Origin of the sequence: Nocardioides agariphilus, from assembly GCF_015352445.1 — a bacterium.
Taxonomy (GTDB): domain Bacteria; phylum Actinomycetota; class Actinomycetes; order Propionibacteriales; family Nocardioidaceae; genus Nocardioides; species Nocardioides agariphilus.
The window spans coordinates 112,434-169,412 of the sequence record NZ_JADKPO010000006.1 but is presented as its reverse complement, the minus strand read 5'-3'; the positions used below and the strand labels follow the sequence as shown (position 1 = coordinate 169,412).

Here is a 56,979-nt window from a genome sequence, read left to right as displayed (position 1 = left end):
GCGGCATTCCGCTGGGCGTCGTCTCCGCCGTCCAGGAGATCGGCAGCGTGCTCGGCCCCTTGTTCGGCGCAGTGGTGCTGTCGGTGGCGGACTGGCGGTTCATCTTCGCGGTCAACCTCCTCGTCGGGCTCGTGCTGGCTCTCGCGATCCGCCGGCTCGCAGGCCCAACCGAACCGGCGACCGGAAGGTTCGACTGGCCGGGTTCCCTGCTGCTGCTCCTGACGCTTGCCGCGGGCTCGTTGGTCTTCTTGCAACCGCCACCGCTGATGCGCGACATCACCTGGGGGGAGATGTTCGTGCCCTTCGCCGGCGAATCCCGTTGGTGGACACCTGTGGGGGCCGTGGCCATCGTGGCCGCGGCGCTGTTTGCGGTGCGCACCTTGACCGCCAGCCGGCCGCTCGTCGACGTGCGGAGCTGGGCCGGCATCGCGCGGGAGGCCGACCTCCGAGGTGCTCTGCTCCTCGCCGTCGCGCTGTCGGGGGTGATCCTGGCCTTTGCTACAGCCGACCCTCGCGTCGAGGTCTTCTCCGACCGCGGCCTGTGGTACCTCCTGGGCGGCGCGATCGCCGCCGTGGCGTTCGTCGTCCACCTGCGGCGAGCCGCGGCCCCGATCATTCCGACCGGTGCCCTGCGTCGCACGCCCGCCTGGGGCTCGCTGGCGGTGAGCTTCTTCGTCGGTGCTGCCCTCATCGCCGCGCTCATCGACATCCCGATCTTCGCCCGCACCACCGTCTACGCCGACTCCCAGCTGATGGCCGCGCTCGTGCTCGTGCGGTTCCTGGTCGCACTGCCGGTCGGTGCCGTCGTCGGCGGCTACCTCACCCAGCGCCTGCCGGCCGGGGTCGTCACCGCGATGGGCATGGCGCTCGCGGCGGTCGGGTTCGTGTGGATGAGCGGCTGGGACCTCGAGACGCTCGAGCACGCCGGCGCAACCGTGCCACTGGTCGTCGGCGGCTTTGGCTTCGGACTCGCCCTGGCACCGGTCAACGCTGCCGTGCTCGCCTCGACCGACCACAGTGTCCATGGGCTCGCCACCGCCAGCGTCGTCGTGGCGAGGATGGTCGGCATGCTGGTCGGCATCTCGGCCCTGACCACGATCGGTCTGCGCCGCTACTACGCCGAGCAGTCCGACATGCCCAATGTCCGCGAGGTCTGCGACGGCAAGAGCCGGTGCGACGCGTTCACGTTGTTGCTCAAGCAGGCCGGCATCGCGCAGGAGCACACCGTCTTCTTGGGGGCCGCGGTGTGCGCGGTCATCGCGGGCGTGCTGGCGCTGGTGCTGTTCCGCACGGCCCAGACGCGTTCTCTCGACCCGGGCACGCTGCTGCGCGCCGGTGGCTGAGCGTTACGCTCAGGCCCCGTGAGCGCCCCCCACGAGTTCGATGACGGCTTCGACGACCTCCTGGCCGCCAACGCCGACTACGCCGAGCACTTCGACGACGCAGACTTCGACGGCATCGCCCACGCGGGCGTGGCGATCGTCACGTGCATGGACTCCCGCATCGACCCGTTGCGAATGCTGGGCCTGCACCACGGCGACGCCAAGATCTTCCGCAACCCCGGCGGGCGGGTGACCTCCTCGGCGCTCGAGGCCCTAGTGCTCGGCGTCCACCTCCTCAACGTCAACCGGATCCTGGTCGTCCCCCACACCCGCTGCGCGATGACGGCCTCGACCCAGGCCGAGCTGCGCGAGCGCGTCGGCCGCTCGGCGGGGCAGGACGTCGCCTGGCAGCAGTTCAACGTCGTCGAGGACCAGCGGGCTGCGCTCGAGGAGGACGTTGCCAAGGTCCGCACGCACCCGCTGATCCCCGACACCGTCCGGGTCGGCGGGTTCATCTACGACGTCGACACCGGACGCATCGACCGCTTGGTCTAGTCGCCCCAGCGCTCGGCGCGCACACTGGTACCTGTGCAAGTGCTGGAGAGGGAGCTGCAGCTCGGGGCGCTCGAGGAGTACGCCGCCGATGCGCGCCGCGGCGACGGGCGACTCGTCTTGGTGTCGGGTGAGGCCGGGATAGGGAAGTCGACCCTGGTCGACGCCTTCGTCGACGCCCTGCCTGACGCACGCGTCGCCTGGAGCGCCTGCGGCGGCATGTTCACCCCGTCCGCCCTGGGGCCACTGCGCGACGTCGCCGACCAGTGGGGCGGCGCCGTCCAGGTCGCGTGTACCGACGGAGTACCCAGGGAGGCCCGGTTCTCGGCCTTGCTGACTGCGATACGCGAGCACGACGGCCTCTCGGTGCTGGTCATCGAGGACCTGCACTTCGCCGACGAGGCGACCCTGGACCTGGTCGGCCACCTGTCGCGACGCCTGCGCCGTCTGGCAACGCTGGTCATCGCGACCTACCGAGACGACGGGCTGGCCGAGAACCACGCTCTGCGCGAAGCGGTGGGCGAAGCATCGACCCAACGTTCGACCAGGCGGATCTCGTTGCCGCCGCTCACGTCTACCGCCATCGAGGAGCTGAGCGCCGGCACCGGCCACCCCGCCGATGAGGTGCACGTCCTGACGGGTGGCAACCCCTTCTTCGTCGCGGAGGTGCTGCGGTCCGAAGGCGATGAGCTACCAGCGTCGGCGCGCGACGCGGTACTCGCCCGCGCCGAGCGGCTCACGCCCACCGGTCGCGAGGTGCTCGACGCGGCTGCGCTGATCGGCGAGCGCGTCGAGTTCGCCCTTCTCGAGCGGGTGACCGGCGCGACCGACGAGGCCCTCGACGAGCCCGTGCGCGCGGGGCTGCTGATCGCCGATGGACCGCTGCTGCGGTTCCGCCACGAGATCGCCCGTCGCGCCGTCGGTGTCGAGGTGAGCCCGCGCCGCGCGGCCGCGCTCCACACCGGCATCCTCGCCGCGCTCCAGGACCTCGGCGTCTCCGACGACGCCCGCCTGGCCCACCACGCGGCCGGTGCGTTCGATGCCGAGTCCACGGTTCGTCACGCGCGCCGCGCCGGGGACCGCTCGGCCGCGCTCGCGTCACGACGCGAGGCCGTCGCGCAGTACGAGCGCGCCCTCCGCTTCGTCCCGGCCGACCGTCCACTGGTGCGAGCCGACCTGCTCGACAAGCTCGCCGCGCAGCTGTCGGCCCTCGACCAGTTCGACAGGGCCGCGACCGCGCTCGAGGAGTCCCTGGCCCTGTGGCGCTCGGGCGCCGTGCCGCTGAAGGAGGGCGACGCCCTGCGGCGGCTCTCGACGGCGTACTACCGGCTGTGCCGTGGAGATGAGGAGCGGGCCGCGGCGCGAGAGGCCCTGGCCGTGCTCGAGCCCCTCGGGCCGTCACGGGAGCTGGCCTGGGCGCTCGCCCGCCTGGCCGGAGAGTTCATGGACGTCGACGCCGAGGTCAGCCTGCTGCATGCCGCACGCGCACGCGACCTCGCCGAGGCACTGGACCTGCCCGATGTCGCGAGCGACGCCCTCAACACCATGGCCTGCGTCGAGTACGACCGCAGCGAACGCTGGTACGACTGGATCCGCGAGGCCCTCGACATCGCCCTGACGCATGCACTCCACGAGCAGGCAGGGCGGGCGCTCGCCAACGTCCAGTCGATGCTGGTCGACGCGATGCGCTACTCCGAGGCGGAACGCTACTTCCGCGAAGGCATGACGTACTGCGAGGAGAACGACAACCACACCAGCGGGCTGTGCCTGGCCGGCGGCCAGGCCGGACTGCTGGCCGCCACCGGCCGCTGGCACGAGGTCGAGTCCATCGCCGCGGGTCCGCTGTCGGGCGACCGGTCCTCCCCCATCAACCGGGTGACGTTCCTGGTGCCTCTCGGCCAGGCGCGAGCCCGGCGGGGTGCCGCCGGTGTCTGGGAGTGCCTGGACGAGGCGACCAGGTCGACGGACGCCTCCGGAATCGCCTCCTACGCCACCATCTGCCGCCAGGCACGCGCCGAGGCACGGTGGTTGGCCGGAGAGCACGAGCAGGCCCTCGAGGAGCTCGAGAAGGCAACCGCGTTCGCAACGACGGTTACCTCGGAGCAGAAGAACGTCGAGCTGCTGCGCTACCGGATCTCCGAGGGCGCCGAGGGCGAGGCGGTCGGCCTGCTCGGCCCCTTTGCCGCCGAGGTCAAGGGCGACATCCACGAGGCAGTCAGGCTGTGGGATGCGGTGGGCAGGCCCTACGACGCGGCCATGGCGCTGCTGGGCTCCGACGACGAGCAGGACCTGGTCGACGCGCTCAGCCGGCTCGACGCCCTTGGTGCCGTGCCTGCCGCCGCGATGGTGCGTCGCAAGCTCCGCGCGGCAGGCGCTCGCGTCGTACCCGCCGGGCCGCGGTCGGCGACCCGTGGGCATCCGCAGGGCCTCACCGCGCGCGAGCAGGAGGTGCTCGGCCTGCTGGGCGAGGGTCTCAGCGACGCTGACATCGCGGCCCGCCTGGTGATCTCGCCACGGACGGTGCACCACCACGTGGGGTCGGTGCTGACCAAGCTCGGAGTCGCCAACCGGCACCAGGCGGCTGCCTACTCCGGAAATGGGCATCCCCTCGCCCGGCATGGGTAGTCGCTACCGATCCCTTGGACCCCTCGCAGTTCCTAGGTTCGTGGTCGCCAGCACATGACTGGCAGACCACTACCAAGGAGAAACCATGCCGCTCTACATGGACGTCCACCACCTCGGCGAGCCCGTCAGCGTGGACGACGTCGCCAAGGCCCACCTCGCTGACCTCGAGGTCCAGGACAAGTACGACGTGAAGTACCTGCGCTACTGGGTCGACGAGGACCGTGGCGAGATCTTCTGCCTCGTCGAGGCGCCGTCCCCGGACGCCGCCAACATCGTGCACAAGGAGGCCCACGGCCTGGTGGCCGACGAGGTCCACCTGGTGCAGGAGGGCTCGTGATGTCCGGCCGCACGTCTTGGCGCGCGGCCCTGGCCATGGCCAGTGCAGCAGCCGTCTCGGCAACGCTGTTGGCTCTGCCGGCTCCCTCGCAGGCCGCGCCTGCGTGGCTGGAGCGCGTCCGCGACGCGACGCGCCAGTACCACGCGCTCAAGAACGCCAAGGCCGATGGCTACGCCAGGCTCAAGGACGCCGCCGGCATCGCCTGCATCGACATGCCGGGCGAGGGCGGCATGGGGGTGCACTTCGTCAACGGCGACCTCGTCGGGGACGCCGAGGTGCACGCCAAGACGCCTGAGCTGCTGGTCTACGACCCCACGCCCACTGGCCGCAAACTGGTCGCGCTGGAGTACGTCGTGTTCCAGGAGGCCTGGCGTGCGGAGCACCCGACAGGCCGCCCGCAGCTGTTCGGGCAGAAGTTCGAGCTGGTCAAGGAAGGCAACCGCTACGGGCTGCCCGCCTTCTACGAGCTGCACGTGTGGGCCTGGAAGGCGAACCCGAACGGCATGTTCGAGGACTGGAACCCGCGGGTCACCTGTCCCTGAGGTCCTGCATGACAAGCGGTGGGTGAGGGTTGGTTTCAGGGTGAAACCGACACTCGCCCACCGCGGTTTGCCCAGATGCGGATGGCGCCCGATGCGAGCTTCACTCCCGACTCGACCGACGCCGGCGCCGGCGCCGAGCCCACCCGACTTCGACCACCACAGCCAGGACGACGACGCCCAGCAGGGCCAGTCCAGCCCAAGGCAGCCCGCGCATCAAGAAGCCGAGATCGCAGTCGCCCGCTTGAGGACCGCAGTTGTCGCGGTCCCACGACTCCGCACCGGCTTGGCCCGCCCAGGCGACGGCAAGAGCCGCCAACGCACACCACGCGAGGACTCGCCCCGCGAGCCAGCGACGTTGCAACGACGTCGCCTCGCCCACCATCAGAAGTCGAGGTCCTCGTCGGTCAGCTGGCTGCCGTTGACGACCAGGAACTCCTTGCGCGGAGCCACGTCGGAGCCCATCAGGAGCTCGAAGATCCGCAGCGCGTCGTCGGCGTCGTCGACGGTGAGCCGACGCAGGGTGCGGTGACGGGGGTCCATCGTGGTCTCGGCCAGCTGGTCGGCGTCCATCTCACCGAGGCCCTTGTATCGCTGGACGGGGTCCTTCCAGCGCACACCCTTCTTGGTCAGCTCGGCGAGCTTTCGCTGCAGCTCGGCATCGGAGTAGGTGTAGACGTAGCGGTCCATCCCCTTCTTGGGGTTGGTCATCTCGATGCGGTGCAGCGGCGGGACCGCGGAGAACACCCGGCCGCTCTCGATCAGACCCGGCATGTACTTGAAGAACAGCGTCGCCAGCAGGCAGCGGATGTGGGCACCGTCGGAGTCGGCGTCAGCCATGAAGATGATCCGGCCGTATCTCACGGCGTCGAGGTCGAAGGTGCGCCCCGAGCCGGCGCCGATGACCTGGATGATCGAGGCGCACTCGGCGTTCTTGAGCATGTCGCCGACCGAGGCCTTCTGGACGTTGAGGATCTTGCCCCGGATCGGCAGGAGCGCCTGGAACTCCGAGTCGCGGGCGTCCTTGGCAGTGCCGAGCGCGGAGTCACCCTCGACGATGAACAGCTCGGTACGCTCGTTGTCGGCCGCCCGGCAGTCACGCAGCTTGGCCGGCAGCGCGGAGGACTCCAGGGCGTTCTTGCGACGCTGGGTCTCCTTGTGCTGGCGCGCGGCGATGCGTGTCTTGGACGCTCCGACGACCTTCTCCATCAGCAGCCGGGCCTGGGCCTTCTCGGCACGCTTGGTCGAGGTCAGGAACCTCTTGAGCTCGGCGGAGACCACCTTGCGGACCGAGGCACGAACCTGCGGGGTGCCGAGGATCTCCTTGGTCTGGCCCTCGAACTGCGGCTCGGCCTGTCGGACCGTGACCACCGCGGTCAGGCCTTCGAGCACGTCGTCCTTGATCACGTCGGCGTCGCCGACCTTGAGTGCCTTGGCCGAGCGCATCACGTCGTTGAAGGTCTTGGTGATCGCCTGCTCGAAGCCGCTCACGTGGGTGCCGCCCTTGGGGGTGGCGATCACGTTGACGTAGGACCGCAGCTCGGTGTCGTAGCCGGTGCCCCAGCGCACCGCGATGTCGATGCCGAGCTCGCGCTCGACCTCCTGGGGCGTCATGTGGCCCTTGTCGTCGAGCAGCGGCACGGTCTCCACGAAGGTGTCGCTGCCCTGCAGGCGGATCACATCGGTCACCGGCTCGTCGCGCGCCAGGTACTCGACGAACTCGGCGATGCCGCCGTCATGGCGGAACTTCTCCTCGACGGGGGTGTCGCCGCGCAGGTCGCGGATGACCAGCTCGAGGCCGGGAACGATGAACGAGGTGTGGCGCGCGCGGCCCAGCAGGCCTTCGAGCTCGAAGGTCGCGTCCTTGGTGAAGATCTGGCGGTCGGGCCAGAAGCGGATGCGGGTGCCGGACCTGGCCTTGGCTACCCGGCCACCTTTGCGCGACAAGCCGGACTTCGCCGTGAAGCCCGCCGTCGGGCCGTCCGAGTCGAACACCCCGGGGACCCCGCGACGAAAGCTGATGCCCTGCTCGGCCGGGGACCGCTCGACGTCGATGTCCATCCGTGAGGAGAGCGCGTTGACCACTGAGAGGCCGACGCCGTGCAGACCGCCGGTGGCGACATAGGACCCTCCGCCGAACTTGCCGCCAGCGTGCAGCTTGGTCGCCACGACCTCGACGCCCGGCAGGCCGGTCTTGGGCTCCTTGTCGGTGGGGATGCCGCGACCGTCGTCATGGATCTCGGCGGAGCCGTCAGGGTGCAGCGTGACCTGCACGGTGTGGGCGGCGCCGGCCAGGGCCTCGTCGACGCCGTTGTCGATGATCTCCCACAGGCACTGCATCAGACCGCGTGTGTCGGTCGAGCCGATGTACATGCCTGGCCGCTTGCGCACCGCCTCGAGTCCCTCGAGGACGAGGAGGTGGGCGGCGTTGTAGGTGTGGTCGGCGATCTCCGGGCTCCTGCGGTCGTGCTTGCGTCTTCACCCAACCTACCTGCGCGCGCCGACAGCGCCGCGCAGCCACGCCTGTCCAGACCGGTTGACGGGGTTCTCGACACGCCGATGACGCGAACTGCGGTCTGCCATCTCCCGTAACACGGCGGGTCTACGGTGAGTGTCACCGTCGATACGGTGCGTTGCATCACGGAGAGGGCACGATCTGGGACCGGAATGAAGCGATTCCCACCCGGAGGTAGGACGAGCGAGGCACACTCGTAGTTGGGGGGACACCCATCCACGGATGGTCGTTCCGACGAATGAGAAACAGCGAGACGAACGCACACCACGTGTTTGAGTGAAGGTGTTCTGCACCACGTAGCACCTGGGTACCTGATGGGAATGTTGACCCTGGTCGCTAGGTTGAGTCAGTCACCGTGACTAGAAATGAGGCCGAAGTGACCACTGCCGTTGCCCCAGGCTCCGCCGCGCTGAGCGCTGCTGACCGATGCGACCGCTGCGGGGCCCAGGCCTACCTCAGGGTCGAGCTGCTGAGCGGCGGTGAGCTCCTCTTCTGCGCTCACCACGCACGCGAGCACGGCGATGCCCTCAAGGCCGTCGCCGCAAACGTCGTCGATGAGACCCACCGACTTGCCGACAAGCCCGCGGCCGCGTCCGCCGAGGAGCGCTGAGCCCCCGCAACCCACCGACATACGACGGCCCCGGACCTCAAGGTCCGGGGCCGTTGTCTAGGGTGGCGGCCGTGAGTCCGCTGGAGGTCCTGGTCGCCCTGGCGATCCTGGTCGGCCTCGTCGGGGTGCTGGTACCGATCCTGCCCGGACTCGTCATCGTCTTGGCGGCGATCGTGGTGTGGGCCGCCGACACAGGCGGCGCCAGCGCCTGGACGGTCGTCGGTGTGGCGACCGTCATCCTCGTGGTCGGCACGGTGGTGAAGTACGCCGTCCCCGGACGCCGGCTGAAGACCTCCGGCATCCCCTCCTCCACCACCTGGTTCGGAATCGGCCTGGGGATCGTCGGCTTCTTCGTGATCCCCGTCATCGGCCTGTTCATCGGGTTCGTGCTCGGCGTCTACCTCGCCGAGCACCGCCGGGTCGGGGCCGCAGCCGCTTGGCCCTCCACACTGGAGGCGCTGCGCGCCGTCGGGGTCAGCATCCTCATCGAGCTCGCGGCGGGCGTGCTGGCGGCCCTGACCTGGGCCGTGGGCGTCGTGGTGACCTGACGACGTGGCCGTGCTGTTCAGCCTGCTGGCTGCGCTCTCCTACGGCCTTGCCGACTTCTGCGGCGGGCTGACGAGCAAGCGTGGGAGCGCCTGGGGCGTGGCCCTGGTGGCCTCGTTGGCCGGCGCCATCACTGTCGTGGCCACGTCCCTCGCCGTCTCTGGCGATCCGAGGACGGCCGACTTCGGGTGGGCCGTGGCCGCCGGTGTCGGCAACGGCTTCGGGACCGCGTTCCTCTACCGCGGCCTCTCCTCGGGCCGGATGGGGGTCGTCGCACCGGTCAGCGGCGTCGGCGCCGCGGTGATCCCGGTGATCGTCGGAGTCGCGCTGGGCGAGCGACCCGCCCTGATGGTCTGGGTCGGTATCGCCCTGGCCGTACCGGCCATCTGGCTCGTGGCCCGGGAGCCCGACGGCCTCGGTGGCCCGTCCGCGCCCGGAGGGGTGCTCGACGGCAGCCTGGCGGGACTGGGCTTCGGCTTCTTCTTCGTCGCCCTCGCACAGCTCTCCGACGACGCCGGTCTGCTGCCGCTGGCGCTCAACCAGCTGGTGGCCGGCGCGGTCATCGTGCTCGTCGCGCTCGCGCTGGGCCAGTCATGGCGTCCCAGTCCGGCGACCGTTCCCGGCGGCGCAGCCGCCGGCGTGCTCGGCACCGCCGCGATGGGCTGCTTCCTCTACGCGACCCGTGAGGGTTACCTGAGCATCGCCTCGGTCGTCACCTCGCTCTACCCCGCGTTCACGGTGCTGCTCGCCGCTACCGTCCTGCGCGAGCACTTCCACCGCGCCCAGGCGATCGGCCTGGGTATGTGCGCGGCGGCAGTCGTGCTCGTGGCGACCGGCTAGCCCTCCTCAGTCGAGGTAGTCGCGCAGCACCTGGGAGCGACTCGGGTGACGCAGCTTGCTCATCGTCTTGGACTCGATCTGACGGATCCGCTCGCGGGTGACGCCGTAGACCTTGCCGATCTCGTCGAGGGTCTTGGGCTGACCGTCGGTGAGCCCGAAGCGCATCGAGACCACCCCGGCCTCGCGCTCGCTGAGCGTGTCGAGGACAGCGTGGAGCTGCTCTTGGAGCAACGTGAACGACACGGCGTCGGCCGGGACGATCGCCTCGGAGTCCTCGATGAGGTCGCCGAACTCGGAGTCGCCGTCCTCACCGAGCGGGGTGTGCAGCGAGATGGGCTCGCGGCCGTACTTCTGGACCTCGATGACCTTCTCGGGGGTCATGTCGAGCTCCTTGGCCAGCTCTTCTGGCGTCGGCTCGCGACCGAGGTCCTGGAGCATCTGGCGCTGCACGCGCGCGAGCTTGTTGATGACCTCGACCATGTGCACGGGGATGCGGATGGTGCGGGCCTGGTCGGCCATCGCGCGGGTGATGGCCTGCCGGATCCACCAGGTCGCGTAGGTCGAGAACTTGTAGCCCTTGGTGTAGTCGAACTTCTCCACGGCGCGGATCAGACCGAGGTTGCCCTCCTGGATCAGGTCGAGGAAGAGCATGCCGCGGCCCGTGTAGCGCTTGGCCAGCGACACGACCAGGCGCAGGTTGGCCTCGAGCAGGTGGTTCTTGGCGCGGCGGCCGTCCTCGGCGATCCACTCGAGCTCCTCCTCGAGCTTGACCGAGATCTTGCCGCCCTTGCCGAGCTTCTCCTCGGAGAACAGGCCAGCCTCGATGCGCTTGGCGAGCTCGACCTCCATCTCGGCGTTGAGCAGCGGGACCTTGCCGATCTGCTTGAGGTAGTCCTTGACCGGGTCGGCGGTCGCGCCGGCAACCATGACCTGCTGCTCGGGCTCGTCGGTGTCGTCGGCCTCGGAGACCACGAAGCCGGAGGAGGCTTCCTTCTCGTCCTCGACGATCGACGGGTCGGCTGCGACGTCCTTCTCGAACAGGTCGTCGGGGAGGTCGGGAAGCACCTTCTTGCCGTCGGGGCCGATGACCACGTCCGGCTCGACCGCGTCACCGGCCACCGAGTCGGATGCAGGCTCCTCAGCCGGCGCGTCTGACGGAGCGGCCTTGGCGGGAGCCTTCTTCGCCGGGGCCTTCGTGGCGGCTGCCTTCGCGGGCGCCTTGGCGGCCTTGGCCGTCGTCGTCTTCTTCGTCGTGGTCGCCGCCACGGCGCGCTGGACCGAAGCCATCTCCACCGAGATGCCGAGGCCGGCCAGGTGGGTCATCAGCGCCTTGAGGTCGCGCGCTTCGACACCGGCCTCCTCAGTCGCCCGGCGTACGTCGTCGGGTGCGACGGTCCCCGAGGGTCGCGCCTGCGCGATGAGGGCCTGGATGGCGGAGTGGGTGAGCACGCCTGCAGGGAGGGTCTTGCGCGGGTTCGAGGACACGAACACCTCTCGTGAAAGGGCTTCGGGGCGCGGCAGGTCCCGCTGTCGTCAAGAGCCGCGTGGTCATTCTGCCATGCAAGTGGTGGCACCCCGAACCGAGCCCTGCCCACGGCCGGGCGCCGGGGAGAAGAGCCTCGTCAGGCTCTCGCTGCTGCGGCCTTCTTCGCCTTCTTGTAGTCGCGCACCTTCTGCAGCGACTCGGGGTCGGTGACGTCGGCGACGGAGCGATAGCCGTCCAGGGCGTAGTCCCCGACTGCCTGCTCCCAGCCCTCGGGACGTACTTCGAGCTGCTTGGCGAGCAGGGCCACGAAGATCTGGGCCTTCTGCTTGCCGAAGCCGGGCAGGGCCACGACGCGCGCGAGCAGGTCGGCGCCCGACGACGCCTCGGTCCACAGTCGTTCGGCACGGCCGCCGTACTGCTCGTTGACGATCGTGGCCAGTGCCTGCACGCGGCCCGCCATGGAGCGGCCGTAGCGATGAATGGCCGGTGGCGTCGAGGCCATGGCAGCGAACTCCTCGGGGTCGGCGGCGGCCATGGCCGCTGGGTCGAGGGTGCCGAAGCGGTCGAGGATCTTGCTGGGGCCGCGGAAGGCGTGCTCCATGGGGTACTGCTGGTCCAGGAGCATCCCCACCAGCACCGCGAACGGGTCGTCGGTCAGGACCTGGTCGGCATGGTCGTCGCCGGTGATGTGGAGCGGCATCGGGCGGTCAGTCGCCTGCCTTGACGGCCAGCACGGCGCAGTGGGCGTCGAGCAGGATGCGCTGGGCGTTGCTGCCGAGGATCAGCTTTCCGACCGGCGAGCGGCGGCGCAGGCCGATGACGATCAGATCGGCACTGTTGGCCTCGGCGATGCTGATCAGGTCCTCGGCTGGCTCGAAGCCGCGGACCAGCTGCCGCAGGTCGAACTCGACGCCGGAGGACTCAAGGCGTTGCTTGACCCCAGCCATCTGCTCGTCGTCCTTGACGGCGTCCTCGCCGTCGTACTCGCGCCCTCCGCGATGGGAGTTGACGACCACAAGCTTGTCGCCGCGCAGCTTGGCCTCCTCGATGGCGCGTTCGAGCGCGGCGTCACCCTCAGGCTTGGGGACGTAGCCCACGACGATGGTTCCCATCTGCACTCCCTCAATGTTCGGCTCAATGTTCGGCTCAACGTTCGGCTCAACGTTCGGCTCAACGTTCGGCTCGATCTTCGGCTCCATGTTCGGCTCGACGCACGTACGCCGACCTCATCGGCACCGTAGCGCGTGCGGTCGGCGGCCGGGAACCTGTGGACAGCCGATGCCCGGAGTCGGCAACGTGGGGGAACCTCTCCCGGTGCAGCCGATCGAGGAGCCCGTCTCGGCGCGGGACCAAGCGCTGTTGCGGCGCCTCGTGCTGCAGCACAAGGCGGACGAACGTCGCCGACGGTTCCCTGCGGTGCTTCACCTCGGCGGCCCTGGACGGCCCGAGACCGGCCGCGTGGTCGAGGAGGACAGTCTCGACGACGCGCTGAGAGCCGAGCTGTTGTCCGCGCTGCTGCGGCGGGCCGCGGGCACCTCCCCCATGGCCTGGCTCACCAGGTCGGGCGACCTCGAGGTCCAAGACGTCGACCTGGCGTGGCTGCGGGCAGTCGCCTCGCTCGACGGCGAGGCGGGTCGAGATCTGCGCTACGTCGTCGTCACGCGCAGAGGCTGGCGAGACCCGCGGTCGGACGTCGGACGCACCTGGGTCAGGCTGCGTCAGCGCTGAGGTCCCTAGGTCCAGGTGTGCACGGGCTCGTTGGTGTGCATGCGCTCGCGATACTCGAGCAACACGTTGCGGAGGGCCTCGAACCGCTCCTGGTCGCCGCGGTCGGCCATCTTGCGCACGAACCACTCGGCGCCGTTCATCCCTGTCAGGCAGCGCTGCTCGATGATGCCGAGCAGGCGGTCGGACTCGGCGCTGGGCACCCCCCACGAGTCGAGCCCGTGTTGGGCCATCGGCAACAGCCGTCGCAACGTCAGCTCGGTCGCGCGCACCTGGCCCACCTGCGGCCAGTAGATCTCCGTGTCGATGCCGTGCTCCGCGGCGGCCTCGAAGTTCTCCTCGGCCGCCTTGAACGACATCTGCGACCACAGCGGGCGGTCACTCTCGGCCAGGGTTCGCACGAGACCGAAGTAGAACGCCGCGTTGGCCATCAGGTCGGCGACGGTGGGCCCGGCCGGTAGGCAGCGGTTCTCGACGCGGAGGTGGGGCCGCCCGCCCTGGATGTCGTAGACCGGCCGGTTCCAGCGGTAGATCGTGCCGTTGTGGAGCCTGAGCTCCGACAGCTGCGGCGTGCCACCTCCCTCGAGCACCGACACCGGGTCCTCGTCGTCTGTGATGGGCAGCAGTGCCGGGAAGTAGCGGACGTTCTCCTCGAACAGGTCGAAGACCGAGGTGATCCACCGCTCGCCGAACCAGACACGCGGACGGACCCCCTGGGCCTTGAGCTCCTCGCTGCGCGTGTCGGCCGCCTGCTCGAACATCGGGATCCGGGTCTCCCGCCACAGCTGCTTGCCCAAGGCGTAGGGAGCGTTGGCGCCCAGCGCGACCTGCACCGCCGAGATGGCCTGCGAGGCGTTCCAATAGGCCGCGAACTGGTCTGGCGAGGTCTGCACGTGGAACTGCGTGCTGGTGCAGGCGGCCTCCGGAAGGATCGAGTCAGCGGTCGTCACCAGGCGCTCGGGTCCGGTGATGTCGATGTGGATGTCCTCGCCGCGCGCAGCCAGGATCTGCTCGCTGATCAGCCGATACCGCGGGTTGGCACTCATGTGGCCCGGGCTGAAGTGACCGTCTTGCAGGGTCGGCAGGATGCCGATCATCACCAGGTGGGCGCCGACCTCCGCAGACTTGGCCTCGGCGTCGTTGAGACTGCGTCGCAGGCTGTCCTCGAAGGTCGCCAGACCGCCCTCCCTGAGCTTGGCCGGAGGGACGTTGATCTCGATGTTGAACTGCCCCAGCTCGGTCTGGAACGCCGGGTCGGCGATCGCCGCGAGCGCCTCGGCGTTCTTCAGGGCCGGGTCACCGAGCTCGTCGACCAGGTTGAGCTCGACCTCGAGCCCTGTCATCGGGTCATCGGTGTCGAACTGGTGCTCGCCCAACATCCGGGCGAAGGTGTCGAGACAACGGTGGACCTTCTCGCGGTAGCGGGTGCGGTCTGCGCGCGAGAACTCTTGTGCGTCGACGTCTTCGCCCATGAGCCGACCCTAGGGCGGATGCGACGGCTTGGGCAGTGGCGCGCTCACCGCCGCTCCCAGACGCTGGGCGGGAGTGCGCGCTGGAGTGCCTCGGCTACTGGCCGGGCCAACGTGCACTCGGTCGCCCCCTCCGCGGCACGGTCGAGGGCGCACCAGGCGAGGGCGCCGTCTCCGGCCAGCCAGGCGGCGAAGGCGAGGACCGAGGCGACGGGCGCGAGGGCATCCGGCGGCGCGGCACGGACCAGAGCCGACAGGACCGGCACCAGCCTCTCGGCGGCGGGTCGATCGAGACCACCGAGGAGCTCGTCGCGGCAGGTGTCGTCCTCGATGGCGCGCAGCAGCCGCGCGGCGACGGGCGGCGCTGGACGACCCTCGCACGCGACCAGGCTCTCGAGACTGCTGATCAGCCACGCGGGCTCGTCAGGCGCAAGCTGGTCGGCCAGACGCCTGCGAGCCTTGGCGACCGCGCGCGAGGCGGCGTGGTCGGCCGTCACCGTCGCGGCCAGCTCGGACCGGGAGCGGCGCGTCACCCTTCCTGACGCGACCGCACGAGCGGTGAAGGCGTGGCCCGAGACGTCGTAGGGCACGCCAGGCGACTCGGGCAGGACGGCCCGGGTCGGCACCCTGAACCACCGACTCCCGTCGCTGCGGAGGAGGGAGATGATCTGGACCCGCTCTGCCTCGAAGGTGCGGACGAGGTCCTCGGCACACGACGCAGCGACGCCGGGAGACTCCGTGTAGAAGACGAACACCACTCCGGAGACAGCGTGACGCAGGACCGGCCGCAACAGCTCGTCGGCACAGTCACGCCGATCACCCGACCTCAGCGGTAGGTCGACACGCGCGTGGAACGGGTCCCTGCCACCAGAGGTCAACATGACCACCGACTCCTCGGGCACGAAGCCGAGGACGATCGGTATGGCGGCAAGGATGTCGTCGGGGGTGCGGACGGTCATCGAGAGGTCGGCGAAGGCTGTGGTCGTCATGACGCACCACGCTCGCTGTGCGCACCGACGAAGCGACGAGCTCTCGCCCGGCTCTGTGGGAAACGCAGACGGGAACTCTCCCGGTGGACGTCAGAGGGGCTCGCGACGCGACACGACTAGCGTGGGCGGGTGCTCACCCTCAACCAGGTCCTGGCCTTCGGACTGGCCGCATTGGTGCTCATCGTCATCCCGGGTCCCAGCGTGATCTTCGTGATCGGACGGGCTCTGGCCTACGGCCGCGGGGTCGCCCTGGCCAGCGTCGCAGGCAACTCCCTGGGGCTGTTGACGATCGTGGTGCTGGTCGCCTTCGGGCTCGGCGTGGTCGTGGAGGAGTCCATCATCGTCTTCAACGTGCTCAAGCTGGCGGGCGCGGCGTACCTGGTCTACCTCGGCATCGAGGCAGTGCGACACCGCAAGCAGTTCCTGCCCCGGGACCCGGCCGCATCGTCGTCGCCGAGCAGGCCCCCGATGGACTGGCGACGCGCCATCCGGCAGGGCTTCGTCGTCGGGGTCACCAACCCGAAGGCCTACATGATCCTGGCCGCCGTCCTCCCCCAGTTCGTCGACCGCAGCGCCGGTCACATCCAGGTACAGCTGCTGCTGCTCGGGCTGCTGGCCTTCTCGATCGGCATGGTCTCCGACAGCGTGTGGGCGATCGTGGCCAGCCAGCTGCGGTCGTGGTTCCTCGGGTCGCCGCGCCGAGGCGAGGCCGTCGGTGCCGCAGGTGGCGTGTCGATGATCGGGCTCGGGGTCGGACTGGCCTTGACCGGAGAGGGTCCTGCCTGACCGCGCGTGGTCGACCGGGGGTGACCCGAGCCCGCATGGCCGGGGGTGCCAGGGTCTACGTTGCCGCCATGCGTCAGGTCGCCTCGGTGCTCCACCTCGACCTCGACGCGTTCTTCGCCGCGGTCGAGCAACGCGACAAGCCCTCCCTGCGGGGCAAGCCCGTCGTCGTCGGCGGCGTGGGTGGCCGTGGCGTGGTGTCGACGGCGAGCTACGAGGCCCGCAAGTACGGCGTCCGCTCGGCCATGTCGACCAGGGAGGCGCGGGCGCGCTGTCCGCATGCGGCCTTCCTCAGCGGCCGGTTCCACGCCTACCGCTCGACCAGCGAGGCGGTGATGACCCTCCTGCGCGAGACCTCTCCCCTGGTCGAGCCGCTCTCGCTCGACGAGGCGTTCGTCGACCTCGCGGCCGCGGGGCTGCCCGACCTCGAGATCGACACGGTGACCGAGGTCGCCGAGCGCCTGCGTCGGCAGGTCGCGGAGGTCACCGGCGGGCTGACGGCGTCGGTGGGCCTGGGCACCTCGAAGTTCATCGCCAAGGTCGCCAGCGACCTCGACAAGCCCGACGGCCTGGTCGTCGTACCTCCCGGCACCGAGATGGACCTGCTCCGTCCGATGCACGTGTCGGTGATCCCCGGAGTGGGACCGGCGACCACCGAGCGACTGAGGCGGGCGGGCGTCCACACCGTGGCCGACCTCGAGACCGTGAGCGAGGACGAGCTGGTGCGGATCGTCGGCGCCGCCCACGGCCACTCCCTCCACGAGCTCGGTCACGCTCGCGACGACCGCCCCGTGGTCTCGGAGAGGGAGACCAAGTCGGTCAGCGTCGAGGGCACCTACGACACCGACCTCACCGATCGCAAGCTGATGGCGGCCCTGCTGACCCGCCAGGCCCGCAGCGTTTCGGAGCGGCTGCGGGCAAGCGGCCTGGCCGGACGCACCGTCACCATCAAGGTGCGGCTCCACGACTTCACGACGATGAACCGCTCCACCACGCTCTCCTCGCCCACTGATGTCGCCGCCACGATCGGACGCCTGGCGGTCGGCCTCCTTGCCGACCTCGACACCACCGGTGGCGTGCGCCTGCTGGGGGTCGGCGTGTCGGGGCTCGCCGACTGGATCCAGGAGGACCTGTTCGGCGACAACGTCGGTGACGCGGATGAGGCCACCTCCCTCCCCGACGCAGACGTGGTCTCGACAAGCTCGACCATCCCTGTGACCTGGGCACCCGGCATGGACGTCGAGCACGCCACCATGGGCCGTGGCTGGGTCTGGGGCTCGGGCCGAGGCGTGGTGACGGTCCGCTTCGAGACCGCGCAGACCACACCCGGTCCCGTGCGCAGCTACCCGATCGACGAGCCCGAGCTCAAACCCTGGAGACCAGAGCCCACGACCGGGGCTACAGTGCCCGACATGCCCGAACGACATCGCTGACATCACCCGCGGGTCCCACGACCCGACAGCTTCACATGGCGCGTGGTGGCCTACGCCGCCCTCCGCGAGCTCATCCCCGTCTTTCCGGTCTACGCCCTGCTGTTCGTCGACGCCGGGCTCAGCACCGCCCAGGTCTCCTCGCTGTTCGTCATCTGGTCGGGCACGCACGTGGTGCTCGAGATCCCGTCCGGCGCGTGGGCCGACGCCGTGTCGCGTCGCAGCCTGCTGGTGCTGGCCGCGGGACTCTACGGCTGTTGCTTCGCGCTCTGGAGCGGCCTGCCGACCTACGCCTCCTTCGCCGGCGGGTTCGTGCTCTGGGGTCTCAGCTCCTCGCTCGTCTCGGGTACCTACGAGGCCTACGTCTACGACCACCTCCACGACCGCGACGACGCGGCGTCCTATCGGCGGGTCATCTCCGCCGGGCAGACGTCGGCGCTGGTCCTCAACCTCCTGGCCACGGCTGCCGCGACACCGATCGTCGCGACCTGGGGGCTGACAGGCGCGGGCTGGGCCAGTGTCGCCGTGTGCGCCATGGCCGCCGCCTTGGCCATCGGACTTCCCCCTGACGCGCCACGGTCCCACTCAGACTCCGACGACGGCGGGGAGACGGGCCCTGGTGGGTATGTCGCGATGCTCCGGTCCGGCCTCGCGGAGTCCCTGCACCCACGCCTGGCGCGCACAGTGCTGCTCGCCGCACTGGTGCCGGCGTTCTTGGCCTTCGACGAGTACTTCGGGCTGCTCGCCGCCGAGCTCGGCGCCCCCCTGACCGCCGTACCCCTGCTGGTCGCGCTCACGGTCGCGGCTCAGGCGCTGGGGGCGGCGCTGGCACCGCGGCTCCCCCTCCACCGCACCGGTCCGGTTCTCGTCTGCGCCGGGCTGCTGGTCGCTGCCGGCGCCGCCTCCGCCCGACCAGCCGGGTTCGTGGCGATAGCCGCGGGGTACGGCGTGCTCCAGGCCGCGATCGTGGTCGCCGAGACCGACCTGCAACACCGCATCCGGGGCCGCGCCCGTGCCACGGTGACATCGGTGGCAGGTCTGCTCAGCGACGTCGCAGCGATCGCGCTCTACGCGTTGGTTGCCGTGGGCTCGGGAGTCGCCTCGATGGCAGCACTCGTGACAGTGCTGGCGCTGCTCGTGGTCGCCATGGGTCTGGCGGCAGCGCTCGCGTACCCGACGATCTGGAGCAGGGAGTAGCGAGGCGGGCACTCTCGACGGTCACGCAGAGTTCACGAGCGCGACTTGCGACGGCGGCGCACGTCCCGAGACGATGGGCGCGCAAGCTGGCTCGGAAAGTGGGGGGGGCCCGGCGATGGTATGAGCATCGCAGGGCCCCTCGGCTTGACCAGTTCGGTGACACTTCGGTCTCCCCGACCGGGTCTCGGATCCCACCACCCCCGTCACCGGGCTGGTGCCGCGATTGGCCTCCGAAGAGACCGACTGCGGTGCGGATCTCCGCTCCTGTCGGTTCCCCATCTCCCCGCAAGCGGTGAGTTGGTAGGGAGAGTTCTACGTGGGTTGGGCGACCTCTCGCAAGAGGTTCACCACGACTTTCTGGACCGATCTGGTCGTCAACAGGTGAGTCCACAGAATCACCCACATCAGTCCACAGCCCGGGGCGCTCGGTCCACAGGACGTGCGCCCGTCTGTGGAGAAGCGGTCTAGCCCGCGAGCGCGGTCGCGATCTCGCCTGCCAGGCGCACGTTGTTCTCGTAGACCGCCACGTTGACGTCGAGACTGAGGCCGCCGGTAGCTCGCTGGACGTGGTCGAGGAGGTAGGGCGTCACGTCGTGCCCGCCGATCCCTGCGGCGTCCATGGCTGCCAAGGCCTCCTGCAGCACCCGATCGTGCTCGGCGGGATCGAGCTCGTGCTCGGCCGGCACCGGGTTGGCGACCAGGATCGCGCCCGGTGCGCCGAGCTCGTCGCGGGCCCGCACGAGGTCGGCGGCCTCGTGGGCGTCGTCCACCGAGTAGTCGATGGCGAAGCCGGAGTCGGCGAGGTAGAAGCCCGGAAACTTCGTGGTGCGGTAGCCGACCAGCGTGATCGACAAGGTCTCCAGCCTCTCGAGGCTCGCGCCGATGTCGAGAATGGACTTCACGCCTGCCGAGACCATCAGGATCGAGGTCCGCGCCAGCACGGGGAGGTCGGCCGACTCGTCGAAGGTCTCGGAGGCGCCGCGGTGAACCCCACCGAGCCCGCCCGTCGCGAAGACAGGGATGCCGGCCCTCGCGGCCAGGAACGCCGTGCCCGCGACCGTCGTGCCGCCCGAGAGTCCCTTGGCTGAGGCGATCGGCAGGTCGCGCAGGCTGACCTTCATCACGTCGTCATCGGCACCCAGGGACCGGATCTGATCGGTGCTCAGCCCCACGGTCGGGACTCCCGCGAGTACGCCGATCGTCGCTGGCACGACGCCGGCGCTCCGTAGCGACTCCTCGGCGGCCAGTGCCACCTCGACGTTGCGCGGGCGCGGCAGCCCGTGGGTGAAGATCGTCGACTCCAGCGCGACGACCGGAATGCCCCCGGCCAGGGCCTCACGAACCTGCTCGGCCACCAGCATCGCGCTCACCACCGGGAGAAGGTATCGCCTGCCATCCGCCTGGGTACCCCTGAGAAGTCCCTGAGAGTTCGCCGCCCTGGCAACTCAACGGGACGCTCACACGTCTGTGCAGGTGACGGCTCCGAATAACCCCTACCAGGGAATCTCGCGGTCCCGTCAGACGTTGTGACCACCGTGACGGCAGCGACACGAATTGATCGTTGGCCGCCACACATGCAAAGCAGGAGAGAGGTTCCCCATGGCTACCCGCACCACCACCGCCGGGACCCGCGAGATCGAGGGACGCGACAGCGTCGGCCTCTACCTCGATGAGATCGCGCGCAACCCCCTCCTCGACGCCGAGACCGAAGTCGAGCTGTCCAAGACCATCGAGGCCGGCTTGATGGCTGAGCACCTGCTCGCCACCGACCGCGTGGGTCGCAAGAAGGGCGGCGCCCCCGGCCACGCGACCCGAGAAGAGCTCGAGTGGCTCGCCGAGGAAGGCCGCAAGGCCGTCGACCAGTTCATCACCGCCAACCTGCGCCTGGTCGTCTCGATCGCCCGCAAGTACGGCCGCGCCCAGATGCCGATGCTCGACCTGATCCAGGAGGGCAACACCGGCCTGATCCGGGCCGTCGAGAAGTTCGACTACACCAAGGGCTACAAGTTCTCGACCTACGCGACCTGGTGGGTTCGCCAGGCCATCACCCGTGGCATCGCGCAGCAGGCGCGCGTGGTGCGGCTGCCGGTCCACGTGGTCGAGGAGCTCAACCAGGTCGGCAGCGCCCGTCGGACGCTCGAGCGTCAGCTCGGCCGTGAGCCCGACCCGCAGGAGATCGCGACCGAGCTGGGCATGGACATCGACCGGGTTCTGGACCTGATGGCCTGGGGTCGCGACCACGTCAGTCTCGACACGCCCGTCGACGAGGACGGAGACACCTCGCTGGGCGACCTGATGGCCCAGGAGACCGCGCCAGGTCCCGACCTGTCCTTCCTCGACATCGAGGCCCGCCAGCGGCTTGATGCTCTGGTCGACACGCTCGACGAGCGCGCAGCCGACATCATCCGGTCGCGCTACGGACTCACCGACGGCCGTCAGCACAAGCTGGCCGACATCGGCGCCAAGCACGGCATCTCCGCCGAACGGGTCCGTCAGCTCGAGCGTGAGGCGCTGCAGAAGCTGCGTCGTCTCGGCGACCCCGATCTGGCCGCATGATCGGGCCTCATCTGGCTGCCTGATCCAGCACAGGCAGCACCCGGTGTGGGACCGACCCGTTCTAGGGTCGGTCCCATGCCGCATTTCAGGCGCTTGCTGGTCTCGAGCCTCGCCCTCTCCGGGCTGCTTGCCTGCGTTCATCCCTCGTACGCCGACCCGGGCTCACCCGTGCCGGTGCCCAAGGCGGCGCGAGCGGTCGACACCTCCCAGCCGGACCGGTGGGTCGGCAACGGCACGCCGGCCAGCTGCACGTCGCGCGCCGTCGTACGCGCCGTCGCCAGAGGTGGTGTGATCAGGTTCCGGTGCGGCCCTGACCCGATCACCATCGTGATGACGCGCACAGCGAAGGTCGTCAACACCAGCAGGCGAGTGGTGCTCGACGGACGCGGGCTGGTGACACTGAGCGGGGGCGGTCAGCGCCGGATCCTGTACCAGAACTCCTGTGACCAGAGGCAGACCTGGACCACCGACCACTGCGACGACCAGGCCTCGCCCAAGCTCGTGCTGCAGCACCTGACGCTCACCGACGGGGACTCGACGGGACTGACCTACGAGGGCGGTGGCGGCGGTGCGGTGTTCGTCCGCGGGGGTCGGCTCAAGATCGTCGACGTCGCGTTCGACGCCAACCGCTGCGACCGGACCGGCGCCGACCTGGGCGGTGCCGCCGTCCGCGCGCTGTCCCAGTACCACGGCCTGCCGGTCTACGTGGTCAACAGTCGCTTCACCGGCGGCCGCTGCAGCAACGGGGCCGCGCTGAGCAGCATCGGGGTGTCGTGGGAGGTGTACAACAGCACCTTCACCGACAACCGGGCGATCGGCCGCGGGGCCAACCCGGCACGGCCGGGCACGCCAGGTGGTGGGTCGGGAGGCGCGATCTATGCGGACGGCAACGACGTCAACGTGCTCGTCGCGGGCTCCACCATGACCGACAACCACGCGCGCGAGGGAGGCGGCGCGATCTTCTTCGTCAGCAACGACCGCACCGGCGACCTGGTGATCCGGTCCTCCAAGCTGAAGAACAACCCGAGCGACGGGTTCGAGAACAGCCCCGGCATCTTCTTCCTCGGCGAACGCAAGATCGTCAGGGACTCGATCGTTCGCTGAGCTCGGCGTAGACCTGCTCGACCTGCGCTCTGAGGTCCTCGAGGCTCGCGGTGTTGTCGATGACGTAGGTCGCGACAGCCAGGCGATCCTCTCGACGCGCCTGGGCGGCGACCCGGGCACGGGCGTCCTCGGGACGCATCCCCCGGATCCGGACCATCCGGTCGACCTGTACCTCGACGGGTACGTCGACCACGACGACCGCGTCGAAGGTCGGAGCCTGCCCGGTCTCGGTGAGCAGCGGGATGTCGTGCACGACGATCGCTCCCGGAGGTGCCGCAGCCTCCATCTCGGCAGCGCGCGCCCGGACCCGCGGGTGGACGATCGCCTCCAGCGCTTTGCGCTTGTCGGGATCGGCGAACACGATCGCGCCCAGCTTGGGTCGGTCCAGGCCCCCGTCTGGCCCGAGCACCTCGAGCCCGAAGACGTCGACGACGGCAGCAAGGCCGTCGCTGCCGGGTGCTACCACCTCACGAGCGAGCGCGTCGGCGTCGATGACCACCGCACCCAGCTCGGCCAGCATCGCCGACACCGTGCTCTTGCCGGAGGCCACTCCCCCGGTCAGTCCCACCCTCACTGGTCCACCAGGATCCGCAGGATTCGGTCCAGCTCCGCCCGGTCGGCATCGCTGAGCACCGCGAGGAAGCGCTCGGTCTGGGCCCGGCGCAGGCGATCCACCTGGGCGAGCTCGGTCTTGGCCGCACGCGTGGGTGTGACCAGGGTCGCCCGGCGGTCGTCCGGGTCGGGGCGCCGCTCGACCAGCCCCTGCTCCTCGAGTGCGTCGACCACCTCGGTCGCCGAGCGAGCGGCGATGTCGAGGTGCTCAGCCAGTGCGGAGGGGCGCAGCGCACCCGCCTCCATGACGCTGCGCAGCGCCCTGGCCTGAGCCGGGGTGACCCCATCGTGGACCAACGCTGTGCCGAACTCGCGGCGCAACCGGCGCGCAGTACCCATCAGCAGGTCGCCGGTCGTCTCGGGCTGGTGCATGCAGGCAGCATAACGGCACTTTCACTGGATACCTCATGATGAGGTATCCTCAGCATCTTCACCAGACTTCCGGGAGACCTCAGAAAGGGCGGTCGCATGGATGTGGTCACGGCACCTGGGCGTGCGCGAGCTCTCGCCGCCGCCTGACCACCGATTCGTCAGGGTCCGCTCCGCTGCAGCTACCCGCAGGATCGCTGACGAATCGCGGTTGGGGGTCAGGCGGTGCGGCTGAAGGTTCGGCGGTACTGCTGGGGAGAGACGCCGCGCACGCGGGTGAAGTGGTGACGCAGGGCCGCGGCGTTGCCGAAGCCGACCTGGTCGGCGATCCATTCCACCGGCCGGTCGGTCTCCTCGAGCAGCTGCTCGGCGCGCAACACCCGCTGCTGGGTCACCCACGAGTGGGGGGTCGCGCCGGTCTCGGCGCGGAAGCGACGGGCGAAGGTGCGCGGGGACATCAGCGACTTGTGGGCCAGGGTCGGCACGTCGAGGTCCTCCTCGAGGTGGCCCAGGATCCACTCGAGCAGCGGGCCGAAGGTCTCGGTGTCGCACTCGGCGACGGCGTGCTGGATGTACTGGGCCTGACCCCCGTCACGGTGGGGTGGCACGACGATGCGACGCGCCACCGTGGCGGCCACTCGCGCGCCGTAGAGGTCGCGCATCAGGTGGAGGGAGGCATCGATGCCAGCCGCCGAGCCGGCCCCGGTCATGACGTTGTCGTCGTGGCAGTAGAGGACGTCGGGACGCACCTTGGCCTCGGGGTACATCTTCTCCAGCAGGCTGGTGTATCGCCAGTGGGTCGTGCACTCGCGGCCGTCGAGCAGACCCGCGGCGCCGAGTTCGAAAGTGCCCGAGCAGTGCGCGTAGAGCATCGCGCCGCGCGCATCGGCTGCCTGGATCGCCTCGATCACGGTTGGGTCGTGGTCGAGGAAGTCGTAGTGGGGTGCCAGGCACACCAGGTCTGCATCGAGGGTGGCCTCCAGCCCGCGCTCGACGAACAGGTCGTAGTCGGACCTGCCCTTGACGCGACCCGGGCGGGGCGTGCAGACCTGGAAGTCGAAGACCGGCGCCTGGTCCTCGGGGTGCTCGGGCTCGCCCCACACCTCCACCAGTGCGCCGAGACCGAACGGCTCGGCGTTGTCCTGGACGATCACGGCGACCTTGTTGACGAGCGGCAGGGAGGTCGGCTTCGGCACGCACTCAGGGTGCCGCAACCTTGGCAGAAAATCAACTATAGGTGTCTTTCCTGCCACTCGTGGCAGGATCGCGATGACTGCATGATTACTGCCATGACCTACTTGCTCATCATCCTCGTGATCGCCGCCGCGCTGGCCGCCCGGACGATCGACCTGCTCCTCCACGACGGACGCGGCCCGGCCGCTCCGCCTCAGTCCCACTTCCAGGACCCGCAGTTCGCCTCTCCCGCCGCCGGCCGGTGACGACGTCATCGATCCAGCGCCACGGGGGCAAAGCACAGGCCCGGCCACTCACGGGGAGTGGCCGGGCCTGTTGCTGTGCGTGCGTCAGTTGCCGCCGGTGAGCTTCTCGCGCAGCGCCTGCAGGGCCTCGTCGGAAGCCAGGCTGCCCGAGGTCTCCTCGACCGCGGCGTCGTCCCCGGAGTCGGAGGAGTAGGAGGTCGGCTCGCTCGCGGCGGCCTCGGCCACCTTGGCCTCCGCCTGCTGCTTGACGTGGGCCTCCCAGCGCTCGTGCGCCCGGGCGTACTGCTCCTCCCAGGCCGCGCGCTGCTCGTCGAAGCCCTCGAGCCACTCGCCCGTCTCGGGGTCGAAGCCGTCGGGGTAGACGTAGTTGCCCTCGGCGTCGTAGGTCGCCGCCATGCCGTAGAGCGTCGGGTCGAAGTCCTCGACCTCGGTGGCAGCAGCCGTGTCGTTGGCCTGCTTGAGCGACAGCGAGATCCGGCGACGCTCGAGGTCGATGTCGATGATCTTGACCATCACGTCGTCGTCGACCTGGACGACCTGCTCCGGGATCTCCACGTGGCGCTCGGCCAGCTCGGAGATGTGCACCAGACCCTCGATCCCCTCCTCGACGCGGACGAACGAGCCGAAGGGCACCAGCTTGGTGACCTTGCCCGGCACGATCTGGCCGATCTGGTGGGTGCGGGCGAAGTGCTGCCAGGGGTCCTCCTGCGTCGCCTTGAGCGACAGCGAGACCCGCTCGCGGTCCATGTCGACGTCGAGCACCTCGACGGTGACCTCGTCACCGACGGCCACGACCTCCGAGGGGTGGTCGATGTGCTTCCAGGACAGCTCGGAGACATGCACCAGACCGTCGACGCCGCCGAGGTCGACGAACGCACCGAAGTTGACGATCGAGGACACGACACCCTTGCGGATCTGGCCCTTCTGCAGCTGGGTGAGGAACCCGTGCCGCACCTCGGACTGGGTCTGCTCCAGCCACGCGCGACGCGACAGCACCACGTTGTTGCGGTTCTTGTCGAGCTCGATGATCTTCGCCTCGAGCGTCTGGCCGACGTAGGGCTGGAGGTCGCGCACGCGACGCATCTCCACCAGCGAGGCCGGCAGGAAGCCGCGCAGGCCGATGTCGAGGATCAGGCCGCCCTTGACGACCTCGATGACGGTGCCCTCGACGACGCCGTCCTCCTCCTTGACCTGCTCGATGGTGCCCCAGGCGCGTTCGTACTGTGCGCGCTTCTTGGACAGGATCAGGCGGCCTTCCTTGTCCTCCTTCTGGAGGACCAGGGCCTCGACCTTGTCGCCGACGGAGACGACCTCGTTGGGGTCGACGTCGTGCTTGATCGAGAGCTCGCGCGAGGGAATGACACCCTCGGTCTTGTAGCCGATGTCGAGCAGGACCTCGTCCCGGTCGACCTTGACGATGGTGCCATCCACGATGTCACCGTCGTTGAAGTACTTGATGGTCTCGTCGATCGCGGCGAGGAAGTCTTCCTCCGAGCCGATGTCGTTGACGGCCACCTGGGGCGCGTCGTAGTCGGCAAGCGTGGAGGCGTAGGTGCTGCTCGTCATATAAGAGGGATTCCCTTGGGTGGACAGATATCGTGCGGGCACGCGCAGGAGCCTGTTTCACCACCGACGGTGTTCGTGGGGCCGGACCGGGTCAGACCACTGGGCGAACGATGCGCAAGTAGCGAGCTGGGGTCCGCTCGGTCCGGGAACCCAGCAGACGCCTGGCGCAGCGGCCGAGTCTACGCGGGCGACCGACCAGCGGTCCAACCGGCGTACGCTCGGCCCGTGACGGCCGCCAGTGACGCGACGGGCTCGTCGTACCCCGTCAACTCTCCTGATCACCCCCATCAGCCTCCCAGCGTCCGCGTCGAGCGGCGGCCCGTGAGCGAGATCGAGTCGCGCCGGGCCAACGGGCCCGACTGGGACAGGTACGCCGACGAGTACCAGGCGACGCACGGGGAGTTCCTCGGCGACATCGGGTTCGTGTGGGGTCCCGAGGGCCACACCGAGGGCGACCTGCGGGTGCTCGGTGACGTCGCTGGACTCGACGTGCTGGAGGTCGGTTCGGGGGCCGGGCAGTGCTCGCGCTGGGTCCGCGCGCAGGGCGGGCGTCCGGTCGGCCTGGACCTGTCCATGCGCCAGCTGCAGCACTCCCGGCGCATCGACGAGGAGTCGGGCGTCGTCGTACCTTCCGTGCTCGGCACCGCGACCCAGCTGCCGTTCGCTGCCAGGTCGTTCGACGTGGTGTTCTGCTCGTTCGGCGCGCTGCAGTTCGTCGCCGACATCGACGACGCGGTCGCAGAGGCCGCACGAGTACTGCGCGCGGGCGGTCGGTTCGCGTTCTCGATCACGCACCCGACCCGGTGGATGTTCCCCGACGACCCCGGCGAGGCCGGCCTGGTCGCCAGCCAGAGCTACTGGGACCGGCGACCGTACGTCGAGATCGACGACGCGTCCGGGGAGGTGGCCTACGTCGAGCACCACCGCACCCTGGGCGACTGGGTCGCGCTCCTGGCCGCTCACGGCTTCTTCATCGACACCCTCCTCGAGCCCGAATGGCCCGAGGGCCACGACCGGGTCTGGGGCGGTTGGTCCGGAGTGCGCGGTCAGTTCACTCCAGGTACGGCGATCTTCGGCGCGCGCCTGCTCCCCTGATCCGCGAGCGCCGACAGTTCGAGCAACTCGGAGGAGAGCTCCAGGCTCAGCCGCAGGGGCCGACCTTGCCGCCGTCGAGGCAGACGTAGACAGGGTCAGACTCGGCGACCCAACCGCTGGAGTCGGTGGCGACGCCGACCAGCCGGTAAGCGATCTTGCCGGGAGCGTGGTCGTCGTCGAGCACCGTGGAGCCGGTGGAGCCTGCGAACGCGCCGGAGGGGTGCCGATGCGGGCTGCCCGTGCCGTAGTGGAGCAGCGTGACCGTGACCCGCAGATGGCTGCCATCGAGGGCGCCGTCCTCGGCATCGCTGGCCGACACCGTCCACCCGACCGTGCTGCCGGGCTCGACGACCCCACCTTGGCCGACCTCGTGGAGCTGGACGTCGGGCGCGGACCCGACCCGCTCCCAGGAAAGTCGGTAGCCCCAGTCGAAGTTCACGAAGTACGGGTCGTCGTCGAAGTCGGGGTTGTTGGCGAGGGTGACGAGCACGTCCGCGGTTGACTCGCTGACATCGGTGCCCGCCACCGTGAACGCGCCGCCGTCGGGCACCACGGTCCCGTCGACCCGGACCACGAGGGTGCCGCTGCTCTTGGCGGTGAGCCGGTAGGTGCCGGGCGCCAGCTGCGGCGTTCCGGACCACCGCATCGACCAGCCCTGGCCCTGGTTGGGGTCACCTGGAGCGAGGAGGTCGGGGCCGGACGGCGGCCTCCCCACGCACGACGACACCCACGGATCCCCATCGGCCTCGTCCTGGAAGGTCCGGTTGGCGAAGGTCTCCATCAGGAACTGGCCCGAGGGGCAGCTGGCCTGGTCGGGGTCGTAGACGAATCGGCGGATGCTGCCCGAGGAGATGTCGGAGAACCAGACGTCTCCATCGGGTCCGATGCCGTAGAAGACTCCCGCACCGAGTCCGGGAGGGGTGCCGAAGTCCTCGAGGCGAGGGGCCGAGGTGTCCAGCGTCCACACGCGTCCGGACGTGTAGTCGCCCAGGAACAGCTTCCCGTCGTAGGCCGTCGGGTAGGCGCCACTGCCGTTGAAGACGCCGAGAGTCACCGAACCCGCGAAGTCGACGTGCGGGTAGGCCAGCAGGGGCTCGGTGTTGACGATCCCGGCGCACTCGGGGGCATCGGGTGCGGTGCCGGGCGACGTCGACTCGAAGCAGGGCCATCCGTAGTTGCTGCCGGAGACGACGTGGTCGACCTCCTCCCAGGCGACCTCTCCGACGTCGCCGACGTAAAGGTCACCGGACGACGTCAGCGCCATCCGGAACGGGTTGCGGAAGCCGTAGGCATAGACCCTGCTGCGGTTGGACCCCGGTGCGCCGGCCTCGTAGAAGGGGTTGCCGGCCAGGCCGAGGCCCGTCGACGGGTCGATGCGCAGGACCTTGCCGGCCAGCTCGTCGAGATCCTGCGCCGCGAGCGCGCCGGTCGGCTCGCCTGCTGAGCCGTCGCCCACCGAGACGAACAGAGACCCGTCGGGCGCGAACAGCAGGTCGTCGACGGTGTGCATGCCGAGCCGGTTGAGCATGCACCCGGCCGTCGTCGGGTCGGCCTTGCAGACCGACACCGGCACGCCCCCCAGCACCACGTGGGCGCTCGTCGCGGCAGCCACGTCCCCGTCGAGGGTGTAACGGACGACGCGCTGTGTGCGGTAGACGTCGGCACCACCGTCGTCGGCGACGTAGGCGACGTAGAACCAGCCGTTGTCGGCGAAGTCGGGATCGAGCACGACGTCGAGCACGCCGGAGTCAAAGATGTCGGCCACGGCGTCGCGCAGGTCGAGCACTGGCGTCGGCGCGATCACCCCGTCGACGGCGAGACGGACCAGTCCGGCCTTCTCGGCGACCAGGACGCGGTGCTGGTCGATCACCGCGAACGAGGTCGGCAGGTCGAAGCCGGACGCCACGGTGTCGAGGCGGAAGCCGGCGGGCAGCCCACCCAGTGACGGCAGCAGGTCGATGCGCACCGGCTCGGTCAGGGCCGAGCCGGCCGTGGTGGTGACACGCGCGACCACGTCGACGTGCCGGCGGTCGACGCCGGCGGAGGCGGGGTCGAGGGTCACCGACCAGCGCCCGGGCTGGCCCGCAACGGGCTGGGCGTCAGGCATCGCGAAGCCGTCGACGTAGAGCTGGACGCGAGTCGGCGTCAGTCCGTCCGCCACCTCGACGACCGCGTCGAACGGCCCGTCGACCACGTCGTCGTCCCCCGGCTGCAAGATCCTGCCGGGTGGGAGCACGTCGAGCGCGCGTGCCGCGGTCCTACCCGCCCCACGTACGACGACACGCAACGCGGCGCGGCCCGTGCCGAGGTCGCCGAGCGGGATCGAGATGCGCGCGACCCCGGTGGCGTCCAGGTCCTTGGCAGCGACGTCGTGCCACGTCGTGGCGGTCCGGCGTTGGAGCGTGGCGGCCACCCCCTTGGCCACTCCGGTCGCCCGCACCACGGCGACAGGTGACGGTCCGCCGCCCGTCGCCGTGGACGGCAGCCGGACGCTGACGGTCCGGATCAGCAGCTTCGAGCTCGCCGTGACGAGCTGGCCGTAGTGCCGTCCTCGCCTGTCGAAGGCGAGAGCCTTCACGCGCAGGCGCGTGGAGGAACCTGGGGCGGTGTAGCCGAACCGGTAGCGACCCGTCGAGTCGGTCGTGGCACGGGCGACCCGGCGCCAGAGCTGGCCAGCCTTCCGCTGCAGGAGCACCTTGCGGACCAGGTGGGTGCCGAGCCGACCAGTGACCACGACCTTGGTCCCCGGTCGTGCCGACCAGGGCCGCAAGGTCGGCGCCGGCTGGGAGGCCAGAACCCGCGTGAACGCCGCGGGCCCGATCGGCGTCGCCTCGCCGGGGGCCACGGCCACCGCCGTCAGCACGAGTGCTGCGACGAGCCCGCCCACCACTGAGCGCGAGCGCATCACGGCCCCGGGTGCGGATCGGACTCGGCGGAGTCGTAGGCGACCGAGTAGGTCGGCCAGTCCTGGAGGAAGGTGTAGGCACGCCCGAGGTACTCACCGATGATGCCCAGGCAGACCAGCTGCAGGGCGCTGAACGCGGACACGATGCCCACGGTGGAGGTCCAGCCCGGGAGGGTGTGGCCGGTCCAGTGGGAGACGAGCGTGGAGATGCCGACCACGACGGCCAGCAGCCCGCCGAGCAGGCCCGTCAGCGTGGCCAGCCGCAGCGGCGCCATGGAGACCGCGGTGATCGAGTCGAGGGACAGCCGAACCATTCGCCACAGGCCGTACTTCGTCTGGCCGGCCGCCCTGGCCTCTCGCCGGTAGGACACCGAGGTGGATGGGTAGCCGAGAGCCGGCACCACGAACCGCAGCACTCGTCCCGACTCGGGCAGAGAGTTGACCGCCTCGACGGTCGCCCGCGACATCAGGCGGTAGTCGCCTGCCTGGCTCGGGCCGGCACCACCCGTGAGGCGAGCGATCACGCGGTAGAAGATGGCGGCGGTGCCCCGTTTGAAGCGGCTGTCGCTGGATCGGTCCGAACGGATGCCGTACACGACGTCGAGATGGCCGGCCAGAGCGGCCTGGAGCATCTCGCCGATGGCTTCGGGTGGATCCTGCAGGTCGGCGTCCAGTGTCACGACGTAGTCGCCGCGGGCGCGTCGCAGACCCGCGGACAGCGCTGCTTGGTGACCGGCGTTGACCCGCAGCGAGACCAGTCGTAGCTGCGGCCAGCCGCGCCGCAGCCCGACGACCACCGCGGCCGACTGGTCAGTGCTGCCGTCGTCGACCAGCACGACCTCGTAGTCGTGGCCCGTGGCGTCGAGGACAGGGCGCAGCCTGGCGGCGAGCAACGGCAGCACGTCCTCCTCGTTGAAGGCCGGCACGACCACGCTCACGAGTGGGCGCGGGTCGTCCCCGTCCTCCATCGGCACGCGGCGATTGTAGATGTGACCGTCCGCCGACTCGGGAGCCCGGCAGGCGCGCTGTGCGAAACTCTGGGGCCATGTCGGCCAACTCCCCCACCACCGAGCGAGCCGACAGCCGCCGACCCCACCGACGTCCGAGCAAGCATCCGGCCCGCCGGGTCGCCAGACTGTCGCTGCAACGCGTTCGGCGTCCACGGCTCCCCAGCCGCGCCGGACTGACGGCAGCGCTGCCGACCCTCGTGGTCCTCGTTGCGCTCGCGGTCGCCGCGGTCGAGCTGCTGCACTTCACCGACAAGATCTGGTTCTGGGCCGATGACTGGGACCTCTTCTTCAGGCGCGGCATCATCCCGGGTGAGGACGTGGGGCTGTTCGCCCCGCACAACGCCCACTGGTTCACCATGCACGTCCTCGTCTACCGGGCGGTGTTCGAGGTCTTCGGGCTGCGCAGCTTCGTCCCCTACGCCACGGTCGAGATCGCCATGCACCTCCTGGTTGCGTGGACGTCCTACCTGGTGCTGCGCCGCCTCGGCGCTCGAGCCTGGGCCGCGGTCGGCACCTCCCTGCTGATCGCGTTCTTCGGGGCCGGTGCCAACGCCATGATCTTCCCCGCGACGATGAACCACGTCGGCTCCTTGCTGTTCGGGCTACTGGCCACTTATGCGCTCGTGCGCGTGGAGCCCGGACTCCGTGCCGGGCTGCTCGCAGCCGGGTGCCTCCTGGTCGCGGTCATGTTCTCCACGACAGGCGTTGCCGTGCTCGTGCTGGTCGGGCTGTTCGGCATCGCCCAGCGAGGTTGGCGGGTGGGCATCTTGTCCGTCGCGCCGGCCGCAGTGGCATGGGCGACGTGGTACCTCCTACACCGCGACCAGATCACGCCGAGCAGCAGTGACCTCGAGCCGACCCAAATCCCCAGCTACGTGTGGACGGGGCTCGTCCAGACCCTCGACGGGGGGATCGGTCTCGAGGGCGCGGGACCGGTGCTGCTTGGTGTGCTCCTGGCGTGCCTGTTCGTCGCTCGCATCGAGCACCGCAGCCTCGTCGCGCTGGCCGGGGCCGGCTTGCTGGCGGATCTGTTCCAGCTCGTCGTGGTCAGCGTCGGCCGCTACGGGTTCGGTCCCGAACAGCTCGGCACCAGCCACTACGCCTATGTCAACCTGGTCCTGCTGGCGCCGGCCATCTGCTTGAGCTTCGAGGTGGCCATCGACAACGTACGACGGACGCCGGCGGCCGTGGGTGCCCTCGCGCTCGTGCTCTTCTCGGCCTACGTACTGCACGGCTGGAACGAGCTGCAGAAATGGCACGACGACTTCGCGCTGATCACCAGCGCCAACGACGAGATCCTGCTCGGTATCCGCGACGCACACGAGGACGGCGAGCAGATCCTCAACGACGTGCAGCTCAGCCCGATCGACGTCGACTTCCGCCCCTCCTACGTCGCCTCCGAGGAGATCCGCGACGCGCTCCCTGATCGTGATGCCGACCCGCGGTGGCGACTGGAGGCCGAGGGCCAGTTCTACGTCGGGGTGGCCGACAAGGACTTCCGGTTGGCCCGGCCCGGTGGAGTACGCGTCTTCAGCGGGCTGGAGGGCGTCGACGACCAGGACGACACCAGTAGTTCGGGTTGCCACGAGTTCACCGCGACCGCAGCCGAGCCGATCATCGAGATCGACAGCGACCTGGGCAACGAGATCGTGGTGTGGAGCAACTCCACCCTGGTCAAGACGAGGCTCCAGCGCGGCGACGAGGACTCGTCGCTGCGCGAGTGGCCGGTGGAGGCCGGGGCGGTGCACGTGGCCACCTCGGCGTACAAGTCCAAGCTCTTCGTGGCCTTCAACGGCACGGGCAGCTACACGGTCTGCACGGCATGAGCGCCGGCTCTCCATCGCTCCAGCTTCCCGACTACTGGTGGTACGTCGCCCGCGAGCGGTTGCTCGGTGAGTTCTTCGCCCCTTTCGCCGGGCGCACCGGTTTGATGCTCGATGTCGGCAGCGCCGACGGGCCGAGCGTGTCATGGGTCGACGGCGGGGTGAGGCGGTTCGCCGTCGACATCGACCCACGAGGGATTGCCCCCGGCAGCGGCGTCCTGGCCGATATCGCCGAGCTGCCCTTCCGCGCGGACGCCTTCGATGTCGTCGGGGCGTTCGACGTCATCGAGCACTGCGACGAGGAGGATGCGGTGCTGACCGAGCTGCGCAGGGTCCTACGGCCGGGAGGCCGACTGCTCGTCTCGGTGCCGGCGTACACCTGGGCGTGGACCGATCATGACGTGCACAACGACCATCGGCGTCGCTACACGCGCGGTCGGCTCTGCGATGGTCTGGAGACTGCCGGCTACGAGGTGCTGCGATCGTCCTACGCGTTCGCCAGCATCTTCCCGATCTTCGCCGCGAACCGGCTGGCCATGAGGCTTGCCGAGCGGGTCCGGCCGCGAACCGCGGGTGTGCAGGACGTGGTGACCGTCCCCCGCCTGCCACCGGCGGCCGAGCGGACCCTGGTCGGGCTGAGCCGGGCCGACGGCTGGCTGCTCAGACGTACGGACGTGCCGTTCGGGTCGTCGGTCTTCGCTGCCGCCCTCAAGCGCGCCTGAGCGGGCTAGGCGGCCTTCTTCTTGCTCGACTTGCCGCGAACGGTGAGGACGAGGCCGATCAGGAGCGCGGGGATGCCGACCACGAACCCGACGAGCGGGACGGTCGAACGCACCAAGTTGATGCTGTCCTTGTTCTTCTTGGCGTCGTCGATGCTCTGCTGGACCTCCTCGGGCGTGAAGCCCAGCGTGAGGTCGATGAAGTTCTCGCCCGTGTCGGTCAACCGCACCTGGTGGTAGGTCTGGTTGACGATGGACCCGGTCACCGGCTCCACCCAGATGTACTTGTCGGTGCTGTAGGTGCCCTGCACGCCGTCGGTGACCTCGATCGGCGCGTCCTCGACGACCTGGTGGAACTTGTAGACCTCGACGCCGTCGATCTTGTCGACCGAGTCGAACTCGGCGGGGTAGACCCCTCCGGCGGTGCCGTCCCAGTAGCCGTAGGTCTTCTTCTCGACATCGAAGGGCCATTTGTTCTGCAGGCCCTCGACCTTCTCGGCAGTGGCAGGCAGGTACTTGGGATCGTTGACGGCTTCGGCCGTGACGCGATCGGTCGCGAAGTACTCGACGCTGGCCGTGATCAGCCGATTCTCGGGGTCGTCCGCGGAGACGCACTCGGGAACGTCATCGCGGTCGAAGACCAGGCAGCTGGAGCTGACGAAGGAGACGACCTCGCCGTCGGACTTGGCAGAGTCGGCGCGGGTGATCTGCGTGCCCTTGACGGGCTCGGCCGGACTCGACCCGACGGCCGCCTCACCGGAGGCGCTGGTCACCGAGTCGACGTCGATCGGCGTCCTCATCAGCTGGCCCGGCGCGTAGAACTTCGCCAGGATCGCCAGCATCACCAGGAAGCCACCGAGTCCAGCCAGCACCATCCCCAGCTTGCGCATCGGTTACCTCCCAGTAATCCCTGCAAGATTCGCCGAACACTAGCGCACCGGAGCGGGCGTCCGCCCCCCTCCGAGCGCCCGCCCCCAGGGCGGGTCGCGCCCGACTTACGGCCGCGACGCCGCGGCGAGATTAGAGTTCGGCCATGGCCATGACGGGCGTCGAGCCGGCGACCGCGACACGGGGCGCGGCACGTGACCGGCTGCTCGACGGCATCCGGGGCTACGCGATCATCTTGGTGCTGTTGTCCCACACCTGGATCGTGGCCGGCGCCGAGCGCGTCGATGGCTGGTCGGGGATCAAGTGGCTGATGTCCAGCGGCGACTACGCCGTCACGATCTTCTTCGTCGTCAGCGGCTTCCTGGCGACCCGCGGCATGCTGCGCGAGCTCGACCGCACCGGCAGGTTCCGGCCCGGAGTCGCCTGGCTGCGCCGCTGGATCCGGATCTCTGCGCATGTCTACACGCTGGTGCTGGTCGTGCTGGTGCTGACGGCCGTGAACTGGAACATGCTGGTCGCCTACCAGAACACCAACACGCGCGCGTCGGCCTTCCACATCGTCACCTACACGTGGAACGGCTACGTCCGCGACAACGCGCTCGCCGCCCGGCCCGACCTCGGTCACCTCTGGTACGTCTGCACCGACCTGTGGGTGATCGGCCTGATCCTGCTGCTGGTCTTCCTGCTCGGCCGGTGGCGCCCCGCCCTGCTGGCCGCGTTGGTCCTCGCCCTGCTCATCGTCATGGTCTACCGCGGCCACGTCTACAACACCCAGGGTGAGTGGAATGCCCTGATCAGCCTGCAGACCCGCGCCGACGGCCTGATCTGGGGCGCACTGGCCGCCGTGGTCCTCCCCTACCTCCAGGCCTACCAGCACACCCTGCAGCGGTATGCCGGAGCGGTCCTCGTCGCAGCCAGCGCCCTCCTGGTGCCGCTGCTGGGTGCGGTCGTCGACCCGTCCGGCTACTTCGGGCTCGGGGGCTGGCTGCTCAACATCGACATGTTCGTGTGGGTGCTGGCGGCCACGCTCGCCGTACGCCCGCCGACTGTGCTCACCTACACGATCGGCCTGCCGCCACTGGCGGTGGCCGGCCGCTACTCGCTGGTGCTCTACATCTGGCACTACCCCCTGTTCTGGTACCTCTCCAAGGACGAGATGGGCCTGCGGTGGTGGCAGCTGACGCTGCTTGCCTACGCGCTCACCCTGGTGCTCGCCACCGCCGCGCAGCTGCTCATCGAGCGGCGCACCCAGCGCTGGCTGCGGTCGGAGAAGTGGCAGGCGCTCGACCGCGGTATCGGGCCGGCGCTGCTGGAGGCGGCCAAGCGGGGTCGTGACGAGGTCCGCGAGCGGGTGTCGGTCGGCCGATGAGTGCGGTGGGGCAGCTCAAGACCGTCGTCTGGGACGCGGCCGACATCCAGGGCCTGGCCGACTTCTACGTCGCAGTGGCCGGGCTCACCCAGCACTACGCCGACGACGAGTGGGTCACGCTCACCTCTCCCGACGGCTGGCGGTTCGGCGTGCAGCGCGCGCTCGACCACGTGGCACCGCAGTGGCCGGACCCCGCTCACCCGCAGCAGATGCACGTGGACTTCCAGGTCGCCGACATCGACGCGGCCGCCGAGCTCGCCGAGCTCCACGGGGCCACCCGACTGCGCGACGGTGAGAGCTGGCACGTGCTGGCCGACCCGGCCGGCCACCCGTTCTGCCTGAGCCGGGGCCAGGTCGAGCGCCCTGGGGTGTCCGGGGTGATCGTCGACACCGGTGACCCGCCGGCCCTGGCCCGCTTCTACTCCGGCCTGCTCGGGCTGGAAGTGGGCTACGAGGGACCCGACGGTGTGCTGCTCGGGAGGGAGGGCCAGCCGAGGGTCATGTTCCAGCAGGTCGCGCAGTACCAGTCGCCACAGTGGCCCGACCCGACCCGACCCCAGCAGCTGCACCTCGACGTCATGATCGGCGCCGACGCCGATGCGGCGGAGGAGGCGGCCCTCGCACTGGGCGCGACCAGGCTGCCGGGCGTCGGGGAGAACTGGCGGGTGTACGCCGACCCGCACGGGCATCCCTTCTGCCTACTCACCCCGGTCGGCTGAGCAGCGGACTCCCGCGACTACCCCCGCTTGCGGCGCACGCGGTGCAGGCGGGCCAGGGCCGACTGCACCTTCTCGTCGGAGATGCCGAGGCGGCGCTTGGCGCGGTCGTAGAAGTCGAGCGCGACCCGGTCGGCCCCGATCGCGATCCTGCGCCACCCGTCCTCTGGACGGGCGCGGTAGTTGGTGGACCGCCGGACGACGTGGTCCTCCTCGGTGAAGTAGTAGAGCGCCATCGAGCGCCGGGCCATGTCGTCGGGACAGGTCAGCCCGTCGGGGTGACCGTGGAAGCTGTCGTCGGAGGTGGTGAAGACCAGCATCCGGTTGCCGGCCGGGGTGACTCGGGCCTGGCAGGCGGTCATCTCCTTGTCCCACAGCTCCAGCCGGCCGCCCCACTCGTCGTGCCACTCACGATTGAGGTAGAGCAGGATGTTGACTCGCCGCGCCCAGTTCTCGTGGGTGTGGTGCGTGGAGAAGTCGGCATGGATGTTGAGGTGTCCGCCACGCAGAGTCTGGTGCAGTCCCCCGCCGTCCATCGTCCAGTCGGGGATCAGCTCCTCGATCCCGGTGAGCCGCGTGAGGTACGAGACGAACCGCGGCGAGCAGAACTCACGCGCCACCGCCTGCAGCGTGGGACCCCACGTGTCGGGCGAGGTGTTGGAGTACTTCGTCTCGTTGACGTGGAGGTAGCCGTTCCAGCTCTCGTCCCGCATGGCTGGGAACTCCTCGGCCGCCCGCTCGAAGACCTCAGGCACCAGCACGCCGTCGATGACCACGTGCGGGAAGGGCGTCGCGACGGCGTAGGACGCCCGTAGCTGCGGCAGGTCGCGATCGAGCCGGTCGTAGTCGACGGTGGTGGCCTGCAGGGTGTCGTCGTCCGACATGTCTCTGACCGTCGCTTCCGGGGTGGGGACTGGTCTGGTGCGGCCCTATCGTGCCAGAGCACGACTTGGGACAGTGGTGGCCTAAGATGCGGCGACCGACATGTGACTGGTCGGTAACTTGGCGCGAACCTGGGGAGGCGGAAGATGCGCATCGGTGTGCTCGTCGTCGCCTACAACGCAGCCTCGACGCTCGCCCAGACCCTCGACCGACTCCCACCCGCGTTCGCCGGGCGCGTCGAGCACGTGCTGGTGTGCGACGACGCCAGCGCCGACGGCACCTACGACGTGGCGCTCGCCTACCTGGCCAGCTCGCGACTGCCGCTGACGGTCATCAAGCACCCGCACAACCTCGGGTACGGCGGCAACCAGAAGGCCGGCTACCACTGGGCCATCGAGCACGGGCTCGACGTCGTGGTGCTGCTCCACGGTGACGGGCAGTACGCCCCCGAGGTCATCGAGAGCCTCGTGGCCCCGCTCGAGCGCGGCGACGCCGAGGCCGTCTTCGGCTCGCGGATGATGGAGCGCGGCAAGGCGCGAGCAGGCGGCATGCCGCTGTACAAGTACGTCGGCAACCGCATCTTGTCGACCTTCCAGAACCGCGTCATCGGCCTGGAGCTCACCGAGTGGCACAGCGGCTACCGGGCCTACCGCGTCGATGCCCTCACCGACGTCGACCTCGACGGGTTCAGCAACGGCTTCGACTTCGACACCGAGATCATCTTGGGCCTTCATGGCGCGGGCAAGCGCATCGCCGAGGTGCCGATCCCGACCTACTACGGCGACGAGATCTGCCACGTCAACGGGATGAAATATGCCAAGGATGTGACCGCCGACGTGGTGCGCTACAAGGCTCGGCGGATGGGCTTCGGCACCGGGCCGTCCGGACTGGCTGCCGGCTCGACCGGCGCCGACAGCGAGGCCTATGAGCTCAAGCCGTCGGCGCACTCCTCCCACGGCGTGCTGCTCCGCTGGACCTCCCGCCTCGCGCCGGGCACCACCGTGCTCGACGTCGGGTGCTCCGACGGTCAGTTCGGTGCCCTGGTGCGGGCCCAGGGCCACCGCGTCGACGGCGTCGACCTGGTCAAGCACGAGGGTGTCGGCGAGCGGCTCGACGGATTCGTCGAGGCCGACGTCAGCCGGGGGCTGCCGGCCGGCACCGCGTCGTACGACGTCATCGTGGCCGGCGACATCCTCGAGCACGTCGTCGACCCCGCGACTCTCCTGAAGGACCTACGTGACCATCTCTCCCCCGGGGGGCAGGTCCTGGTGTCGGTGCCCAACTTCGGTCACTGGTATCCCCGCGGCAAAGTCGCGCTGGGCCGCTTCGACTACGACCAGCGCGGTCCGCTCGACCACACCCACGTCCGCTTCTTCACCCGCCGCACCTTCGAGCGCCTGGTGAACGAGTGCGGGCTCCACATCGCCGAGCGCGATGTCGTGGGCTCCCCCGTCGACGTGCTCGACCGCGGAGGCGAGACCTTCGTGTCCCGGACCGCTCGTCGTGCCGCCAGGGTCGACCGCGTGGCCACTGCTGCGTGGCCGACGATGTTCGGCTACCAGTTCCTCTACCGGCTCCAGCCCATCTGAGCCTGGTCCGTCAGCTCGCCATCGTCTTGAACACCTCCATCGCCCCGGTCCAGACCCCTCCGCAGCCCGCGGAGCCGCACGAGCCCGACCCGTCGGCTGCGAGCCCCACCCCGCCACGGCCGCCGCGCCGGGTCGTCGTCCCATCGCTCGCCGGACCCTTGAGCGGCGGGCTCGTCTTCGTGCTGATGCTGCTCGACTTCGGCACCGACCTCGGGCGACAGGCTGTGGCGCTCGGCTACGGCGCCAACTTCTTCGAGGCGCAGGGCAACGCCTTCCTCGACGGCCGCATCGACGTGCCCGCCTACGTGATGGGCATCGAGGGGTTCCTGATCGACGGCAAGACCTACATGTACTTCGGTCCGTTCCCCGCGATCCTGCGCATCCCGGTCCTCCTCGTCACCGACGACTTCGTCGGCCAGATGACCGTGGTGTCGATGCTGGTGGCGTTCGTCGTCTTCGCGGTCTTCACCACCCGCCTTGTCTGGCTGGTCAGGAGCGCGATCCTCGGCGACACCCCGGTCTCCACCCGCGAGTCCGTGCTCGCGGGCATCTTCTTGGCCGGTGTCACCGGTGGCACCACGCTGACCTTCGACGCTGCGTTGCCGTGGGTCTACCACGAGGTGTACCTCTGGCAGACCGCCCTGGTCGTCGCCGCTGCCTACTGGCTGGTCCGGCTCGGCATCCGGCCGACGGTGCGGGGTGTCGCGTGGCTGGGACTGGTCGCGCTGTGCGCCGTGCTGACGCGCACCACCGGTGGCTGGGGCGTCTGCCTCGGCACCATCGCGCTCGCGGGGTGGATGTTTCGCGGCCGGTCGTTCGCCGGCCGGCGCCGACTCGCACCCCTGGTACTCGTTGCCGGGGCACTGCCGCTCGCCGTCGGGATCGCCTACAACATGGTGAAGTTCGGCCATCCCTACCTGTTCCCCCTGCAGGACCAGGTCTGGACGACTCTCAACCAGCACCGTCGGTTCGCACTCGAGGCCAACGGCGGCACCATCACCGGACCGCTGTTCTTCCCCACGTCGTTGGTGACCTACTTCGACCCGCGCAGCATCCGGTTCGTCGACTACTTCCCGTGGATCACGCTGCCCGGCCACAACGCCCACGGCGTCGGGGGCGCGGTCATCGACCAGGCCTACCGCACGGGCAGCGTGACCGCATTCATGCCGCTGTGGCTGCTGATGGCGCTCGCCGCCTTGCCGACGGTGCTGCGGCGCACGCGACCGCGCCACCTCGACCACCGGGGACGGGACGGAGACGACGGTCAGGGTGTGCGGGCCCTGCGGCCTGCCGTGGTGGCCACCGTGTTCATGACCGGCGGCGTGATGGCCTACGGATACCTCGCGTTCCGCTACACCAGCGAGTTCGTGCCCGCGCTCGTGGTGGGGTCCACGATCACGCTGTGGGCGGTCGTGGCTCCGCTGGCCCGGCGCTCCCGCGCCGTCACCGCAGCCCTGGCAGCGCTGATCACGGCGGGGGGTCTGTTCTCCATGGCGGCCGAGACGGCCACCGGCTTCGCGGCCGCCGCGACCACGCACCGAGGCCCGGCGCTGGAGCGCTACCTGGATCTGCAGAGCCGGCTCAGTGGCGGCCCCGGCAGCTCGTTCGCTGCCTTGATCAGTCGCTCCGACCACCTGCCCCGGGGCGGCAGTGCCGACCAGTTGCACGTCCGCGGCGCTTGTGACGGCCTCTACCTCAACACCGGCGACACCTACGAGCCGTGGATCGTGGTCGAGGAGCGCAGCAACCTGGTCTCGGTCGGGCTCCCGAGCTCGTCGGCCCGGGAGTCGGTCGACCTGTTCGTCGTACACGGCAAGGCGACCCGTCAGGTGTTCCTGCAGACCTTCGACGACGGCAGCGCCCAGGTCGGCATCCGCAACGAGACCGGTGTCTACTACGGCCCCCTCTTTCGTCCGTACCCCGGCGAGGACGTCCGCGTGGGCCTGCGCACCGACCCCACGATCGGCTACCTGGAGGTCAGCTCCACCCCTGGCGGCTTCGTCGGGTATGTGCCGCTCCAGGAGTGGTACGCCGACTGGGTCTCACGCATCGGCTGGGTCGAGCCGGTCTACGACCAGGCGGTCACGCTGCCCGGCTCGCGACTGAGGATCAAGCCTGCCGAGGGCCTGACCCCGCCCCTGTGCGCGCGCCTGGTCGACCACAACCTGGCGCGGGATTGACGCGCGCCATGCGGGTCCTGTTCCTCTCCTGGCGCGACACCTCCCACCCCGACGGCGGCGGGTCGGAGGTGTACGTCGAGCAGGTGGCGGCCGGCCTGGCGGCCCGTGGTCACGACGTGACCGTGTTGTGCGCGAGCCACGACGGCGCGGCCGACGTGTCGGTGACGGGTGGCTTCCGGGTGCTGCGACGGGGCGGCCGTCTCACCGTCTACGTGCACGGCCTTGCCTACCTGCTCTCCCGCGCCGGCCGCCGTACGGACGCGGTGGTCGACGTGATCAACGGGCTGCCGTTCGCGACACCCCTCGTACGCCGACGGGGCCTGGTCGCCCTGGTGCACCACGTGCACCGCGAGCAGTGGCGGATCATCTACCCCGGGTGGGGTGGTCGCCTGGGGTGGTACGTCGAGTCGCGGGTGGTGCCCTGGCTCTACCGGGCCATCCCCTTCGTCACGGTCTCGGAGGCCAGCCGGCGAGACCTGCACGCGTTGGGGCTGCGCCGGGTCGAGGTGGTCCGCAACGGCACCCCATCGCTGCCCGCACCCCGGCTGCCCCGGTCGGCAACCCCTCGACTCTGCGTGCTGGCGCGACTGGTCCCGCACAAGCGCATCGAGCAGGCCATCGCACTCACCGACGAGCTGCGCGAACGCCACCCCGGCCTCGTGCTCGACCTGGTGGGGGACGGCTGGTGGGCCGGCGAGCTCGACGCCGAGATCTCCCGCAGGGGACTGCAAGGCGTCGTGGTCCGGCATGGCCGGGTGGACGAGCAGACCAAGGCCGACCTGCTCGGCCAGGCCTGGCTGATGGTGCTGCCGTCGGTGCGGGAGGGTTGGGGCATCGCCGTGCTCGAGGCCGCAGCCGTAGGCACCCCGACCGTGGCCTACCGCAACGCGGGCGGGACCGCCGAGTCGGTGGTCGACGGGACCACGGGTGCACTTGTCGCCGACGAGGCTTCACTGCGACAGATCACCGACGAGCTGCTGGGCGATCCGCGACGACTGGATGCGCTGGGTCGGGCCGCACGTGAGCGAGCCGCCACGTTCACGTGGGACGAGGCCACCACGGGCCTGGAGAAAGTGCTGCTGGAGGAGCTGCGCCGCGGCTACTTGCCGTAGACCAGCGCCGCCTGCTCGGCGGGGTTCTGGTCGGGCGAGGCACTCATCGACTGCACGAGGGTGAAGGTCACCAAGAAGGCCAGCACAGCACCGATCACCGGCGTGATGATGATGCTGAGGAAGTTGGGCATCGGGCTCCCTTTCGAGCTCGGTGTTTCCTGGTGAGTCCTGGGACGCAGCCTAACAGCCCAGGCTACTGGTCGGTCACCTCTCGGCTGGGCCGTCTGGCTCGCACCGCGACGATGAGGCCGCCGAGCAGGCCTCCCAGCAGCGCCACTCCCCACGCCGCGTCGACAGCGGCGACGGCGGCGACGGCGACGGGGCCGGCCGAGTCGACAGACGACTCGGGCTCCCTGTCGGCGCCCGGCACCCGGAAGAGCCGCACGTCCGACCCGTCGACGACCGGCGTCAGCCCGCTGGTGTCCAGCTCCGCGGCCCCCGGCTGGTCGGCGTACACCAGGACCCAACCGACATCCGCCGCGGCCAGACTCTCGGCCAGCGGCACGTCGGTTCGCGCGAGCGCCGTCTCCACCTCGCGAGCGCGGGTGTCCTCGCCTGCGACGCTCCCCGATTCGGTCAGCAGGGCGTCGGACACCACCGTGGGTCGCTCGGTCCAGCGGGGCAACGGGTCGGCCGCCGACACCGGGTTGCCCCAGGAGAACTCCCGGTAGGAGGCCCATGGCAACGTCACCACCTCCCCCACAGCATCCGGGTCGTCGAGCACCGCGACCGCTCGCGTGAGGTCGTCGGGGTAGGTGACGGGCTCGAGAGCCTGCCAGGTGCGGCCGGCTGCATCGGGCACCAGCACCACCGGCAGCAGTGCCATGGCACCGACCAGGAGTGCCCCGAGATCGGAGTCCCGCCGACGAAGGGCACGCTCTGCCCGGGTGACGGCGATCCCGGCCGAGGACACCACCACGACGACGTAGGGCAGCAGCCACTTCTGGCCATCGCGCAACAAGCCCGAGCCGGGGACGTGTTCGACCGCCCAGGCCAGCGCGTCACCGCCCCCGGGCAGGTGGGCCAGACCCGCCAGCACGAACCCGACCACCGCGGCCAGCGCGAGCGCTTGCTCGCGGCGAGCCATCCGTGCGCCGCCTGCCAGCAGCACGACGACGACCAGCACGGTCAGGGCGTGACCACCCCACGACGTCAACGAGGCGGGCACCTGGAACGGGCTCCACACTCCGCCAGTCGTCAACAGGCTGGGCCAGACTCCCCCCGGCCGCTCCGCCCGGGCTGCGAAGACCTCGACGCCGAGCGGGTCGCTCGTAGCCGAAGCAGCGCCGAGCACACCGGCCAGCACCCACGGCAGCTGGGCCGCCACCGCGACGAGGAGCAGCCTGACGGCACGAGCGATCGAGTCGCGGTGCACGACGACCACGACCAGCGTGGCGACGACGACCATCAGCACGAGCGCTCCGCCGGTCGGCGTCAGCGAGGCGACCAGGATCAGGCAGACCGACGCCCACCAGGCCCGACGCTCCCCCGCGAGCACCCGCCGTACGACGGGCAGCAGCCACCACATCGCCGCGTAGGTGGCCAGCAACGCCCACTGGCCCAGCGCCAGCCGCTCGACGACGTAGGGGTTCCAGACCGCCGCCACGCCGACGAGGCAGCGAGCCGCCGGCGAGACCTCCTGGACGACGACGGCGAGAAGCCGGTGCGCCCCCCACCCGGCGGCCAGCAGCACGCCGGCCACGGCGACGCGGAACACCACCGCCCCGTCGACCACCGAGGTCGCCGCAGCGAGGACGCCGTCGAGCGGCACCGCACGAGGCAGCGAGGAGCCCATGCCGATGGCATCGAGCGTCCACGGGGCGCGAGGGCTGAAGACCATGTCACGAGCCAGCCCGTAGCCGGCTGTGGTCCACATCGGCCAGGTCAGCACGAGCACCACGACGGCGACGAGGGCGTCGGGGAGCACCCGCGTGAACCCACGTCCCACGGCGCCGGCCTCCCCAGTTCCTATGATCCGCTCCTATGAGGGCAGCTCATTGAACACCCGGGTCGAGGACGAGGGTCGCGCCGCTGCCTTCGAGGCGGCCTACGCCTGGATCGAGCCCGTCGGCGGCTGGCTGACCCGCGACCAGGCCAGGGTGCTCTTCGAGGCGGTCCGCGCCCTGCCACACAACTCGACGGTGGTCGAGGTCGGCTCGCATCAGGGGCGGTCCACCCTGGCCCTGGCCCTGGCCCGTCCGGACGTCACCGTGGTGGCGATCGACCCCTTCGAGGCCGGCGGCAGGTTCGGCGGTCCGGCGACCCGGCAGGTGTTCGAGGACAACCTCAGCCGACCACGCGTGCGCGGGCGCGTCGAGCACCTGGCTCTGCGCAGCACCCAGGTACTCGACGCCTGGGACCGACCTGTGCACCTGGTCTTCGTCGACGGCAAGCACGACGTGCTCAGCACGCTGCGCGACCTGCAGTGGGGCGACCGCCTCCCGCCGGGCGGGCGGCTGCTTGTGCACGACGGCTTCTCCTCGATCGGCGTCACCTTGGCGCTGCTGCTGCACGCCCTGCCCTCGCCGAACCTGCGCTACGCCGGCCGGGTCGGCAGCCTGGCGATGTTCGTGCGCGCCCGGCCATCCGGGCAGGACCGCCTGGCCGTGCTGGCCGAGCTGCCGTGGTTCGCCCGCAACGTGGGCATCAAGGTGTTGCTACGGCTGCGGCTGCGTCCCATCGCGCGGCTGGCCGGGCATCACGACCGCGCCGATCCCTACTAAGGATCTCTGCCCCGCCACACCGGTTCACTAGGCTCGCCCGGTGACCGAGACCGTTCCTCCCGGGCACTCGGGTCGCCCGGCAGGACCGCGCCACCGCGGGGCCAGCGTCGCCGTGGCGATGGCGGTCATGAACCTGGCCGCCTACGCGTTCACCGCGATCGCAGCACGGTTGCTCGGGCCCCAGGACTACGGCGCGCTCGCCTCGCTGATGGCACTGCTGCTGGTCATCGCCGTGCTCCAGCTCGGCTTGCAGACCGCTGCCGCACGCAGGATCTCGGCCGACCCGGCCCAGGTCGCGCAGATCGAGCGAGAGATCCTCTCCTTGACCTATCGGGTCGCCGGCGGCGTCGGCGTCGGGCTGCTCCTGCTGACGCCCGTCATCAACAGCCTGCTACGTCTCGACAACCTCGCGGCTGCCTCCCTCGTCGCGCTGTGCGCCGTACCCCTGACCATCACCGGGGGCCAGCTCGGCGTCCTGCAGGGCGAGCGCCGGTGGTGGCCGGTCGCGATGATCTACGTCGCCACAGGAGTGCCGAAGCTCGCGGTGGGCACGGCCCTGATGCTGTGGCACCCGACCGAGCTGAACGCGTTGGTCGGGGTGTTCGTCGGGGCCATCGCGCCGGTACTGCTGGGGGCCTACGCACTGCGTCGCAAGCGCACGTCCGAGCAGGACAGCTCGCGCCACTCGACGCGGCCGGTCGCCCGCGAGGTGCTCGCCAACGCCCAGGCGCTCCTGGCCTTCTTGTCGCTGATCAACTGCGACGTGATCTTGGCCCGCAACGTGCTCGACGAGCACGAGGCCGGCCTCTATGCAGGAGGGCTCATCCTCACCAAGGCCATGCTGTTCCTGCCGCAGTTCGTGGTGGTGGTCGCCTTTCCGTCGATGTCGACAGCCCATCAGCGGCGCCAGGCGCTCGTGCGCGGCCTCGCGTTGATCGTGGCTCTGGGTGCCGTGGGCGTCCTGGCGTGTGCGGCGCTGCCCCGGCTGGCGCTGGTCTTCGTCGGCGGACCGGACTACGCCGCCATCCAAGGCCGGCTGTGGCTGTTCGCAGTACTCGGCACCGTGCTGTCGCTGCTCCAGCTGCTGGTGTACGCCGTGCTCGCCCGCCGCGGCACCCGCTCGGTCTACCTGGTGTGGGGCACCTTGGTGGTCCTGGTCGCTGCCGGCTCCCAGGCCACGTCGGTCACCGGGCTGTTGGTAGTGGTCACCGCGGTCGACACCGTGTTGTTCGTCGCGCTGCTCGCCGCCAGCCTCGTCCGCCTCCGCAAGCCCGTCGAGGACCAGGCGCCCCCACCCGAAGCCGTCATGTGACGACTCGCCGGTCGAGGAGGGCGCGCCAGCACCCGTCTGGAGACCCAGTGACGCAACTGCTTCCAACCAGCGGAGCGTCAGTGGGCCGCCTCGTGCCACGAATGACCGGTGCCGATGGAGACGTCGAGGGGCACCTCGAGGCTGGCGGCGCCGCCCATCTGCTCGCGCACCAGTGCCTCGAACTGCTCGCGCTCGCCGGGGAAGACCTCGAAGACCAGCTCGTCGTGAACCTGCAGCAGCATCCGCGAGCGCAACCCGGCCTTGACGGTGGCATCGTGCACCCGCAGCATCGCCACCTTGATCACGTCGGCGGCCGAGCCTTGGATCGGCGCGTTGAGGGCCATCCGCTCGGCCATCTCGCGACGCTGCCGGTTGTCGGAGGTGAGGTCGGGCAGGTAGCGGCGGCGACCCATGATGGTCTCGGTGTAGCCGGTGCGCCGGGCCTCGTCGACGACGCTGGCGAGGTAGTCGCGCACCCCGCCGAACGTCTCGAAGTACTCATCCATCAAGACCTTGGCCTCGCTCGGGTCGATGCGGAGCTGGCCGCCGAGCCCGAAGGCAGACAGGCCGTAGGCCAGGCCGTAGTTCATCGCCTTGATCTTGGCGCGTTGGCCGGGGGTCACCTCGTCGGCGGGTACGTCGAAGACGCGCGAGGCGGTGATCGAGTGGAAGTCGCGACCGGAGTTGAAGGCCCCGATCAGACCGGCGTCTTGCGACAGGTCGGCCATGATCCGCATCTCGATCTGGCTGTAGTCGGCCGTCATCAGGCACTCGTAGCCGTCACCGACGACGAACCCCTCGCGGATCCGCCGACCCTCCTCGGTGCGGATGGGGATGTTCTGGAGGTTGGGCTCGGTGGAGGACAGCCGGCCGGTCGCCGCGATCAGCTGGTTGAAGGTGGTGTGGATGCGACCGTCCGCGGCCACCGTCTTGAGCAGACCCTCGAGCGTCTGCCGAAGCCGCGAGACGTCGCGATGACGCAGCAGCGCCAGCAAGAAGGGGTGCTCGGTCTTCTCGTAGAGCGACTGCAGCGCGTCGGCGTCGGTGGTGTAGCCGGTCTTGGTGCGCTTGGTCTTGGGCATGCCGAGCTCGTCGAAGAGCACGGTCTGCAGCTGCTTGGGGGATCCGAGGTTGATCTCCTTGCCGATCACCGAGAACGCGTCCTCGGCCGCGCGCTTGACCTCGCCGGCGAAATGGGTCTCGAGCGACTGCAGGTGGTCGATGTCGACCGCGATGCCCGTCTGCTCGAGCAACGCCAGCAGGTCGATCAGCGGCAGCTCGACATCGGCCAGCAGCTGCGTGCCGCCGCGCTCCTCGATCTCGTTGTCGAGAGCATCAGCGAGGTCGACGACCGCCCGCGCGTGCAGCATCGCGGTGTCGGCCGCGTCGTCGGAGCCCATGCCCCCGGCCTCGTCGAGGGCGTCGAAGGTGAGCTGCCCCTGGTCGACGCTGTCGGTCGCGCCCTTCAGCTCTCGCTTGAGGTAGCGCAGCGTCAGGTCGGCCAGGTCGTAGGAACGCTGGTCGGGGCGCGCGAGGTAGGCCGCCAGCGCGGTGTCGCTGACCAATCCGCGCAAGCGCCAGCCTCGGGCAGCCAGGGCGAGCATCGGGCCCTTGGCATCGTGGAGCACCTTGGCGCGGGCGGGGTCCTCGAACCACGTCACCAGCGCGGCGTCGTCATCGGGTGAGACCTCCCCCGCGTCGACGAACGCCCCCGTGCCGTCGGCGGTGGCGAACGCCAGCGACCAGACCTCGCCGGTGCCGGAGCCCCAACGACCCTGCACCGTGATGCCCGTGCGGCCTTCACGGGTGTGCTCCTCCAGCCAGCCCGACACCTCGCCCGGGGCCAGCCGCGAGCCGGCCAGCTCGAAGCCGGACTCGTCGATCTCGTCGTGCTGGACGTCCCAGGACTCCAGGAGCCGCTCGCGCAGCACGCGGAACTCCAGGGAGTCGAACAACGTGTGGACGAGCTGGCGGTCCCATGACTCGGCCGCGAAGTCGGCGGGGCCGAGCTCGAGGTCGAGGTCGCGGACCAGCGCGTTGAGCGAGCGGTTGCGGATCACGTCGCCGAGGTGCTCGCGGAGGCTCTCGCCGGCCTTGCCCTTGATCTCGTCGGCGTGGGTGACGACGTTGTCGAGGCCGTCGTAGAGCTGGAGCCACTTGGCGGCCGTCTTGGGCCCGACACCGGGGACGCCGGGCAGGTTGTCGGAGTCCTCGCCCACGAGAGCCGCCAGCTCGGGGTAGCGATCGGGGCCGACGCCGTATCTGGCCTCGACGGCCGCCGGCGTCATCCGCGCCAGCTCGGAGACGCCCCGCATGGGGTAGAGGACGGTCGCTCGCTCGTTGACCAGCTGGAAGGAGTCGCGGTCACCGGTGAGGATCAGCACCTCGAACTCGTCGTCGCTCAGCGCCTGTGTCACGAGCGTGGCAATGATGTCGTCGGCCTCGTAGCCGTCCTTGCGCAGGTGCTTGATCCTGAGGGCGTCGAGCACCTCGTCGATCAGCGGCAGCTGGCTGGAGAACTCCTCGGGCGTCTTGTTGCGCTTGGCCTTGTATTCGGGGTATTGCTCGAGGCGGAAGGTCTGGCGCGACTTGTCGAAGGCCACCGCGATGTGGGTCGGCTGCTCGTCGCGGAGCACGTTGATGAGCATCGAGGTGAACCCGAAGACGGCGTTGGTGTGCTGTCCGGTGGTGGTCGAGAAGTTCTCCACCGGGAGCGCGAAGAACGCGCGGTAGGCCAACGAGTGGCCATCGAGCAGGAGCAGTCGCTTGGTCGCTTCGGGCACTGTCCGACTCTAGTCAGGGCCACCGACAGCACGGTCTCTCGCAGCGGGACGCCCGCACGCGGCGGATGCCCGGCAGCCGGGAGCCAACCGGTCTGGACCGGTCTAGACGCTCTCGGCGCTCTGCCTGCGCATGGAGCGGCGCACGGCGAGCACGTGGGTGAGCTGGCGAGCGGGCACCCGCGCCACCGGAGGGCGCTGGGCCATCAGCTTGGCCCGGACGACGGTCGTCGGGGCCAGGCGGAAGGTCGCGATGGGCCCCAGAGCCAGGCGGGCCATGAAGCGGTTGCCGTCGCGCGAGCCGGAAGGCGCGGCGGCCACCAGATGTCCCGCGCCGCACTCCTCGGCCCAGGTCACCGCGGCATCCATCAGTGCCCGGCCGACGCCGTGACGGCGGAACTCGGGGAACACCTGCGGCGACATGACCTGGACGGATGCGTCCAGGTTGAGCGGTGTGATCGTGGTCAGGCGCAGGTGTACGGCGCCTGCGAGGTGTCCGTCGTACTCGGCGACGACCAACCGCTGATCGGGATCGTCGCTCGCTGTCGTGACCACGTAGGACATGTCGGCCACCCGGTCGTGCTCGTCGCCACGACGCAGCAGATCGGCCCACAGATCCGCGAGAAGCTCGGCGTCGGCCGCCACCGCCTCGCGCACGTAGACCAGCGATCGACTCATACTTGTTCGCCTCCATGGCCCGGGGCGAACGGCGCATCCCCACCCCCCGTGGACGCCGCTCCTCCGGCGACCATAGCGGTCCCGGACCGGCTTGTCCCTAGACCCCCTGCATCGGCGGCTGGGGGACGGGCTGGGGGACGGGGTGCGAGGCCGCCACGAGACGCTGCTTCACACGCCTGAAACCGGTGCGAGGTCCAGCGCACGGGCTCGCCGCCACGGTGATTGACGTAACGGTTCGCTAACGACAGGGTTCGGTGTGCAGTCCCGCGATGTTGCCGGTTTACGGTGACTCCGCTGACCCCTACCTCGGATCGAGGACAGCGGTGATCGTGCACCCGAAAGAAAGGTCCCACCCGTGAGTCGTACCAAACCAGTGACCTGGGCCAAGGTCATGGCCGGCACCGCCGTGCTGGCGCTGTCGCTCGTCGCATGTGGCAGCGATGACAGCAGCACGCCGACGGCCGATGACACCAACTCCCCTTCGAGCGAACCCTCCGAGACCGAGTCGTCCGCGCCGGCCGAAACCTTCACCAACGACAAGTGCAAGAACGGCCAGACCAGCGCCGACACCCTGCGCGTGGGCGGCATCCTGCCGCTGACGGGCAACCTCGCGTTCCTCGGCCCGCCCGAGGTCGCAGGTGTGGGTCTTGCCGTCTCCGAGATCAACGCCGCCGGCGCGGGCATCACCGCCTGCCACGACGTGCAGGACTCCGGCGACTCCACCGACATGGCTGTCTCGACTGCTTCGGCCCAGACCCTGGTGGCGAGCAAGCCTTCCGTGGTCATCGGCGCGGCCTCGTCGTCGGTCTCGCTCAACGTCGTCGACACCTTCGCCTCCAACAACATCGTGGAGATCTCGCCGGCCAACACCGCCGTCGACCTGAGCGGCTACTCCAAGTGGTACTTCCGTACCGCTCCGCCGGACACCATCCAGGGTTCGGCGCTCGGTCAGCTGATCACCTCTGACGGCTACCAGAAGATCGCCTTCTTGGTGTTCAACGACACCTACGGCACCGGTCTGCGCGACTCCGTCGAGGAGACGGTCAAGGCTGGCGGTGGCGAGTGCGTCTACGGCTGCAAGGGCGACGGCAACGAGTTCCCGGCCGGCCAGACCACCTTCTCCACCGAGGTCGGCGCCGCGCTGGCGTCCAACCCCGACGCGATCGTGGTGCTGGCCTTCGACGAGACCAAGGCGCTCGTGCCTGAGCTCGCCGGCCAGGGCTGGGACATGTCGAAGACCTACTACTCCGACGGCAACACCGCCGACTACAGCAAGGACTTCCCGGCCGGCATGCTCGAGGGCGCCCAAGGCACCATCCCCGGTGCGGACGCCTCCGCCGAGTTCAAGGCCCGCCTGAGCGGTTGGTCGGAGTTCGCCGAGGGCAAGGCTCTCGACGACTACGCCTACGGCGCAGAGTCCTACGACGCCACCATCTTGTCCGCCCTCGCGGCGCTCAAGGGTGGCGACACCACCGCGCCGACCATCCAGAAGAACCTGGCCGCCGTGTCGGGAGCGACGGGTGGCACGGAGTGCGCGACGTTCAAGGAGTGCGCCGACCTGATCGCCGGTGGCGAGGAGGTCCGCTACGCCGGACCTTCGGGCATCGGTCCGATCGACAAGGAGAACGACCCGTCCTCCGCGTTCGTCGGCATCTACACCTTTGACGCCACCAACAAGAACGTCTTCACCACCACGGTGGAGGGTTCCAAGGAGTGACCTCAGCTTGCTGAGCTGAACCAACAGCGAAGGCCCCCGGACCGAGAGGTCCGGGGGCCTTCTGTGTTCCACGCGGTTGCGGTGGGGCAGGCGTCTCGACCGCTCCCCCCACGCCGACCGCGAGCCAGAGACGCGCCGAGGCCCGGACCTACCAGGTAGGTCCGGGCCTCTCGTCGTACGCCGGGTGTCGAGGGCTAGTCGGTGTGGACGCCGTCCTCGTGCTGGTGGTGTGGGTGCTCGTGGCCGGCGGCCTTGTCGTGCTCGTGGCCTGCCGGCTTGTCCGTGCGCGCCTCCTCGACATCCTTGGCCAAGGTACCGAGGTAGAGCTCGATGACCTTCGGGTCGTTGGCCAGCTCGCGGCCCGTGCCGGTGTAGGCGTCCCGACCCTGGTCGAGGACGTAGCCGCGGTCACAGATCTGCAGGCAGCGGCGGGCGTTCTGCTCGACCATCACCACGCACACGCCGGTCTTGTTGATGTGGCGGGTGCGGATGAACGTCTCGTCCTGGCGCACCGGCGACAGACCGGCCGACGGCTCGTCGAGCAGCAGCACCGACGGCTCCATCATCAGTGCACGTGCCATGGCCAGCGACTGACGCTCTCCACCGGAGAGCGCCCCGGCCATCTGCCGGCGACGGTCGTGGAGCACCGGGAAGAGGTCCCACATGGCGGCCAGGCGCTCGGTGAGCTTCTGGGGCCTCAGGAACAGGCCCATCCGGAGGTTCTCCTCGATCGTCAACGTGGGGAACACGTTGTTGGTCTGGGGCACGAAGCCCACTCCGGTCTCGACCAGCCGGTTGGCCTTGAGGTTGGTGATGTCCTTGCCGTGCAGCGTCACCTGGCCGGAGTGGACGCGAACCAGACCGAACATCGCCTTGAGGAGCGTGGACTTGCCTGCTCCGTTGGGGCCGATGATGCCGATCATCTCGCCGGGATAGGCGACCAGGCTGCAGCCGTTGAGGATGTTGACGCCCGGCAGATAGCCGGCGACGACGTCCTTGGCCTCGATGACCGCGTCGGTGCGCGGCGACGTGGTCGTCCCACTGGTCATGGTCTCGGTCACTTGGTCTCCTGCTCCTCGTCCCGCTGGGCCTCTTCGGCTGCGACCTCCTGCGAGATCTCCTCCATCGCCTCGTCGGAGAGGAGTGAGTCGTCACCGAGGTCGGTGTCGTGGTGGGCGCCCAGGTAGGCGTCGATGACGGCCGGGTTGGACATCACGGTGTCGGCCGGGCCTTCGGCCACCATGCGACCCTCGGCCATCACCACGACCCAGTCGGAGATGTGGCGTACGACGTGCATGTCGTGCTCGACGAACAGCACCGTCATGCCCTCGTCGCGCAGGCTCTGGATGTGCCCGAGCAGTGACTGGGTCAGGGCGGGGTTCACGCCTGCCATCGGCTCGTCGAGCATGATCATGGTCGGGTCGCTCATCAGGGCCCGGGCCATCTCGAGGAGCTTGCGCTGGCCGCCGGAGAGGCTGCCGGCGTAATCGTTGCGCTTGGCGTAGAGGCTGAAGCGGTTGAGCAGGTCATAGGCCTTGGCCTCGATCTGCTTCTCCTGCGCGCCCCAGGTGCCCTTGAACATCGCGGTGAGGAGGTTCTCACCGCGCTGCCCGCGCGCCCCCAGCATCATGTTGTCCATCACCGTCATGCGGTTGAGGGACTTGGTCAGCTGGAAGGTGCGCACCATGCCGGCCAGCGCGACCGAGGACGCCGACGTCTTGTCGAGCTTGCGCCCGTTGAACGACCAGTGCGCCCCCGACTTGGCCGAGCTCGGGCGGTCGAACCCGGTGATCAGGTTGAAGAACGTCGTCTTGCCGGCGCCGTTGGGCCCGATCAGCGCGGTGATGATGCCGCGCTGAACCTCGAGGTGGTCGACGTGCACGGCTGTCATGCCGCCGAAGTTGCGGATGATGTGGTCGACGGTGAGGATCGCATCGGGCTTGGCGGAGCCAGGCTCCGCGGACACGCCGGCCATCAGCGCACGGCGCGCCACGGGATCGGCGTACTTGGTCGGGCCGGTCGAGCCTGCGGCGACCGCGGTCTGCTCAGACATTGAAACGCAGCTCCCTCTTGTCGCCGAGGATTCCTTGTGGTCGGAAGATCACCAGCAGCATCAGCGTGACACCGACGCAGATCCACGCGAACTGTGCGGCCTGCGAGGTGTTCATGACGCTGTCGGGCACCACCGCGTTGGAGGTGCCCTGGATGAAGATGCGCAGTGCGAAGAAGAGCACCGCGCCCATCACCGGCCCGAACACGGTGGCCGCACCCCCGAGCAGCAGGGCGGTCCAGCAGAAGAACGTGAGCGACCGGCCCATCGCATCGGGCTGCATCGACGCCGGGAGGATGTAGAGCATTCCGCCCAGTGCGCCGAACAGGCCGCCGATGATCAGTGCCTGCATCTTGATGGCGAACACGTTCTTGCCCAGGCTGCGGATCGCGTCCTCGTCCTCGCGGATACCGCGGAGCAGCCGGCCCCACGGGCTGCGCACCAGCAAGAACACCAGCAGGCAGCAGACAGCCACCAGCAACCAGGCCACGAACCGCACCCACCACCCGTTGACACCGGTCAGCTGCAGCTCAGGCAGCCACCCACCGCCGTCCCAGGTGCCGTCGCCGAAGAAGGACAGGTTGGTGAACGGCTCGCGGTACTGCGAGCCCGGGATGCCTTGTGCCGCCCCCGAGAAGTCCTCGAGCCGGGCGAGCCGCCCGATGTAGCGCAGGATCTCCGCGGCCGAGATGGTGACGATGGCCAGGTAGTCACCTCTCAACTTCAGCGTCGGCACGCCGAGGATCAGCGCGAAGACGAAGGCCGCCAGCATGCCCATCAAGATGCCGACGACCATCGGCAGGCCGTGCCAGATGGAGATCGAGAACCCGTAGGCGCCCAGCATCATGAAGCCGGCCTGGCCCATGTTGAGCAGACCTGTGTAGCCGAAGTGGATGTTGAGGCCGATGATCGCGATCGCGACGGCCGCGGTCTGTGCCGAGATCGACTCGCGGAGCATGCCGCGCGCGATGTTGCCGGCGGTGCCGGGCGCGTACTTGGCAGCGAGCAGGACGACCACGAAGTAGGCGACGAAGATCGTTGCGGCGATCAGGAAGCGGCGCTCCGGCGGTGGCCCTTCGGGGTCGTTGGGGTCGTAGACACCGGCCTGGGTCTCCCCCGTCTGGGCAGCGTCGGGAGTCGGGATGGACTCGGAGAGTGTGCTCATGTCGAAACCTTTCCGTCGGCCCTCAGCCGACCCGCTCGGCGCGACCCAACAGGCCCTGTGGGCGGACCATGAGCAGCAGGATGAGGATGACGAGTGCCGAGGCGTACTTCAGGTCGCCAGGCGCGCCGAACACAGGAGCCAGCTCGACCACCAACCCGATGATCAGGGACCCGACCAGGGCCCCGAACGCCGTGCCGAGACCGCCGAGGGTGACCGCGGCGAACAGCAGCAGCAGGATCTGCAGCCCGGAGTCCCACTTCATGCCGTGCTGGATCACCAGGCTGTAGAGGATGCCGGACAGACCAGCCAGGGCCGCCGACACCGTCCACACGAGGCGGATCACCTTGTCGACGTCGATACCGGAGGCCGAGGCCAGCGCCGGGTTGTCGGACACCGCGCGCGTCGCCCGGCCGATGCGGGTGCGGAGCAGCGCGTAGCCGACGCCGGAGATGACCACGATCGAGACCAGCATCGAGGCGATGTCGAGGGCGTTGAAGATGACCGGGCCCACCGAGTGTGGTGTCGGGTCGGAGAGCACGATCTTCACGGTGTCGGCGGCGATGAAGTACTGGTACATGTACTGAAGCGCCAGCGAGAGACCGATCGTCACGATCATCATCTGGGCCAGGCCGAGACCTCTGCGTCGCAGCGGCTGCCAGATGCCGCGGTCTTGGAGGTAGCCGGTGGAGGCACAGATGAGCACGACCAGGAAGCAGCCGATCCAGACGTTGACACCCCACTTGTTCACGACCAGGAACCCGAGCATGCCGCCCATGGTCACCTGCTCGGCGTGGGCGAAGTTGGACAGGCCGGTCGTGCCGTAGATCAAGGAGAGGCCGATCGAGGCGAGGGCCAGCAGCAGACCCAGCCTCAGGCCGCTGAACATGCTTCGGATGACCCGGTCGCTGCGGCTGACGGTGTCGCTGTAGTCGCCCGTGCGGATGCCGAAGGTGACCGCCTTGCCCTGGGTCAGGTTGGTGATGTTGACCGTCACCGAGCCCTGGTTGCCCGTCACACCGACGTTCTTGGGCAGGGTCTCGGTGACCACCTCGGCGGTGTACTCGCCGAGCTCGGTGACCTTGACACTCCACTTGCCGCGGTCGTCGCTGGTCGCGGTCTCGTCGAAGCCGCCCGGTCCGGTGACGTGGACGTCGACGTCGGGAACCACACCCACCTCGGTGCGGATCGTGCCGCTGATGCAGCCTTCCTCGGCCGACCCCGCGAAGCAGGTCTCGGCTGCGCTGGCAGGTGACGCTCCGGCTGCCACGAGGGCCAGCGGCACCAGCAGCATCGCCAGCAGTACGCCGACGATGGCGGGCCGGTTGCGATGGGTGTCTGACCGTGGGAGGCGGCGTCGGGGACGCCACGGCCGTCCGAGATGGGGGACGGTACGACCAGGGCTCACGCGGGCCTCCCTCGCGACGTTCGTGGGTGCCGGGCCAGGGGGACCGGACACGTTGCGCGCAGTCTAAGGGCGTGCCGGGGCAGCGGGCACCACCTGACATCCCGCAGAACGATACGAACTGGTGTCCCCCGGTCGGGCGTACCGCCACGCGAAGCACTCCGAGACGTCGTCCGGCGGTGGCTCAGCCGTCCCCGCGCGCGATGCCGGGTCCGTGCGTGATGACGCCGTCGGCGACCTGCCGCATGGTGAA

50 protein-coding genes (2 of these 50 running past the window's edge) are annotated in these 56,979 nt (G+C 69.7%); 26 read left to right on the top strand and 24 right to left on the bottom strand.

What is annotated here, in order from left to right; all coding sequences use genetic code 11:
* The 5 genes from ISU10_RS06555 to ISU10_RS06535 all read left to right on the top strand — a co-directional run.
* Positions 1-1,343, top strand: the 3' portion of a protein-coding gene (locus ISU10_RS06555) for an MFS transporter (RefSeq protein WP_194695561.1). The gene continues 364 nt to the left of window position 1, outside the view; 1,343 of the gene's 1,707 nt are visible here — the last part of the coding sequence; the start codon falls outside the window, past its left edge; it ends in the stop codon at positions 1,341-1,343.
* A gap of 18 nt (positions 1,344-1,361) precedes the next feature.
* Positions 1,362-1,877, top strand: coding sequence for a beta-class carbonic anhydrase (locus ISU10_RS06550; RefSeq protein WP_194695560.1), 516 nt, complete (start codon positions 1,362-1,364; stop codon positions 1,875-1,877).
* Positions 1,878-1,910: 33 nt separating this feature from the next.
* Positions 1,911-4,499, top strand: a complete 2,589-nt coding sequence (locus ISU10_RS06545; protein WP_194695559.1) for an ATP-binding protein — start codon at positions 1,911-1,913, stop codon at positions 4,497-4,499.
* Between the two features lie 85 nt (positions 4,500-4,584).
* Positions 4,585-4,836: a DUF4242 domain-containing protein gene (locus tag ISU10_RS06540; protein WP_194695558.1), complete on the top strand. Its 252-nt coding sequence runs from the start codon at positions 4,585-4,587 to the stop codon at positions 4,834-4,836.
* The gene (locus ISU10_RS06535) at positions 4,836-5,378 is read left to right on the top strand and encodes a hypothetical protein (protein ID WP_194695557.1); all 543 of its coding nucleotides are present in this window, start codon (positions 4,836-4,838) and stop codon (positions 5,376-5,378) included. The genes ISU10_RS06540 and ISU10_RS06535 overlap by 1 nt, the downstream gene beginning before the upstream one ends.
* A 381-nt stretch (positions 5,379-5,759) precedes the next feature.
* On the opposite strand, the gene ISU10_RS06530 is transcribed toward ISU10_RS06535, so the two are convergent.
* On the bottom strand, positions 5,760-7,748 hold the full coding sequence (locus ISU10_RS06530; RefSeq protein ID WP_228499899.1) for a DNA gyrase/topoisomerase IV subunit B: 1,989 nt from the start codon (positions 7,746-7,748) through the stop codon (positions 5,760-5,762).
* 518 nt (positions 7,749-8,266) lie between these two features.
* Between ISU10_RS06530 and ISU10_RS06525 the strand changes: the two genes are divergently transcribed.
* The 3 genes from ISU10_RS06525 (at position 8,267) to ISU10_RS06515 (ending at position 9,886) form a co-directional block, all read left to right on the top strand.
* Positions 8,267-8,500, top strand: coding sequence for a DUF7455 domain-containing protein (locus tag ISU10_RS06525; protein WP_194695556.1), 234 nt, complete (start codon positions 8,267-8,269; stop codon positions 8,498-8,500).
* A gap of 71 nt (positions 8,501-8,571) precedes the next feature.
* Positions 8,572-9,048, top strand: coding sequence for a DUF456 domain-containing protein (locus ISU10_RS06520; protein WP_194695555.1), 477 nt, complete (start codon positions 8,572-8,574; stop codon positions 9,046-9,048).
* Positions 9,049-9,052: 4 nt separating this feature from the next.
* A complete protein-coding gene (locus tag ISU10_RS06515) occupies positions 9,053-9,886 on the top strand; it encodes a DMT family transporter (protein ID WP_194695554.1) in 834 nt (277 codons plus the stop codon).
* Positions 9,887-9,892: 6 nt separating this feature from the next.
* Here the strand turns inward: ISU10_RS06515 and ISU10_RS06510 are convergent, their stop codons facing one another.
* The 3 genes from ISU10_RS06510 to ISU10_RS06500 form a co-directional block, all read right to left on the bottom strand.
* Positions 9,893-11,377 carry an RNA polymerase sigma factor gene (locus tag ISU10_RS06510; RefSeq protein ID WP_370864858.1) on the bottom strand — a complete coding sequence of 495 codons (1,485 nt, stop codon included), beginning with the start codon at positions 11,375-11,377 and terminating at the stop codon, positions 9,893-9,895.
* Positions 11,378-11,508: 131 nt separating this feature from the next.
* A complete protein-coding gene (locus ISU10_RS06505; protein WP_194695553.1) occupies positions 11,509-12,072 on the bottom strand; it encodes an HhH-GPD-type base excision DNA repair protein in 564 nt (187 codons plus the stop codon).
* 7 nt (positions 12,073-12,079) lie between these two features.
* On the bottom strand, positions 12,080-12,484 hold the full coding sequence (locus ISU10_RS06500; protein ID WP_194695589.1) for a universal stress protein: 405 nt from the start codon (positions 12,482-12,484) through the stop codon (positions 12,080-12,082).
* A gap of 202 nt (positions 12,485-12,686) precedes the next feature.
* Here ISU10_RS06500 and ISU10_RS06495 point away from each other — a divergent pair, with 202 nt between their 5' ends.
* Entirely contained in the window at positions 12,687-13,100 is a 414-nt protein-coding gene (locus tag ISU10_RS06495) for a hypothetical protein (RefSeq protein ID WP_370864856.1), read from the top strand.
* 5 nt (positions 13,101-13,105) lie between these two features.
* Here the strand turns inward: ISU10_RS06495 and ISU10_RS06490 are convergent, their stop codons facing one another.
* The gene (locus ISU10_RS06490; RefSeq protein ID WP_194695552.1) at positions 13,106-14,569 is read right to left on the bottom strand and encodes a glutamate-cysteine ligase family protein; all 1,464 of its coding nucleotides are present in this window, start codon (positions 14,567-14,569) and stop codon (positions 13,106-13,108) included.
* Positions 14,570-14,613: 44 nt separating this feature from the next.
* Positions 14,614-15,555: a DUF4192 domain-containing protein gene (locus ISU10_RS06485; protein ID WP_194695551.1), complete on the bottom strand. Its 942-nt coding sequence runs from the start codon at positions 15,553-15,555 to the stop codon at positions 14,614-14,616.
* Between the two features lie 129 nt (positions 15,556-15,684).
* On the opposite strand from ISU10_RS06485, the gene ISU10_RS06480 reads away from it, so the two are divergent.
* From ISU10_RS06480 to ISU10_RS06470, 3 genes are all read left to right on the top strand, one after another.
* On the top strand, positions 15,685-16,341 hold the full coding sequence (locus ISU10_RS06480) for a LysE family translocator (RefSeq protein WP_194695550.1): 657 nt from the start codon (positions 15,685-15,687) through the stop codon (positions 16,339-16,341).
* A gap of 68 nt (positions 16,342-16,409) precedes the next feature.
* On the top strand, positions 16,410-17,771 hold the full coding sequence (locus tag ISU10_RS06475; RefSeq protein ID WP_194695549.1) for a DNA polymerase IV: 1,362 nt from the start codon (positions 16,410-16,412) through the stop codon (positions 17,769-17,771).
* Positions 17,772-17,813: 42 nt separating this feature from the next.
* Positions 17,814-18,965 (top strand): MFS transporter, encoded by a 1,152-nt coding sequence (locus tag ISU10_RS06470; protein ID WP_194695548.1) that lies wholly within the window; start codon positions 17,814-17,816, stop codon positions 18,963-18,965.
* A 464-nt stretch (positions 18,966-19,429) separates the two neighbouring features.
* Here ISU10_RS06470 and ISU10_RS06465 read toward each other — a convergent pair whose 3' ends face one another.
* Positions 19,430-20,338 carry a pseudouridine-5'-phosphate glycosidase gene (locus ISU10_RS06465; protein WP_370864855.1) on the bottom strand — a complete coding sequence of 303 codons (909 nt, stop codon included), beginning with the start codon at positions 20,336-20,338 and terminating at the stop codon, positions 19,430-19,432.
* A gap of 226 nt (positions 20,339-20,564) precedes the next feature.
* Here ISU10_RS06465 and ISU10_RS06460 point away from each other — a divergent pair, with 226 nt between their 5' ends.
* Positions 20,565-21,521 (top strand): sigma-70 family RNA polymerase sigma factor, encoded by a 957-nt coding sequence (locus ISU10_RS06460; RefSeq protein ID WP_194695547.1) that lies wholly within the window; start codon positions 20,565-20,567, stop codon positions 21,519-21,521.
* Positions 21,522-21,596: 75 nt separating this feature from the next.
* Positions 21,597-22,625 (top strand): hypothetical protein, encoded by a 1,029-nt coding sequence (locus ISU10_RS06455; protein ID WP_194695546.1) that lies wholly within the window; start codon positions 21,597-21,599, stop codon positions 22,623-22,625.
* Here the strand turns inward: ISU10_RS06455 and coaE are convergent.
* The 3 genes from coaE to ISU10_RS06440 all read right to left on the bottom strand — a co-directional run bounded on the left by coaE (position 22,603) and on the right by ISU10_RS06440 (position 24,802).
* The gene (gene coaE / locus ISU10_RS06450; RefSeq protein ID WP_194695545.1) at positions 22,603-23,199 is read right to left on the bottom strand and encodes a dephospho-CoA kinase; all 597 of its coding nucleotides are present in this window, start codon (positions 23,197-23,199) and stop codon (positions 22,603-22,605) included. The genes ISU10_RS06455 and coaE overlap by 23 nt on opposite strands.
* Positions 23,196-23,609, bottom strand: coding sequence for a MarR family winged helix-turn-helix transcriptional regulator (locus ISU10_RS06445; RefSeq protein ID WP_194695544.1), 414 nt, complete (start codon positions 23,607-23,609; stop codon positions 23,196-23,198). The genes coaE and ISU10_RS06445 overlap by 4 nt, the downstream gene beginning before the upstream one ends.
* A gap of 215 nt (positions 23,610-23,824) precedes the next feature.
* Entirely contained in the window at positions 23,825-24,802 is a 978-nt protein-coding gene (locus tag ISU10_RS06440) for a GlxA family transcriptional regulator (protein ID WP_370864853.1), read from the bottom strand.
* Between the two features lie 93 nt (positions 24,803-24,895).
* On the opposite strand from ISU10_RS06440, the gene ISU10_RS22910 reads away from it, so the two are divergent.
* Entirely contained in the window at positions 24,896-25,045 is a 150-nt protein-coding gene (locus tag ISU10_RS22910) for a hypothetical protein (protein ID WP_228499780.1), read from the top strand.
* An 84-nt stretch (positions 25,046-25,129) separates the two neighbouring features.
* Here ISU10_RS22910 and rpsA read toward each other — a convergent pair whose 3' ends face one another.
* A complete protein-coding gene (gene rpsA / locus ISU10_RS06435) occupies positions 25,130-26,611 on the bottom strand; it encodes a 30S ribosomal protein S1 (protein WP_194695542.1) in 1,482 nt (493 codons plus the stop codon).
* Between the two features lie 225 nt (positions 26,612-26,836).
* Here rpsA and ISU10_RS06430 point away from each other — a divergent pair, with 225 nt between their 5' ends.
* Positions 26,837-27,706: a class I SAM-dependent methyltransferase gene (locus ISU10_RS06430; RefSeq protein WP_194695541.1), complete on the top strand. Its 870-nt coding sequence runs from the start codon at positions 26,837-26,839 to the stop codon at positions 27,704-27,706.
* 46 nt (positions 27,707-27,752) lie between these two features.
* Here ISU10_RS06430 and ISU10_RS06425 read toward each other — a convergent pair whose 3' ends face one another.
* Positions 27,753-30,611: a PQQ-dependent sugar dehydrogenase gene (locus tag ISU10_RS06425; RefSeq protein ID WP_194695540.1), complete on the bottom strand. Its 2,859-nt coding sequence runs from the start codon at positions 30,609-30,611 to the stop codon at positions 27,753-27,755.
* Positions 30,611-31,579 (bottom strand): glycosyltransferase family 2 protein, encoded by a 969-nt coding sequence (locus ISU10_RS06420; protein ID WP_194695586.1) that lies wholly within the window; start codon positions 31,577-31,579, stop codon positions 30,611-30,613. Before ISU10_RS06420 ends, ISU10_RS06425 begins: the two co-directional genes overlap by 1 nt.
* A gap of 77 nt (positions 31,580-31,656) precedes the next feature.
* Here ISU10_RS06420 and ISU10_RS06415 point away from each other — a divergent pair, with 77 nt between their 5' ends.
* Positions 31,657-33,447: an ArnT family glycosyltransferase gene (locus ISU10_RS06415; protein ID WP_194695539.1), complete on the top strand. Its 1,791-nt coding sequence runs from the start codon at positions 31,657-31,659 to the stop codon at positions 33,445-33,447.
* On the top strand, positions 33,444-34,166 hold the full coding sequence (locus tag ISU10_RS06410) for a class I SAM-dependent methyltransferase (RefSeq protein ID WP_194695538.1): 723 nt from the start codon (positions 33,444-33,446) through the stop codon (positions 34,164-34,166). Before ISU10_RS06415 ends, ISU10_RS06410 begins: the two co-directional genes overlap by 4 nt.
* A 5-nt stretch (positions 34,167-34,171) precedes the next feature.
* Here ISU10_RS06410 and ISU10_RS06405 read toward each other — a convergent pair whose 3' ends face one another.
* A complete protein-coding gene (locus tag ISU10_RS06405) occupies positions 34,172-35,053 on the bottom strand; it encodes a PorA family protein (RefSeq protein ID WP_194695537.1) in 882 nt (293 codons plus the stop codon).
* A 143-nt stretch (positions 35,054-35,196) separates the two neighbouring features.
* Here ISU10_RS06405 and ISU10_RS06400 point away from each other — a divergent pair, with 143 nt between their 5' ends.
* Together ISU10_RS06400 and ISU10_RS06395 are read left to right on the top strand one after the other, a co-directional pair.
* Entirely contained in the window at positions 35,197-36,420 is a 1,224-nt protein-coding gene (locus ISU10_RS06400) for an acyltransferase family protein (RefSeq protein ID WP_194695536.1), read from the top strand.
* Entirely contained in the window at positions 36,417-37,139 is a 723-nt protein-coding gene (locus tag ISU10_RS06395; RefSeq protein ID WP_194695535.1) for a VOC family protein, read from the top strand. Before ISU10_RS06400 ends, ISU10_RS06395 begins: the two co-directional genes overlap by 4 nt.
* A 17-nt stretch (positions 37,140-37,156) precedes the next feature.
* On the opposite strand, the gene ISU10_RS06390 is transcribed toward ISU10_RS06395, so the two are convergent.
* Positions 37,157-38,020: a 2OG-Fe(II) oxygenase gene (locus ISU10_RS06390; RefSeq protein WP_194695534.1), complete on the bottom strand. Its 864-nt coding sequence runs from the start codon at positions 38,018-38,020 to the stop codon at positions 37,157-37,159.
* 144 nt (positions 38,021-38,164) lie between these two features.
* On the opposite strand from ISU10_RS06390, the gene ISU10_RS06385 reads away from it, so the two are divergent.
* The 3 genes from ISU10_RS06385 to ISU10_RS06375 are packed head-to-tail and all read left to right on the top strand — an operon-like array spanning position 38,165 to position 42,899.
* Complete coding sequence (locus ISU10_RS06385) at positions 38,165-39,607, top strand: bifunctional glycosyltransferase/class I SAM-dependent methyltransferase (protein WP_194695533.1); 1,443 nt, start codon at positions 38,165-38,167, stop codon at positions 39,605-39,607.
* 26 nt (positions 39,608-39,633) lie between these two features.
* Positions 39,634-41,787: a hypothetical protein gene (locus ISU10_RS06380; protein WP_194695532.1), complete on the top strand. Its 2,154-nt coding sequence runs from the start codon at positions 39,634-39,636 to the stop codon at positions 41,785-41,787.
* Between the two features lie 8 nt (positions 41,788-41,795).
* Complete coding sequence (locus ISU10_RS06375) at positions 41,796-42,899, top strand: glycosyltransferase family 4 protein (RefSeq protein WP_194695531.1); 1,104 nt, start codon at positions 41,796-41,798, stop codon at positions 42,897-42,899.
* Here ISU10_RS06375 and ISU10_RS06370 read toward each other — a convergent pair.
* Both ISU10_RS06370 and ISU10_RS06365 read right to left on the bottom strand, forming a co-directional pair.
* On the bottom strand, positions 42,887-43,030 hold the full coding sequence (locus ISU10_RS06370; protein WP_194695530.1) for a hypothetical protein: 144 nt from the start codon (positions 43,028-43,030) through the stop codon (positions 42,887-42,889). The genes ISU10_RS06375 and ISU10_RS06370 overlap by 13 nt on opposite strands.
* 62 nt (positions 43,031-43,092) lie before the next feature.
* Positions 43,093-44,847 carry an MmpA family trehalose lipid delivery protein gene (locus ISU10_RS06365; protein ID WP_194695529.1) on the bottom strand — a complete coding sequence of 585 codons (1,755 nt, stop codon included), beginning with the start codon at positions 44,845-44,847 and terminating at the stop codon, positions 43,093-43,095.
* A gap of 22 nt (positions 44,848-44,869) precedes the next feature.
* Between ISU10_RS06365 and ISU10_RS06360 the strand changes: the two genes are divergently transcribed.
* Together ISU10_RS06360 and ISU10_RS06355 are read left to right on the top strand one after the other, a co-directional pair.
* Positions 44,870-45,622 carry a class I SAM-dependent methyltransferase gene (locus ISU10_RS06360; RefSeq protein WP_194695528.1) on the top strand — a complete coding sequence of 251 codons (753 nt, stop codon included), beginning with the start codon at positions 44,870-44,872 and terminating at the stop codon, positions 45,620-45,622.
* Positions 45,623-45,662: 40 nt separating this feature from the next.
* A complete protein-coding gene (locus tag ISU10_RS06355; protein WP_370864848.1) occupies positions 45,663-46,934 on the top strand; it encodes a lipopolysaccharide biosynthesis protein in 1,272 nt (423 codons plus the stop codon).
* A gap of 77 nt (positions 46,935-47,011) precedes the next feature.
* Here the strand turns inward: ISU10_RS06355 and polA are convergent, their stop codons facing one another.
* A complete protein-coding gene (gene polA, locus ISU10_RS06350; protein WP_194695527.1) occupies positions 47,012-49,717 on the bottom strand; it encodes a DNA polymerase I in 2,706 nt (901 codons plus the stop codon).
* A 102-nt stretch (positions 49,718-49,819) separates the two neighbouring features.
* Positions 49,820-50,392 carry a GNAT family N-acetyltransferase gene (locus tag ISU10_RS06345; protein ID WP_194695526.1) on the bottom strand — a complete coding sequence of 191 codons (573 nt, stop codon included), beginning with the start codon at positions 50,390-50,392 and terminating at the stop codon, positions 49,820-49,822.
* Between the two features lie 355 nt (positions 50,393-50,747).
* On the opposite strand from ISU10_RS06345, the gene ISU10_RS06340 reads away from it, so the two are divergent.
* The gene (locus ISU10_RS06340; RefSeq protein ID WP_370864847.1) at positions 50,748-52,109 is read left to right on the top strand and encodes an ABC transporter substrate-binding protein; all 1,362 of its coding nucleotides are present in this window, start codon (positions 50,748-50,750) and stop codon (positions 52,107-52,109) included.
* Between the two features lie 194 nt (positions 52,110-52,303).
* Here ISU10_RS06340 and ISU10_RS06335 read toward each other — a convergent pair whose 3' ends face one another.
* The 5 genes from ISU10_RS06335 to ISU10_RS06315 form a co-directional block, all read right to left on the bottom strand.
* Positions 52,304-53,170 (bottom strand): ABC transporter ATP-binding protein, encoded by an 867-nt coding sequence (locus ISU10_RS06335; RefSeq protein WP_370864846.1) that lies wholly within the window; start codon positions 53,168-53,170, stop codon positions 52,304-52,306.
* Complete coding sequence (locus ISU10_RS06330; RefSeq protein ID WP_194695525.1) at positions 53,167-54,162, bottom strand: ABC transporter ATP-binding protein; 996 nt, start codon at positions 54,160-54,162, stop codon at positions 53,167-53,169. Before ISU10_RS06330 ends, ISU10_RS06335 begins: the two co-directional genes overlap by 4 nt.
* Positions 54,155-55,324 (bottom strand): branched-chain amino acid ABC transporter permease, encoded by a 1,170-nt coding sequence (locus ISU10_RS06325; RefSeq protein ID WP_228499773.1) that lies wholly within the window; start codon positions 55,322-55,324, stop codon positions 54,155-54,157. Before ISU10_RS06325 ends, ISU10_RS06330 begins: the two co-directional genes overlap by 8 nt.
* Positions 55,325-55,346: 22 nt before the next feature.
* Positions 55,347-56,729, bottom strand: coding sequence for a branched-chain amino acid ABC transporter permease (locus ISU10_RS24055; RefSeq protein WP_194695524.1), 1,383 nt, complete (start codon positions 56,727-56,729; stop codon positions 55,347-55,349).
* Between the two features lie 181 nt (positions 56,730-56,910).
* Positions 56,911-56,979, bottom strand: the 3' end of a protein-coding gene (locus tag ISU10_RS06315) for an ANTAR domain-containing response regulator (protein ID WP_194695523.1). 543 nt of this gene lie beyond the right edge of the window; the window shows 69 of its 612 coding nt (coding positions 544-612); its start codon lies beyond the right edge, outside the window — the gene reads right to left on this strand; its stop codon occupies positions 56,911-56,913.

What these genes read in the sequence shown, in the direction of transcription:
- ISU10_RS06475 (WP_194695549.1), top strand. Translation starts at nt 16,410, where the DNA reads ATGCGTCAGGTCGCCTCGGTGCTCCACCTCGACCTCGACGCGTTCTTC.
- ISU10_RS06395 (WP_194695535.1), top strand. Translation starts at nt 36,417, where the DNA reads ATGAGTGCGGTGGGGCAGCTCAAGACCGTCGTCTGGGACGCGGCCGAC.
- ISU10_RS06425 (WP_194695540.1), bottom strand. Translation starts at nt 30,611, where the DNA reads ATGCGCTCGCGCTCAGTGGTGGGCGGGCTCGTCGCAGCACTCGTGCTG.
- ISU10_RS06360 (WP_194695528.1), top strand. Translation starts at nt 44,870, where the DNA reads ATGATCCGCTCCTATGAGGGCAGCTCATTGAACACCCGGGTCGAGGAC.
- ISU10_RS06410 (WP_194695538.1), top strand. Translation starts at nt 33,444, where the DNA reads ATGAGCGCCGGCTCTCCATCGCTCCAGCTTCCCGACTACTGGTGGTAC.
- ISU10_RS06540 (WP_194695558.1), top strand. Translation starts at nt 4,585, where the DNA reads ATGCCGCTCTACATGGACGTCCACCACCTCGGCGAGCCCGTCAGCGTG.
- ISU10_RS06325 (WP_228499773.1), bottom strand. Translation starts at nt 55,324, where the DNA reads ATGAGCACACTCTCCGAGTCCATCCCGACTCCCGACGCTGCCCAGACG.
- ISU10_RS06500 (WP_194695589.1), bottom strand. Translation starts at nt 12,484, where the DNA reads ATGGGAACCATCGTCGTGGGCTACGTCCCCAAGCCTGAGGGTGACGCC.
- ISU10_RS06390 (WP_194695534.1), bottom strand. Translation starts at nt 38,020, where the DNA reads ATGTCGGACGACGACACCCTGCAGGCCACCACCGTCGACTACGACCGG.
- ISU10_RS06345 (WP_194695526.1), bottom strand. Translation starts at nt 50,392, where the DNA reads ATGAGTCGATCGCTGGTCTACGTGCGCGAGGCGGTGGCGGCCGACGCC.
- ISU10_RS06385 (WP_194695533.1), top strand. Translation starts at nt 38,165, where the DNA reads ATGCGCATCGGTGTGCTCGTCGTCGCCTACAACGCAGCCTCGACGCTC.
- ISU10_RS06490 (WP_194695552.1), bottom strand. Translation starts at nt 14,569, where the DNA reads ATGGGCGAAGACGTCGACGCACAAGAGTTCTCGCGCGCAGACCGCACC.
- ISU10_RS06445 (WP_194695544.1), bottom strand. Translation starts at nt 23,609, where the DNA reads ATGCACCAGCCCGAGACGACCGGCGACCTGCTGATGGGTACTGCGCGC.
- ISU10_RS06485 (WP_194695551.1), bottom strand. Translation starts at nt 15,555, where the DNA reads ATGACGACCACAGCCTTCGCCGACCTCTCGATGACCGTCCGCACCCCC.
- ISU10_RS06375 (WP_194695531.1), top strand. Translation starts at nt 41,796, where the DNA reads ATGCGGGTCCTGTTCCTCTCCTGGCGCGACACCTCCCACCCCGACGGC.
- rpsA (WP_194695542.1), bottom strand. Translation starts at nt 26,611, where the DNA reads ATGACGAGCAGCACCTACGCCTCCACGCTTGCCGACTACGACGCGCCC.
- ISU10_RS06400 (WP_194695536.1), top strand. Translation starts at nt 35,197, where the DNA reads ATGGCCATGACGGGCGTCGAGCCGGCGACCGCGACACGGGGCGCGGCA.
- ISU10_RS06420 (WP_194695586.1), bottom strand. Translation starts at nt 31,579, where the DNA reads ATGGAGGACGGGGACGACCCGCGCCCACTCGTGAGCGTGGTCGTGCCG.
- ISU10_RS06405 (WP_194695537.1), bottom strand. Translation starts at nt 35,053, where the DNA reads ATGCGCAAGCTGGGGATGGTGCTGGCTGGACTCGGTGGCTTCCTGGTG.
- ISU10_RS22910 (WP_228499780.1), top strand. Translation starts at nt 24,896, where the DNA reads ATGACCTACTTGCTCATCATCCTCGTGATCGCCGCCGCGCTGGCCGCC.
- ISU10_RS06535 (WP_194695557.1), top strand. Translation starts at nt 4,836, where the DNA reads ATGTCCGGCCGCACGTCTTGGCGCGCGGCCCTGGCCATGGCCAGTGCA.
- ISU10_RS06330 (WP_194695525.1), bottom strand. Translation starts at nt 54,162, where the DNA reads ATGTCTGAGCAGACCGCGGTCGCCGCAGGCTCGACCGGCCCGACCAAG.
- ISU10_RS06530 (WP_228499899.1), bottom strand. Translation starts at nt 7,748, where the DNA reads ATGTACATCGGCTCGACCGACACACGCGGTCTGATGCAGTGCCTGTGG.
- ISU10_RS06415 (WP_194695539.1), top strand. Translation starts at nt 31,657, where the DNA reads ATGTCGGCCAACTCCCCCACCACCGAGCGAGCCGACAGCCGCCGACCC.
- ISU10_RS06460 (WP_194695547.1), top strand. Translation starts at nt 20,565, where the DNA reads ATGGCTACCCGCACCACCACCGCCGGGACCCGCGAGATCGAGGGACGC.
- ISU10_RS06455 (WP_194695546.1), top strand. Translation starts at nt 21,597, where the DNA reads ATGCCGCATTTCAGGCGCTTGCTGGTCTCGAGCCTCGCCCTCTCCGGG.
- ISU10_RS06505 (WP_194695553.1), bottom strand. Translation starts at nt 12,072, where the DNA reads ATGCCGCTCCACATCACCGGCGACGACCATGCCGACCAGGTCCTGACC.
- ISU10_RS06370 (WP_194695530.1), bottom strand. Translation starts at nt 43,030, where the DNA reads ATGCCCAACTTCCTCAGCATCATCATCACGCCGGTGATCGGTGCTGTG.